Source organism: Streptomyces endophyticus, assembly GCF_035798155.1.
Taxonomy (GTDB): Bacteria; Actinomycetota; Actinomycetes; order Streptomycetales; family Streptomycetaceae; genus Streptomyces; species Streptomyces endophyticus.
In genome coordinates, this window is the sequence record NZ_JAOZYC010000075.1 from 57,672 (window position 1) to 115,085 (window position 57,414).

The window sequence follows — 57,414 nt, forward strand, 5'->3', positions numbered from 1 at the left end:
GCGACGTGTGCCTCAAGCTGCGCGAGCATCGCGTCGAAGGCGTCGGCGAGCTCACGGAACTCGTCCTTGCGTCCCTGGAGCCGGATCCGGTGGGAGAGCATCCCCTTCGCGGCCCGGTGTGTGGCGTCGGTGAGGTGGGACAGCGGGGCCAGCATGCGACCGGCGAGGAACCAGCCGCCCAGAAGGCCGAACACCAGCAGGCACGCCATGACGACGCCCGCGCCCGACGCGAAGTGCAGCGCGAGCTCTTTGCGGACCTGGAGTCCGCCGATGCCGGCTTTGACGTCGGGCAGGTCCCTCAGCAGGAAGAACCACACCGACGCGAGCATCAGGGCGCCGGCGAGCATGAGGAATCCGGCATAGCTGAGGGTGAGTTTGAGCCGGACGCTCATCCCGCGCTCCCTATCCACGGCCTACTCCCCCGGCCTCCGGCTGCGCCTCGATGCGGTAGCCGACGCCCGGCACCGTGGCGATGACCCACGGCTCGCCGAGCCGCTTGCGCAGGGCCGAGACGGTGATGCGGACGGCGTTGGTGAACGGGTCGGCGTGCGCGTCCCACGCGCGCTCCAGGAGTTCCTCGGCGCTGACGACACCACCCTCAGCGGCCACGAGCACTTCGAGCACGGCGAACTGCTTCCTGGTCAGCGCGACGAAGCGGCCGTCCCGGTAGACCTCCCTGCGGAACGGGTCGAGGCGCACGCCCGCGAGCTCCCGCACGGGTGGCCGGCTGTGGGCGCGCCTGCGGTCGAGCGCCCGGAGTCTGAGCACGAGCTCCTGGAGCTCGAACGGCTTGGTGAGGTAGTCGTCGGCGCCGAGTTCGAACCCCGAGGCCTTGTCGTCGATGCGGTCGGCCGCGGTCAGCATGAGGATCGGCATGCCGCTGCCGGAGGCGACGATGCGCCCGGCGATCTCGTCGCCGGAGGGCCCGGGGATGTCGCGGTCGAGGACGGCGATGTCGTACGTGTTGACGCTCAGCAGGTCCCAGGCGGTGTCGCCGTCCCCCGCGATGTCGGCGGCGATCGCCTCCAGGCGCAGCCCGTCGCGCACGGCCTCCGCCAGATACCGCTCGTCCTCAACAATCAGCACACGCATGCCCTTCACGCTACGAGTCGGTGCGTATCGTCGGCATATCGAAAAGCGCAGACGTTGTGGCAACATCGCGCTGCCTTGACTGGCGGCATGACTCGCATCCCAACGGCTCACATCCCACCGGCTCGCCGCAGGCGTCCCCTGCTCCTCGCCATCGGCCTCGTCGTCACCGCTTCGGTGATCATCGCCGCGGTCCTCGGCCTTCAGTCGCCCAGGCGCTCGTCGGCCTCGCCGCCGACGGAGGCACCCCCCGACGGCGCGGTCTCCGGCGATGTGACGGTCTTCGACGACACGACCCCGGCCGTCGGCAGGCTCGACCCGGACCTCCTCAAGGCTCTGCGCCAGGCGGCGACGGACGCCTCCGTCGACGGAGTCACGTTCTACGTCAACAGCGGCTGGCGCTCCCCCGAGTACCAGAACCGGCTGCTCAGCGAGGCGGTCTCCACGTACGGCTCCGAGGCCGAGGCCGCCCGGTGGGTGGCCACAGCCGACACCTCACCGCACGTGTCCGGCGACGCGGTCGACCTCGGGCGCTCCGACGCGACGGCGTGGCTGGCCGAACACGGCGCCGCGTACGGGCTCTGCCGGATCTACGGCAATGAGCCCTGGCACTACGAACTGCGTACCGAAGCCGCCGTGCACGGCTGCCCGGCCCCGTACGCCGACCCCACCGAGGACCCGAGGATGCAGCAGTGACCGACAGCAAGCGCGTACGAATGATCCGATCGATCCATGCCCTCTCGCGGCCCGGCCCCTGGAAACGCGGTCGGGTGCTCGCGGCCCTCGCGCTGCTGCTCGGGCTGTTTCTGCTGCTGCACGCGCGGATCACGGACCGCGGGGGCCTCGGCAGCCTGGTGGACACCTTCCTGCCGTGGTTCGGTCTCTTCGTCCCGGTGCTGCTGGCCGGGGCGCTGTGGCGGCGCTCGGCCGCCGCGGTGGTGGCGGTGCTGCTGCCGGCCCTGGTGTGGACGGGCCTCTTCGGCGGCGTGTTCGGCGGCACGGCGCACGCGGACGACAGCGACCTCACCGTCGTCAGCCACAACGTCGGCGCCGACAACCGCGATCCCGCGGGCACCGCCCACGACCTGGCGGCTTCCGGGGCCGACGTGCTGGCTCTCGAAGAGATCACGGCGCAGGCCCGGGGCACGTACGAGAAGGAGCTGGCCGAGGCGTATCCGCACCACACCGTGCAGGGCACGGTCGGGCTGTGGAGCAAGCTGCCGTTGTCGGACACCGAGACGGTCGACCTCCAGCAGGACGTCGGGCCGCTGGGTGCCACCAAGTCGGCCGCCGAGAAGCTGCCCTCCAACCGTGCGCTGCGCACCACGGTGACCACGGACGACGGGCCGGTGGCGGTGTACGTGGCCCACCTCGGCTCGGTGCGCGTCATGCCCCGCGCCGGTTTCTGGACGGACGGCCGGGACCGCAACGCGCGGGCCCTCGCCGAGGCGATCGCGGCCGAGGACACCAAGCGGGTGGTGCTGCTCGGCGACCTCAACGGCAGCACGGCCGACCGCGCCTTCGACGGCCTCACCTCGCAGCTGCACTCGGCCCAGGAGGAGGCGGGGCGCGGCTTCGGCTTCAGCTATCCGGCGGACTTCCCGGTGGTGCGCATCGACCAGATCCTGGTCCGGGGCGTCACGGCGGACAGCTCCTGGGTGCTGCCCGCGACCGGCAGCGATCACCGGCCGGTGGCGGCCGGGGTCAGCTGGTAGGAAACGGCGAGTGCCGGGCCCCGCCATGAGGAGGGCCCGGCACTTGGGTGGCCGCTTCGGAGCGGCCGTCCCGGCCGGTCGGCGCGACCCGAGGACCGGCCGGGACGATCGGGTGCAGCCGTGCGGGGTCAGTCGCCCAGCGCGTCGATCAGTGCCTTGGTGACGTCGTCGGTGGTGGCGGTGCCTCCGACATCGCGGGTGAGGGTCCCGGCTCCGGTGACGGTCTCGATCGCCTTGTTGAGGCGGGCCGCCTGGTCGGGCAGGCCGAAGTGCTCCAACATCAGGGCCGCGCTGCCCACCGCGCCGATCGGGTTGGCCAGGCCCTGCCCCGCGATGTCCGGGGCCGAGCCGTGCACCGGCTCGAACATGCTCGGGAAGCGCCGCTCGGGGTTGAGGTTGGCGCTGGCCGCCAGACCGAGGCTGCCTGCAAGCGCGCTGCCGAGGTCGGAGAGGATGTCGGCGTTGAGGTTCGAGGCGACGACGACGGACAGGTCCTCGGGCTTGAGCACGAACTTCGCCGACATGGCGTCGACCAGCACGCTCTCCGTCTCCACGTCCGGGTACTCGGCGGCCACCCGCTTGAAGACGTCGTCCCACAGCACCATCCCGTACTGCTGGGCATTGGACTTGGTGACCGAGGAGACCTTGCGGCGAGTGCGGGTGCGGGCCAGGTCGAAGGCGAAGCGGATGATGCGCTCGCAGCCCACCTCGGTGAACAGCGAGGACTGGACGGCCACTTCGCCGCCCGGGCCGCGCCCGGAGAGGTTGCGGCCGCCGAGACCGGCGTACTCGCCCTCGCTGTTCTCGCGGACGACGACCCAGTCGAGTTCGGTGTCGTCGGCCTTGCGCAGCGGGCTGAGCACGCCAGGCAGGAAGTGCACGGGGCGGACGTTGGCCCACTGGTCGAAGTTCTGGCAGATCTTCAGCCGCAGGCCCCACAGGCTGACGTCGTCGGGGACGGTTGGCCAGCCGACCGCGCCGAAGTAGATGGCGTCGAACTCCTTGAGCTGCTCCAGGCCGTCGTCGGCCATCATCTTGCCCGTACGGGCGTAGTACGCGCAGCCCCAGTCGAACTCCTGCCAATCGAAGGCGAAGGACCCGTCGGAGCCGGCGGCGAGGGCGTCGAGGACGGCGCGCCCCGCCGCCACGACCTCGGTGCCGACGCCGTCGGCGGGGATGGCGGCGATGCGGAAGGTGCGGGGCTCGGACACGAGGGCCTCCAGGAAGTGCGGGAACGCCCGTGCTCAAGAGCGCCTGGCCGGGCGGCGGTTGGTGTGTTCCCGAGTCAACAGGCCGGTTCGCGGGGCGTCCAAGACATGCTTCCGATGCGACACATAGGCACGACTGATGGGTGCCGTGTCCGGTCCGGAGGGTATTCAGGGGTGTTACGTCGACGGGGTCCGCGCCCGGCGTTCGGCAAGCGAGCGGGTCAGCTCCAGGAAGGCGCGCGCACCCGGCGTCAGATGCGCGGGCAGGCTGATCATCGCGACGTGCAGGTGTGCGGTCGGTACGAGCGAGGCGACCGCGAGGCCGCAGCGGCGGGCGAGCCGGGTCCAGGCGGCGGGCAGCACCGCGACGCCCAGGCCGGTGAGCACGAGCGGAAGTATGGACGTGCGGTGGTCGACGACGGCGACGATCTCGGTGTCCCCGCCGCGTGCGGTGATGTCGTCGACGATGCTGCGCATCAGGCTGCCGGTCCGTGAGGCGATCAGCTTGTGTCCGGCCAGGTCCTGTGGGTGCAGCACGGCGCCGTCGGCGAAGGGTCCGTCGGCCGCGCCCACGACGACGAACGGCTGCTCCTCCACCGGCAGCATGTCGATGCCGGGCGCGGCCACCGGCTTGTCGGCGCCGAGCAGCCCCAGCTCGCAGGCGCCGCTGCGGACCAGTTCGACGGTCTCCTCCGGGGTGAAGGCGGCGCGGGTGCTGATCGTGACGTCCGGGTGCAGTTGGGCGAACCGGTGGATGAGCGTGGCCATGGGTTCGATGCCGGGTGAGGGCATGGTGGCCACTTCGACGGTGCCGCTGCCGAGTCCGGTGAGGGCGGCGGCCCGTTCGCGTACGGCGGCCAGGTCGCGCAGCACGCGGCGGCTCGGCTCCAGGAGTTCGGCGCCCGCCTCGCTCAGGACGACGCCGCGGCCCATCCGGTGGAAGAGCGAGACACCCAGGTCCGCTTCCAGGTTGGCCATCGCCTGCGACAACGACGGCTGCGCCACGTGGAGCGCGGCGGCGGCCTTGCTGAAGCCGCCGTGCTCCACGATGGCGAGAAAGTACTGCAGTTGCCGCGCGTCCATCCTGCCTCCTCCGCCTGCTGCCATAAGGGCAACCTATCGACAGGTCGACAGGGCTCTTTGCGCGGAGGGGCGGCCGGGCGAACGGGCGGCCTAGGCCGGCGGCGCGGGTGCCGGCACGCCCTTCTGCGTGGGCACCACCACCGCCTCGGCCGGGGCCGCGGGCAGCGCCCCGACCTTCTCCCCCGCCAGGACCCGCCGCGCCCGCTCCAGGTCCAGCGCGTTCTCCCAGCGGGCGACGACGAGGGTGGCGACGGCGTTTCCGCAGAAGTTGACCAGGGCCCGGCACTCGGACATGAACTTGTCGATGCCGAAGATCAGCATGATGCCCGCGACGGGCACATGTCCCACGGTCGACAGGGTCGCGGTCAGTGCGATGAACCCGCCGCCCGCGACGCCGGCCGCACCCTTGGAGGTCAGCAACATGACGGCCAGCAGGCCGAGTTGCTGGCCGAGGGAGAGCGTGGTGTCGGTGGCCTGGGCAATGTACAGCGTGGCGAGGGAGAGGTAGATCGCGGCGCCGTCGAGGTTGAAGCTGTAGCCGGTCGGCACCACCAGGCCGACCGTCGACCGGTCGACGCCCATGAACTGGAGCTTGCGCATCAGGCCCGGCAGCGCGGGCTCGGCCGTCGAGGTGCCGAGGACGAGCAGCAGCTCTTCCTTGAAGTGGCGCAGGAGTTGGAACAGGTTCAGCTTCACGTACAGCGCAAGGACGGCGCCGAGGACCACGACGACGAACACGATGGACGTGACGTAGAACAGCAGGATCAGCGAGCCGAGGCTGGCCAGCGTGGACAGGCCGAACTTGCCGATCGCGAAGGCCATCGCGCCGAAGGCGCCCAGCGGGGCCGCCTTCATCACGAACGACAGGACCTTGAAGACCACCTCGGTGAGGCGGTTGACGGACGCGATGATCGGCTCGCCGACCGGGCCGACCATCTTCAGGGCGATCCCGAAGATCACGGCGAGGAAGATGACCTGGAGGATGTCACCTTCGACGAACGCGCCGAAGAAGCTGTCGGGGACCAGGTGGGTGAGGAACTCCCACCAGTGCTGGGCCTCGCCCTGCTCGACGTACTGGCTCGCCTCGCCCGAGGTGTGCAGGCCGCCGACGTCCGCGTGCACACCGTCGCCGAGGGGGAACAGGTTGATGGCGAGGAGCCCGAAGCCGAGCGCCACGATGGTGCCGACCTGGAAGTAGACCAGCGCCTTGACGCCCGTACGACCCACCTTCTTGAGGTCGGCCACGCCCGCGATGCCGCCGATGATGGTCAGGAAGACGATCGGGCCGATCAGCATCTTCATCGCCGTGACGAAGGTCGTGCCGACCGGTTCCATCGCCGTGCCCAGATCGGGCCACCGCCAGCCGAGCACGATGCCGACGACGATCGCCACCAGCACCTGCACATAGAGCTGCCGGTACCACGGTTTGGCCTTCACCACTGGGGTGGCGCCTGCGGCGGCGTCCGGGGCATGCGTCATTGCAACCTCCATCCGGGCACGGCTGGGGACTGCGGCACCGGGCCCGTCCGGCGCCGCCCCAACTACCGCGCCAGTGAAGCGGTTTGCGTGCGCGGAGGTCCACGACCAAAAATCGATGCCCCGGATAGGTGGCGCCTATGACCCCGGCGGCAGGTCAGCCCGTTGCCGGACCGGGTGGCAGCTGCACGGTCATGATCAGGTGGCAGGTCCCGTCCCCCGCGCCCCGGTAGGTGTGCGCGGCGTCCCCGTCGAAGGTGGCGGTCTGCCCGGCCGCCACGGCGTGTTCGGCGCCGTCGACGACGAGGACCATACGGCCGCCGGTGACACTCACCGTCTCGATGACGCCGGCCTGGTGCGGGTGACTGGGATACTCCTCGCCCGGTTCGAGGCGCCAGCGCCACACCTCGACCGGGGCCGGGCCCGTGGTCGTCAGCATGAGGCGGGCCTCGCCTCCCCGCTCCCCCGCCCACAGCGGCATCACCTCGTCCGCGGACACGACCCGCACGCGCCCTTCGGCCGGCCCCTCCATCAGCGCCGACACCGAGACACCGAGGGTGTCGGCGAGCCGGACCAGGGTGGCGAAATTCGGATTGCCCTGCGCCTTCTCCAGGCCGACGAGAGCGCCCTTGCTGACCTTGGCGCGGCGGCCGAGCTCGTCCAGGGAGAGGCCCGCGCGGGTGCGGGCCGTCCTGACGTTGTGCGCGAGCGTGCGCAGGGCTGCCTCTGTCTCGGTCACCTGACCACCTTTCGCTTCGCCACCGACTGGCCAGTGGAATGTACCGCGCGGTCGTTCGGTTGACACATCACGGTCGATTCATTGTACGGTTTAGTCGTTCCACTGAAGCACAAGAATGGCAAGGACTCGTTTCGTGATCGCTCTGCTGCTGGCCCTGGGCAGCTCTCTCGCCTACGGATGCGCCGACTTCCTCGGCGGCCTCGGCGCCCGGAAGGCCCATGTGCTGCGCACCGTGATGGTCGCCGCGCCCGCCAGCCTCGCGGTCGAGCTGCTGCTGTGGCCGTTCCTCGGCGCCTCGTTCAGCTCGGCCGCTGTCGGCTGGGGCGCGGCCTCCGGTGTCGCCTCGGCCGCCGCGTTCGCGCTGCTCTACAAGACCCTCGCCATCGGGCCGATGAACGTGCTGTCACCCGTGACGGCGCTGGTGTCCGCCGCGCTGCCGGTCTCCGTGGGCCTGCTGCAGGGCGAGCACCTCGCCACGGCGGGGCTGGTCGGGCTGCCGCTCGCGCTCATTGCCGTGGTCCTGGTCAGCGCCGGGAGCGGCGCGGCTTCGTCACGCCCTTCGCGCACGGCTCTGCTGCTCGCCTTCGGGGCGGGGGCCGCCATCGCGTTGCAGCTGGTCTGCCTGCACCAGGCGCCGTCGGACAGTGGCGTGGCGCCCCTGATCGTCGGCAGGGCGGTGTCGTCGGCCGTCACGCTGGGCGCCGCCGCGGTGCTGCACCGGCGACTCGGGGCGGAGAAGCCCGCCTACGGGATCTCGGCGGCCGCGGGCGTGCTCGACTCGATCGCGAACCTGCTGTTCCTGCTCGCCGCGCGCAGCGGGGACCTCGCGGTCGTCGCCGTGATCACCGCTCTCTACCCGGTCGGTACGGTGCTGCTCGCGCGCGGCGTGCTGGCGGAGCGGATCCACCGGGGGCAGCTGGTCGGCCTGGGCACGGCCGCCGTCGCCGTCGGTCTCCTCGCCCTCACCTGAACACCTCGTACACCCAGACACCTCGCACACCTAGATCCCTCGCGCACTCAGATACGGAGTCATCCGATGCCCGTCTTCCACCTCACCCCCGCCGTCGCCGACGCGTTCCCCGACACCCGTATCGCGGTCGTCACGGCCACCGGTCTGCGCGGGCGCGAGCCCTGGCCGGAGACCGTCACCGCGCTCGACGACCTGGAGCGCGAGCTCGCCGACGGCTCCTGGCAGCCCGCCGACGAGTCCGACCCCCGCATCGAGGCGTGGCACACCGCGTACCGCTCCTTCGGCACGAACCCGCGCCGCATCCGGCCCAGCGTCGACGCGCTCGGCCGCCGTATGGCCAAGAAGGGCGCGCTGCCGCGCATCAACCCGGCGGTCGACTCCTACAACGCCGTCTCCGTCCGGCACGGCCTGCCCGCCGGAGCCTTCGACCTGGACCATGTCACCGGCGATGTGGTGGAGATCCGCTACGCGGACGGCACCGAGGAGTTCACCCCGCTCGGCGAGCCCGACACCGTCGAGCACCCCAAGCCCGGCGAGATCATCTACGCCGATTCCACCGGCGTACTGACCCGGCACTGGAACCACCGCGACGCGCATCGCACCTGTGTCACCGAGGACTCGACCCGCGTCGCGTTCCTCCTGGAGACCGTGCGCGCGGACCGCGACGGACATCTGCTGAAGACCGCGGCCAATGAGCTGCGTGACCTGCTCGCCGCGCACGCGGAGCAGGTCACAGTGGAGTACGTCGCCGCCGCGGCTCAGGCCGAATAGGCCACGCGGAAACCGGTGTTGCCCGAGGTGCTGTCCGCCGTGTTGGAGGTGCGGGCGGCCACGCGGTAGCGGTTGCAGTACGAGTGGTGGCAGAGGTACGAGCCGCCGCGCATGACGCGGGTGTTCGGGTCGCCGCCCTGCTCCCACAGGTCGGCGTTCCACTCCCACACGTTGCCCGCGACGTTGTACAGGCCGTAGCCGTTCGGGTGGTAGGCGTGGACGGGGGCCGTGCCCGCGTAGCCGTCCTCGGCGGTGTTCTTGGTGGGGAAGGTGCCCTGCCAGATGTTGCACATGTGCTCGCCGCCGGGCGTCAGTTCGTCTCCCCAGGCGTAGCGGGCCTGGTCGAGGCCGCCGCGCGCGGCGTACTCCCACTCGGTCTCGGTGGGCAGCCGGCCGCCCGCCCACTGCGCGAAGGCGGCGGCGTCGGACCAGCCGACGTGGGTGACGGGGTGGTCCCAGCGGCCTTCGAGGTCGCTGCCGGGGCCTTCCGGGGTGCGCCAGGTCGCGCCCTCCACGCCGCACCACCACGGGGTGGCGTCGGGGCGCGGTGAGATCTTGCGCAGGTGGCCGGGCAGGAACTTCGCGAACACGTAGCTCCAGCCGAAGCGTTCGGCCTCGGTGCGGTGCCCGGTGTCCTCGACGAACGCGGCGAAGCGGGCGGTGGTGACGGCGTACACGTCGATGGCGAACGCCTTCACGCGTGCCTCGCGCACCGGCCCTTCCGCGTCGCCGGGGTTGGCGTCGGCGTCCTCGCTGCCCATGCGGAAGGTGCCGCCGGGCAGGTCGACGCGGGTGTCGTGGGCCGGTTCGTCGCGGGGCGCGAGCGTGCGGGTGACCGGTCCCGTGCCGGTGACCTCCGGGCCGCCCTCGCGGGAGGGCGCGCAGCAGGAGGGCGCCGGGTCGGGGGTGCAGCCGCTCATGACGCCGCGCCCTCCGACTCGAACGCGGACAGCGTCGTGTCGTAGTCGGTCGGCACGTCGTACATCGGTGTCATCCAGTGGTAGAAGTTGTCGCCGCGATCGCGCAGCAGGTGGTACAGGCGGTGCATCAACTGCGTGCGCACCTCGCGCAGTTCGGGGTGCTCGTAGCGGTTCTGGAGCTCGTCCGGGTCGGCCTGGAGGTCGTACAGCTCGTTGCGGGACTCGGGGTTCACGACGAGCTTGTAGCGGCGGGTGCGCAGCATGCGCTGAGGGTACGGGAAGTGGTGGCCGTGGTACTCGGCGAGGTGGTGTTCGTCCCACTGGGGGTGCTCGCCGTGGGCCAGCGGCAGCAGGCTGCGGCTGTCGACGGCCGGGGCAGCGTCGGCGCCGGCCAGCTCCAGGATGGTCGCCGTGTAGTCGGTGAGGGAGACGAACTCGTCGCGGACCTGGCCCGCCTCGCCGCCGGGGACGCGGAGGAATCCGGGGATCCGGTAGATGTCCTCGTACATGGCGGGGCCCTTGTCGTGCAGGCGGTGGGCGCCGGTGAACTCGCCGTGGTCGGCGGTGAAACAGACGGCGGTGCGCTCGTCGAGCCCGAGGTCGCGCACGGCCTGCATGATGCGGCCGATCTGCTCGTCGATGAGGGTGACATAGCCCCAGTAGGCGGCTATCAGCTTGCGGCTGTCCTCGATCGGCATGGTGTCGAAGGCCCACAGTTGGCTGTAGTTGCTCTGTACCGGTGGCTTGTTCGCGAACGTCTCGGCCATGGAGGCGGGCAGTTCGACGAGCTCCGGGTCGTACATGTCGAAGTACTCGTTCGGCAGGATGTACGGCAGGTGCGGGCCGAAGAAGTGGGTGGCGAGGAAGAACGGGTCGCCCTCGCCGCCGCGCTCGTCCTCGGCGAACCGGCGGAGCATTTCGATGGTGCGGGTGGCGAGGTAGTACTCGAAGGTGGCCTCGACGGGCTGGTGGAGGCGGGCCGCGAGGAGGTTGCCGGGGCTGCCGTTGGGGGTGGTGCCGCGCATCCGGTCGCTGATGGCGTACTCGGGCAGGCCCCGCTCTTTGAGGTAGTCGAGGTAGTCGGGGTGGTCGACGGGGTTGTGCCAGCCCTCCAGGTTCGGGCCCTCGAAGCCGTAGTCGGCGGCGGTGCGCTTGACTCCGCCGTGCCACTTGCCCATCAGGCCGAGGTTGTAGCCGTCGCCCTTCAGTTGCTCGGCGAAGGTGAACTGGCCGTCGGCGAGGTCCTCCAAGTACCCCACGTTCCGCTCGTAGTTGGCGAGCAGCTTGTGCCGGAAGGGGGCCGCGCCGGTGAGCAGGCTGGCGCGGGCCGGGGTGCAGATGGCGGTGGGTGTGTAGCAGCTGTCGAAGCGGGTGCCCTCGGCGGCGATCCGGTCGAGGTTCGGGGTGCGCACGTGCGGGTTGCCGTAGGCACCGAGGGTGTCGACCCGGTGCTGGTCGGTCATCAGGAAGAGCATGTTGTGGCGCACGGCGGTGCCTTTCGGATCGTACGAGGGGTGGTTCGGGTCAGGGCAGGTGCTACGAGGCGTGGGTGGCGGCTTCCCCGGCAGGCTCCCCTGCGGATTCCGCACCGGGTGCCGCCGCGGCCACCGTGTCCGCCGTGGCGTACCCCGCGAGCAGCGGTGACTCGTGGAAGACGAGGGCGAGGGCGCCGAGCGCGCCGGAGCGCTCGCCGAGCGCGGCCGGTACGAGTTCCACTCCGTGGTGGACGCGGGTCGCGGTGTAGCGGCGGAAGGCGTCCTCGACGGAGTCGAGGAAGACCGGGCCCAGCTCGGCGACCTCGCCTCCGAGCACGATGCGGCGCGGGTTGGCGGTGCTGGCGGCGGCGGCGAGCGCCCGGCCGACGGCGAGGGCCGCGCGTGCGACGACGGCGCACTCGGTCTGCTCGCCGGCCGCGAGCGCCTGCGTGAACCGGTCCCAGCTGCGCCGCCCTGCCGCCCTCAGCAGCGCGGGCACGGCGGCGACCTGCTCCAGGCAGCCTTGCCCGCCGCACCAGCAGCGCGCCCCTTCGACGTCGACGCTGATGTGTCCCAGCTCGCCCGCCGCGCCCTGCGCGCCACGGAACAGCAGGCCGCCTGCGACGAGCCCGCCGCCGATGCCGTACGAGAGCGTGAGGTGCAGGGCGTCGCCCGCGCCGCGGGCCGCGCCCCAGATGGCCTCGCCGAGCGCGGCGAGCCGCGTGTTGTTGTCGGCGAGGACGGGCACGTCGAGGGCTTCGGCGACCGCGTCGGCGACGGTCTGGCGGTGCCGGGGCACACCGGCCGCCGGTGAGGCGCCGCCTGCGGTGTCACCGGGTCCGCCCGTGGTGTCTCCGGGGCCTGGTGTGCCGATGCCGACCCCGCCGAGTCCGGCGAGGTCGATGCCTTCGCGGGCGGCCAGCTCGTGCAGCAACTCCAGGGCGGCGCCCGCCTGTTCGCGGGCTCCGGAGCGCTGCGCGTGGTGGGTGCCGGCGAAGGCGGTGACCTCGTGCGCCGCGTTGGCGATCGCGACCGTGATGCGCTCGCGGCCCACCTCGATGCCGATCGCCTGGGCGGAGCGCGGGTTGAGCGTGAGCCGGTGCACCGGGCGGCCGCGGCCCGAGGGCGGGCCCGCGGGCTCCTCGGTCACGACGCCGTCGGTGAGCAGCTGCCCGACGATGCCGGAGAGCGTGGTGCGGGAGAGCCCCGTCGCGGTGGCCACATCGGCCCTGCTGCTGGGGCCCTGCCTGCGCAGCACCTGGAGGACCCGCTCCACGTTCCCGTACCGCAACTGGCGCAGCACGGTGGGGTTCTTGACCACTGCCATGCGTCGGATACTCCCCCGCGTCGCGCATTTTCGTCAAGACTCACGACAGAAATCAAAAGCGCTGGTCGCCACCCCTTGATTTTCGTCGGAGTCTTGACGCTAATGAGGCGGAGCCGACCAGCAAGGGAGCTCGTCATGCCTGCCGTCACCAGGACCTCGGTGTCCGACGCACCGAGCGCGGACGTCCGTTCACGCCGCACGCTTCTGCTCTATCTCTGCGGCGCCTTCGGCGGTCTGCTGTCCGGGTACGACATGGGGATCGTGGCGGGTGCCCAGCTGTTCCTCACCCGCGACCTGGGCCTGAGCGCCTGGATGCAGGGCGCGTTCGTCAGCTCCCTCATGATCGGCGCCATCGCCGGCTGCTTCGCGGCGGGGCCCGCCACCGACCGCTGGGGGCGCCGCCCGGTCATGCTCTGCACGGCCGTGGTGTTCGGCGCGGGGGCGCTCGGCATGGCGCTGGCCTCGGGGCCCTGGATCCTCATCGCGTTCCGGGTCGCCACGGGGGTGGCCGTCGGTCTCTCCTCGTCCGTGATCCCCAGCTATCTCTCCGAGCTGGCCCCGACCGCCATCCGCGGCCGGGTGTCGACGCTCAACCAGATGATGATCGCGGTCGGCATCTTCGTGTCGTACCTCATCGCCTATCTGCTGTCCGACGCGGGCGCCTGGCGCTGGATGCTGGGGCTCGCGATCGTCCCGGCCGCCGTGCTGTTCGCGGGGATGTGGACGCAGCCGGAGACGCCGCGCTGGCTCGTGGCGCACGGCCGCGAGGACGAGGCCCGCACGGTGCTGCTGCGCCTGCACACCGAGGACGAGGCCGGGGCCGAGCTCAAGGACATCCGCGCCGCCGCGCACGGATCGCACGAGCGCCGGGGCCGCCTCCGGGAGCTGTTCGCCGACCGCCGGGTGCGGCGCGGCCTCTGCATCGCGGTGGCGATGGCCACGATCCAGCAGATCATCGGCTCCAACACGATCGTCTTCTACGCGCCGACGATCCTGAAGGCGGCCGGTTTCGGGGACTCGGCGGCGCTGCTCAACAGCGTCGGGCTCGGCGTCCTCTCGATCGTCACGACGTTCGTGACCGGGCGTCTGGTCGACCGGGTCGGCCGCAAGCCGCTGCTGCTCACCGGGCTCGTCCTGATGGTCATCAGCATGAGCACGCTGTGCGCGGTGTTCTCGCTCGGCCTGCTGCACCAGACGCTCGGCCAGGTCGCGGCCGTCACGAGCCTCGCCGTCTTCAAGGTGGCCTACTCGCTGAGCTGGGCGCCGCTGCTATGGGTGATGCTGCCGGAGCTCTTCCCGCTGCGGGTGCGCAGCGTCGGCGTGAGTGTCGGCTCGGGCACGAACTGGGCCGCCAACTTCGCCGTATCGCTGGTCTTCCCGGTGCTGCTCACGGCCGGGGCGGGCGTCGCCTTCGCGCTCTTCGCGGGGGTCTGCGTCCTGGCGTTCGCGTTCACTGCGGCGTTCATTCGGGAGACGGCGGGCCGGTCCCTGGAGTCGCTGGAGCGCGCGGCGGCCTGACGGTTCACATCCGGGCCTGTACGAGCGCGTGGGCGCCGCTGACCCGCCACTTCTGGTGCGGTTCGGCGGCGTCCAGCGCGTCTCGGGTGGATGGTGCGATGCCCGTGATCACGTCGCACTTGAGTGTGCGCAGCGCGACCACGGGAGTCGGCCAGTACGTGGTCCGCTCGGCGAACGACGTGGTGGGCTCCCACAGCCGGTCCCCCACCAGGCGCCGGTAGTTGAGGTCGCCCTTGAGCACGGTGAGCGTCGTCGCGGCGAACTCGGCGCGCAGGTCGTCGGGCATGTCGGTGTACGGCAGCGGCGCGCAGGAGAAGGGATGGGCGCGCACCACGAGCCGCCCGTCCCCCATCGCCGCCCAGATCCGCCCACCGGCCTCGGCCGCGGCGCCTCCCGGCCCGGTCAGCCGCCGCACGCAGTCGACGACGTCGGCGGTCATGGCGTCGGACACGTAGTACGGGTACGGCTTGACCTGCACGATCACGCGTGCGGCGCGCCCGTGGGCCAGCAGGTGGTCGACGAGCAGCAGGTCGGCGAGGAGTTCACGCCCGGCGTTGTCCGCGACGAGGCTCACGGTGGCCTCGCCGCCCTGGGGCAGCGCGGCCCAGAACGCGTCCGAATCGTCGGCGACGAGTTGCGTGTCCGCGCCCGGTTCGTCGCCGTCGGCGGTGACACGGAAGCCGAGGTCGGCGCGGTTGCCCCAGAGCGCCCCGAGGAGCAGCCCGCGCTCCCGCTCCGCCAGGGTCGCCGAGGCCAGGCGGTCGACCGCGGCCAGCTCGGCGTCGGTCTCGGGGGTGGCGAGCTCGGCCTGCTTGAACGGCCGGAAGGGATCGATACCCTGCCAGGGTCCTGGCGCGAAGTAGCCCACGGCGTCGAGGAGTTGGCGGTAGAAGTAGCTCTCCGACCACAGGAACGGCGCGTCGAACCACGACCGCCCGAACCATTCGCTCCCCCACGCGTCCCAGCGCTCGCGGTCGTGCGCCTCCTCGCCCAGCGGCTCGATCACACCGTCCGCCGTGTTCCGCAGGAGCGCGTCCAGGGCACGGTGCTGCTCGGGTCCGTACGGGAAGGCGGCCCGCACCTTCTCGATGAGCGCGGGGTGCCGCTCGGCGAGGACGTTGCGGGCGAAAGAGCCGGGAACGTTGCCGTGGATGACGGGGGCGAGCGGGGTGTCGGGCATCGGTGGCGGGCTCCTGCAAGACGGGGCGGGCCTTCGACCCTAGCCGTAGTGGACGAGGGTCGTGGGCACCACGGCGCGCCGCGCGGAGGCCGGGGTGCCGTCCTGTCCGCCACCTGCCGCCGCGCGCTCGCCGAGCCGCGCCACGAGCAACCGGCCCGCCTCCTTGCCGAGTTCGTCGCTGTCGTACGCGGCGATGGTCAGCGGCAGACCGAGGACGTCGGCGAGTTCGAAGTCGTCGAAACCCGCGAGTGCGGTGGGGGCACCTGCGGCTCTGATGGCGCGGAAGGCGCCGATGGTGTTGCGGTTGTTGGTGCAGAACAGCGCGGTCGGTGGCTCGGGAAGGGCCAGCAGATCGGCGGCGGCGCGTGTCGCCTCGGCGGTCTGCTGCTGTCCGAGGCGTACGTACCGCGGCTCGCGCTCGATGCCCGCCTCGGTGAGCGCGTCGGTGAAGCCGCGCAGGCGTTCCGCGCCCGTGTAGACGGCAGGTGGCGAGCCGAGGAAGCCGATGCGGCGGTGTCCCGCGTCGAGGAGTCGCCGGGTGACCGTGCGGGCCCCACCGTGGTCGTCGACCAGGACGCAGTCGGCGTCGAACCCGTTCGGGGGGCGGCTCGCCACGACGACGGGCACGCCGCCGGCCGCGGCGGCCGCGAGGTGGCGCTGGTCGTCGTCGGCCGGCACGACGATGATGCCGTCGACGCGGCGGGCGACCAGGTCCTCGACGAGGCCGCGTTCGCTGTCGAGGTCGTGTCCCGTGTTGCCGATGACGGTCTTCAGGCCGTGCCCGCCGACCACGGCGTCGACGCCCAGGGCGAGCCGGGAGTAGAAGGGGTTGGCGAGGTTGGTGACGACGAGTCCGACGAGTCCGGTGCCGCTGCCCAGGCGCAGGCTGCGCGCCATCTCGTTGCGCCGGTAGCCGAGTTCGGCCGCCGCGGCGCGCACCCGGTCCGCGGTGGCGGGCAGCACCTTGGGGTCGTCGCGCAGCACACGCGAGACCGTCATGGCGCTCACCCGCGCCCGCTGTGCGACGTCCCGCACCGTGGGATGCGGGTCCTTGGCGGCACCGGTGCCGGACTTGCCCAATGTCTCCCCCTTGCCGGTCCTGGTGGCCGCTACCACCCCGGCCCTGTGTGGTTGGTGTGCCGGGACGCGACCGCGCGCGCCGCGCCCAGCAGCGCCGCGTCACCGGCGAGGGCGGCGGGGCGCATCGCACGAGTATGCCGCGTGGGGGGCCGCGCGCTCACGTCGGCCGCTTCCGGTGTCCAGCCGCCTTTGGCGAGTCCCGTGTGCAGCGCCGGTGCGACCAGGTCCCAGGAGCCCGCCATGGAGCCGCCGACGACGAGGGCGGTCGCCTCGAACGCGGCGAGGCGCGGGCCGAGGACGGCGCCGAGCGTCCCGAACGCCTCGTCCAGGACACGGCGGGCGGGCCGTTCCCCCGCGCGGGCCCGCTCGGCGATGTCGCGCACGTCGACGCCCTGTTCCCCGTACCGGGCCACGAGGGCGCGGCGGGACACGGACTCCTCCAGCGGCCTGCCGTCCACGACCGTCAGGTCCATGCGGCCCTCGGGCGGAACTCCGGGTCCGTGGTCGAGGATGCGGCCGTCGCCGAGAAAGGCGGAGCCGACTCCGGTGCCGAGGGTGATGCCCACGACTCGGGTGTGTCCGACGGCGGCTCCCGACGCGCACTCCCCCAGCAGGAACGCGTGCGCGTCGTTGAGGAAGACGATGTCTCCTGGTCGCGGTGCCATTCCGGCGAGCAGCGCGGCCCGCACGTCCACCCCGTAGAGCGCCTCGAACTTGCCGACGTCCGCGAAGAGTCCGATGCCACGCGCGTAGTCGAAGGGGCCGGGCAGGGCCATGCCCCAGGTGGTTCCCTCGGGCGTGTCCAGCGCGTCGGCGCAGCAGCACACCGCGCCGAGGATGTCCTCGGCGCGGGCGCCCGGGTCGAGCGGCCGGTGCGTGCGCCGCTCGACCCTGCCGTCGGCCGGGTCGACGAGGCCCGCGGTGACATGGGTGCCGCCGACCTCGATGACCGGGATCACCGGACGAGCGCCTTCACGACCCGTACGGGACCCCCGTCGGCCGCCCGCAGCCGGTACCGGCCGACGGCCGCGGGCACGGTGAGTGTCTCCGCGTAGGCCAGCTCGTGGGTGTCACCGGCCTCCGTGCGCAGGGTCACGCCGTCGCCGTCCACCACGTTCAGTACGTGGAAGCGCCCCGCGGTGTCGTCCTGCGCCTCGGCGCCCGCGTCCAGTGCGTACCTCCTCACCTCGTAGAACATCTCGTCGAGCGCGCCAATGACCTCCTCGCGCCAGCCGTCCCCCTCGCGCAGGGTGCGCGGTCGCTGTACGAGGTCGCGGGCGACGGCCTCGCCGCGCCGCGCGGTCTCCAGGTTGGCGAAGCCGTGCTCGTACGGCAGGGGGCGCGGGTTGCCTTCGGCGTCGGGCCTGAGCCAGTCGTAGAAGCGCAGGCTGTAGAGGTACGGGGTGGCGCTGATCTCCAGGACCAGGTTGCCGGCGCCGCTGGCATGCGGGGTGCCTGCCGGGATGAGGAAGAGCTGGCCCTGTTCGGCGGGGAAGGCGTGGACGTGGTCCTCGACCTCCATGGGTGTGCCCTGCGTGGCTGCCGCCTCGACCTGCTTGCGGAAGGCGTCGACGTCGGTGTCCTCGCGCAGGCCGAGGAACACCTTGTTGTCGGGGCCGCCGATGGTCATGTAGTACGTCTCGTGCTGGGTGTAGTGCCAGCCGAACTTCTCGCGCATGTACGTCTCTTGGGGGTGGCAGTGCAGCGAGAGGTTGCCGCCCCCGACGGTGTCGAGGTAGTCGAAGCGGATGGGGAACGAGGTGCCGAAGCGGGTGTGCGCCTCCTCGCCGAGGACACGGTCCGGCTCCAGTGCGCACATCAGCTGGAACGGCACCTCGACCTGCGCCTGGGGGCCGGTCCCGACGAGGATGCCCGCCTCGGGTGCGATGAGTTCGTAGCCGAGCGCCGTGTTGCGTGCTCCGGGGTTGAAGCCGAGTTCGTTCTGCGCCCAGTGCCCGCCCCAGGGCGTGGAGTTGAAGAAGGGGCGGGTGCGTACGGGCCTGCGGGCGAGTGCGGCGCAGGTCGCGCGCAGGCCCGGACCGTCGAGCCATGTCGGGTTGTCGGGGTCCTGGAGGTCGAGCCAGCCGTCGAGGCGTGGGGCGAGGGTGTCGCGGTGCCGGTCGAGCATGGGCCAGTCGGTGTAGAACAGCCGCCGCAGGTCCGGCTTCTCGTCCGGGAGTCCGAGGTTCGCGCCCGGGGTGCCCGCGACCGTGGCCGCCTCCGCGTACCGCTTGGGCACGTCGGCGTACCAGAGCAGGTCGTGTGCGACGAGCGAGGCACCCGGCCCGTAGACGACGAGGAGTCCCTGGGCGGGGGCTTCGGGTGTGGGCACGGTGTCGAAGAGGTCGTCGAGCGGGTTCTCGGCGAGCCTGCGGAAGTAGGGGTCGTCCGCACCCTCCGGGTGGCCGACGCGGGCGCGGATCCGTGCGGGTGGCGCGTAGTGATCCCGTACGTCGAGCAGGGTCGCGCCCGACAGGTGTGCGGCGAGCGCGCCCCAGTCAACGGACGGCGGCCCGTCGATCGCCAATACCGTTGACGCTGACGGGAGTTGAGCCGCCACCCGCTCCCAGCCGGCGGCGAGGACGGCGTCGGGAGCGGGGGCGTAACGCGGGTCGTGCCGGTACACAGATTCTCCTTTGCGCAGAGGTGCGCCGGGTCGGCGTCACCAACGCCGTCAACGTCGGAAGAGCACCGCGGTGGTGCCGAAGGCGGGGACGTCGACGGTGACCTCGCCGCCCTCAAGGGCCAGTTCGTCCCCTGCCCGACCGTGATAGTCCGCGAGCCGCGCCGAGGCAACGGGGAAGTGCGCGCGCACCGGGCAGGCGACGGGTTCCTCGGCGAAGGACTGAAGGCGCAGCAGCACGGCTCCCTCGGCGTCCGGGGTGGTGGCACCGACGAGTCGTACGCGCGGGTCGCCGACGGTCGCGAAGGCCAACTGGTCGGCGGCGTCGGCGCTGACGGCCCCGCGGGCGCGCACCGCGTGCAGCGGTCGTGAGGTGCCGGCGGCGGTGCGCGGGCCGAGTCCCGCGACGTCGGCGCCGGTGGCGCAGGAGAGCGAGTACCGGAAGGTGAACTCGAAGGCCTGCTCGCTGGGGAAGTTGGTGTCCCACAGGTTGTTGTGGATCCACGAGTAGACGGTGGCGGGTTCGTCGTGGTTCATCGTCTTCGGGAACGGCGCGTACGGCAGGGCGATGTTGCCGAACTGGACGAGCGGCGCGTCCTGTGTGGCCCAGCCGACGGCGAGGTCGTCGTCCTGGAGCGTGATCCAGCGGCGCACGGCCCGCATGTGCAGCGCGGAGCCGGGGACCACGGGGAGGTCGGTGCCGGTGGCGCCGCCCGAGGCCTCCATCCGCACGGTGGGTGTCTCGAAGGCGAAGGGGAACGCGAAGTAGGCGCTCTCCTTGCCGAGGGTGGCGTCCTTGTCGACCTGGTTCTCGATGTCGAGGCGGCCGACGCCGTGCGGCAGGGTGAGCGTTGTGCGCACCCGGTTGGCGCCCGGCGGGCGGGTCTCGTAGGTGAGGGTCTCGGCGGTGGCCGTGGTGCGGCGGGCGATGAGCGCGGCGGGCGGGGCCACGGAGCGCCTGCCGAGGTGTTCGAGGCGGTCGGAGGCGGTGGTGCGGCTGGAGTTGTGGTTGAAGCCTCCGGACGTGGTGTAGCTGTCGTGGATGTAGGCGTTGAAGCCGGTGATGGCGTCGGCGCGGACGAGTTCGCGCCCTGTCGCCCTGTCGATGACGGAGGCGATGCAGGCGCGGGCCAGGTCGACGCGGACGGCGAGGTGGTCGTTCTCCAGGAGCAGCGGGTCGGTGCGGGCGTGGGCCGCGGCTGCGGTGTCGGCCGGGTTCTCGCGCTCGCTGCCGCCGGTGGGGTTCCAGCCGGTGGCGGCCTTGACGGCGGTCGTCTCCCCGGCGGCAGCGCCCGAGCTGTCGGCGGCGCGGACGTCGATCCGCACCGAACCGGCGGCCGGCACGTCGTCGACGCGGACGAGAAGGAAGCGGCCCGCGTCGCGGTGCTCCTCGTTGACCTGCGGTCGCTCCTCGTGTGTCAACGCGGCGCCGGTGCGGGCGTCGTAGAGGGTCACGGCCTGTTCGAGCGGGACGCTGGACTCGGGGAGGAAGATCTCGGCGACCTCGGTACGCGGCCAGGAGCAGGTGTTCACCACGTGGAACGCGGCCGGGGTGTCGGCGGGCCGGGCGAGGCGCTGACCGAGGCGGGCGTTCGCGCGGTTCAGGAGCGACTGGCCGTCGTCGCGGGCGCGCACGGCCTGGCCGTACTTCCAGTGCCACTGCTGCTCGCCGGAGTGGCCGTGGTCGTGGCCGTGGGTCCAGGGGTCGCCCGCGCCCCAGGTGTGTTCGTCGAAGAGGGACACCGCTTCGTACACACCGGCCGAGTCACGTGTGTCGTCGGCCGCCCCCGGCGCGCCGAGGACGCCCGCGAAGCTGCCGAGGGTCTGCGCGTCGGCGACGACGGCCTGGGCGGTGCGGGCCATCGACAGCGGGTGGGCGCCGGAGCCGACGCCGTCGACCCACCAGTCCGTCCAGTCGCCCTCGAAGGTCTGGATCTCGTCGCCGAGCCGGTTCTCGGCGTCGGTGAAGAAGTCCTCGTTGCGGGACAGGCGCAGTTGCGGGTAGGCCCAGGTCTCGTTCCAGCGGCGCACGGTGTCGGCGATGATGCGGCGCGGCGGTGCGTTGTCCCCGAACTTGCCCTGGACGCGCAGGTGCAGGACGTCCCACGGGTAGGGCTCGCGCTTGATCTCCTTCTCGTCCATGGCCCAGCCGAAGACACCACCGCGGTACGGGTAGGGGTGGGAGGCGAGGGAGGTGAGGTAGGCGGGCAGCAGGTCGTCGACCGAGGAGTAGTCGGTGTCGAAGCCGAGCAGCGGACCCTCCATGTAGGCGAGGCCGTGCGGGGTGTCGGTGACCCAGACGAGCACGCTGTTGCCGCTCGGCGCCTGCCAGCGGAACAGCCGCGGCAGCTTCTCGCCGCCGACCAGGTGGGGCACGGAACGACCGGCCCAATTGTGCGCCACGGACAGGTACTTGACGCCTGCCGCGCTGAGCGCGTCGATGAGGCCGACGACGTGGCCGGGCACGTCGGTCTGCATGGCCGAGGTGAAGTCGACACCGTGCTCGTCGCGCACCTGGTGGGCGAGGCGCAGCAGTTCGTGCAGCTCGTCGGTGGAGCAGGTCTCGCTGTGCAGGTTGAACGGCAGCGCGGTGAGCTCGATGCGCCCTTCCTGGACCCGTCGCACGAACTCCTTGACCTGCTCGGCGGGGCGGGCGTCGGCCCACTGCTGGAAGGAGAGCAACGACTCGACACACCAACGGAACTGGGACTCGGGCTCCCAGTCGTCGGTGGCCTGCGTCAGCTCCAGGCAGGAGTCGAGGAACGAGAGGTGTTCGGCGAGGACGCGGCCCTGCGGGTCGGTGTAGCCGATGTCGAGGTGCGAGTGGTGGACGAGGTGGATGGTCCACTCGCGCTGCGGGGTGAGGGTGACGTCGATGCCGTCGCCGTCCGTCGCCGCCACGGTGACGCGCTGCGCGGTGTCGACGGCGGGCAGCAGCAGGCGCACGGAGCCGTTCGGCCCGGCGATGCGCTCGGCGGGCAGCGCCGCCCCGGACTCGGTGCGCACGGTGAGTTCGGCGGGGATCGCGCCCCCGTTCACCGCCTCCACGCGCAGCGATTGCAGCAGTCCGCCGTCCTGCGCGCGGCGCATCAGTGGCTCGACGGTGAGCCGCAACGGATTGCCGGACAAGCTGCCTTCGGCGCTCACGACGGAGCCGCGCAGGCTCTCCCGGATGCGGTCGTTGTCCCAGTCGGTGGTGCGGACGAGGGCCCGTGTGGTCATGCGGACTTCTCCAACTCTGGGTGCGGTTACGGGGGTTCAGCGGGTGGCGGCGGTGACGCCGCGCAGGAAGAGGCCGCGGAACGTCAGGAAGACGACGAGGGTGGGCAGGGAGACGATCAGCGCGCCGGCCAGGATGACGGGCGGTCCTGACGAGGCGTAGGCGTTGTTGAGGCTGGTGAGGGCGGCCATCACCGGTTGGACGTCGGGGCTGCGGGTGAGTGTGATGCCGAACAGCAGGTCGTTCCAGACGGCGGTGAACTGGAAGATGAACGCGGCCGCCAGGCTGGAGCCCATCAGCGGCACATGGATGCGCCAGAAGATCCGCCGGAACGAGGCACCGTCGATCATCGCGGCCTCGGTCACCTCGGGCGGCATGGTGGTCATCTGGTTGCGGATCAGGAAGAAGGCGAAGGGGACGGCCCACGCCACGTAGATGAGCATGAGGCCGAGCCGGGTGTCGTAGAGGTTGCCCTCGGCGTACATGCCGAACAGCGGCGCGAGGAACATCTGGAGCGGGAAGAGGGTCCCCGAGTAGATGAGCCAGAACCAGAACGCGGGCCTCGGGATCGGCAGCACCACCACGGCGAACGCGGCCATGGCGGCGACGAGCACGGCGGCCGCGCCGCACACCACCGCGTACAGCAGGGAGCTGAGGAAGCTCTCGCCGATGCCCGCGTCGTTCCAGGCGGTCACGAGGTTGTCCAGAAGCGCGAAGCCGTTCGGCGTCCAGGCCGCCGTGCCGCTGTACGAGCCGACGGGGGTCAGCGCGTTCACGACCAGCAGGTACAGGGGCACCAGCCAGAGCAGCACACAGCCGCCGACGAAGAGATTGCGGAAGGTCTTTCCCACGGGTGTCACTCCTTGTCGAACACGGCTCGGGTCAGCGCGGGGACGTCTCGGGCAGCTGCCGGCGCAGATACAGCCACGAGGAGGCGACGACGATGACGGACAGGACGAGGGCGATCGCGGAGCCGTAGCCGATGTGGAAGAGCCGGAAGGTCTCGCGGTACATGGTCAGCGCGAGGGTCTCGGAGGAGCGGGCGGGGCCGCCCTGGGTGAGGACCCAGATCATGTCGAAGGCCTTGAGGCTGTTGACGATGGCCATGCCGACCACCACGACGGTCACGGACCGCAGTTGGGGCAGTGTGATGTGTCGGAACATCCGCCAGCCGCGCGCCCCGTCCAGTTCGGCGGCCTCGATGGTCTCGCGCGGGATGGCGCGCAGGCCGATGGCGAAGAGGACGACGTTGAGCCCTGTGGCCTGCCAGGTGCTGGCCACGATCATGGAGAGGGTGTTCTGCGGCCACTCCAGGAGCCAGGGCTGGGCGAGGGAGCCGAGGCCGATGGCGTCGAGGACCTGGTTGAGGGAGCCCTCCGAGGTGAGGATGAACTTCCACAGCACGGCGGTGGCGGCGCCCGAGACCGCGTACGGCAGCACGATGACGGTCTGCGCGATCAGCCCGAAGCGCATCCGGTGCGTGGCCACAGCGATGGCGAGTCCCGCGAGGACCGGGAGCAGCAGGGTGCCCGCCACCCACATCACGGTGTTGAGCAGCGAGCGGCCGAAGATGGGGTCGGCTGCGAGCCGCGTGAAGTTGTCGAGGCCGGTGAAGTGGCTGGTGAAGCCGTTGTCCTCGAAGAAGCTGCCGTAGATGCTGCGCAGGAACGGGTACACGAGGAGCACGCCCACGAACAGCAGGGCGGGCAGCGCCCACGGGACGCCGGAGAGCGGGCCACCGAGTCGGCCCGTGCCCTTCCCGCCGCCGCCCGCCCGGTGGGGTGTGCGGGTGGGGATCCGGCGGCGCGGCGGTGTCACCTTGGTGGCTTCGACGGGTGCGGTCGTCCGCACGGTCCCGCTCATGCCGCTTCCGCCTCCCGCCATACCGGCCATGCCTCGTCGGCGCGGCCCTGCATCGTGCGCAGCACCGACCGGTACGAGGACGGGTCGATCAGGGCGGCGGCGAGGTCGTCGACGGTGGACTCGACGAGTTCGGGCGGGCCCAGCTCCCAGAAGCGGTTGAGCTTGCGGGCCTTCGTCTCGCGCACGGTGCGGGTGACACCCTCGATCATCACGTTCGCGGGTGGGACGGCCGGGTTCGGGCAGCCGTCGTGCAGGGCGTGCGAGAAGGCCTTCATGACCTGGGGGTGTGTCCAGGCGCCCGCGGCGCGCAGCGCCTCCGCGCGGTCGGGTCCGCGGACCGTGCACACCAGGGCGCTGCTCTCGAAGACCACGGCGGGGCGGACGCGGGTGTTCTGCATGGGCAGCACGAACGCGTCGACGTTCTTGCCTGGCTTGCCGCCGAGCCCCGTGAAGGTCCCGCCGAGCCAGGAGCCGCAGGCCACCATGCCGACCTTGCCGTGCAGCACACCCGCGGCGGCCGTGGCGTGTTCCATGTCGAGGGACGTGAACCAGTGCTTGTCGGCGAAGGACGCGATGGTGCGCATGGCCTGCTGGGCGGGCTCGTCGGTGTAGCGGGCGCGCCCGTTCATGAGGTCGTCGTAGAACTGGGGGTTCTGCCGGGTGAGGATCTCCTGGAACCAGATGAACGCGGGCCACCGGCCGGCCGTCGTCGCGTGCAGCGGTGTGATGCCCGCGCGCTTGAGGCGGTCGGCGGTGTGCAGGAAGGCGTCCCAGGTCTCCGGCTTCTTCAGGCCGTTGGCCCGGAAGACCTCCGGGTTGTAGAAGAAGACGTAGTACGCGAGGTTCATCGGCAGTCCGTAGACGCGGCCGCGGTAGCTGAGCGCGTCCCGCAGGGCCGGGTCGGCCCAGCCCTTGCGGACGGCGCCCGCCCACTGGTCGGACAGGTCCTCGATGCCGCCGGTGCGGGCGAGGTCCTGGAGCCGGTAGCCGGACCAGTACTTGAGCATGTCCGGTGTCTTGTTGGTGCGCAGCGAGGACTTGACGACCTGCTCGAAGGACTCCAGGGACGGGATGACCTCGGGCACGAGCCCGATGCCGTCGACCTTGCGCATCGCCTCGCCCGCCGCCTTGATCGGCGGCGCCCACGTCGGGTTGTCGCCGTGCAGGGCCACCTTGCCGGGAGGCTGCCCGGAGGCGGTGCCGCACGCCGTGAGGAGCGGCGCCGACGCGGTGGCCACGGCGCCGGCGGCGGCCGCCCGCAGAAGTGCGCGTCTGCCGGGCCTCGCGGCCGGTAGAGCTGGACCGATGGACGGGTGACGGCCTGTCATGGGGCGGCTCCCTCAGGCGGACTCAAGATCGTGTTATCGATAACACGCGATGCCGGGAGCATGGCGCGTCCACGCGCGGGGCGTCAATGGGCGCGTCGGGGCGAATCTTCGGGCGGGCGTGTGACGTGGTGTTCGCGCGCGAATCGACGGGGCGTCCGGTGACACACCAGAGCCGGACATGCCGCGCAAGGAACGGGCGGCATGTCCGGCTCGTGGCGCACGGCCGGGCTCAGTGGTCTGGATCAGGCCCTACGTGTGCAGGGTCTCCTCCGGCTCCGGGGACCGGGCCGCCGCCTCACCGGCCAACTCCCCCGAGGCGACACGGCTGTTGCGCCGCCCCCACACCCCGTAGATGACAAGGCCCACCGCCATCCACGCCAGGAACCGCACCCAGGTGATCAGCGGCAGGCTGCCCACGAGGAGCAGGCACAGGAGCAGTGCCACGACGGGGACGACCGGGACCCATGGTGTGCGGAAGCCGCGCGGCAGGTCGGGGCGGGTGCGGCGCAGGTGCATCACGCCGACGCAGACGACCACGAACGACGTCAGCATGCCGATGTTGCCGAGTTCGGCGAGGTCCTGGATGGGCAGGACCGCCGTCATGAAGGCGACCATCAGGCCCAGCGTCCAGGTGATGCGGCGCGGGCTGCGCGTGGCCGGGTGGACGTGGGAGAACCATTCGGGCAGCAGTCGGTCGCGGCTCATCGCGAGGAAGACCCGGCTCTGCCCGAGCAGCATGATCATGACGACGGTGGTGAGCCCGCAGATGGCGCCGATGCCGACGACCCGCACCGCCCAGTCCGCGCCGACGGAGGCGAGCGCCGCGGTCACCGGGGCGCCCGTGTTCAGATGCGGGTACGCGCGCATGCCGGTGATGACGAGGGACACGGCGACGTACAGGGTGGCGCAGACGGCCACGGTCGCCATCAGGGCGATGGGGAGCGTGCGTTGGGGCCGCTTGGCCTCTTCCGCGTTGCTGGCCATGATGTCGAAACCGGAGTACGCGCCGAAGACGATCGCCCCGCCGGTGAGGATGCCCGCGAAGCCGAACGTGGCGTTGGTGCTGATGCCGGCCCAGCCGAGCAGCGGCTGCTCCCAGAAGTCGCCGTCACCGCCCGGCGGCCGCGAATCGGGTATGAACGGCGACCAGTTGGCGACGTCGATGTGGAACACGCCGACGCACAGGAAGACGACGATCGCGGCCAGCTTGACCAGCGTCATGACCGTGTTTACGCGCGCGGTCGTGCGGACGCTGGAGGACAGGATCGCGGTGAGGACGAGGATGATCAGGACGGCGGGCACATTGACCACGGCGTCGGGCCCGACGATCGACGTCGGCAGGTGCACACCGAACGTGGCGAGGAAGTCCGCGACGTACTGCGCCCATCCGCTGGCCACCGCCCCCGCGCCCATCGTCATGTCGAGGATCAGGTCCCAGCCGATGAGCCACGCCACCAGCTCGCCGAGCGAGACGTACGCGAAGGTGTACGCGCTGCCCGCGACCGGCACGGTGGAGGCGAACTCCATGTAGCAGAGCGCCACCAGGGCGGAGGCGACGGCGCCGAGCAGGTAGGACAGGGCGATGGCGGGACCCGCGTAGTTGGCGGCCGCGGTGCCCGTGAGCACGAAGATGCCCGCGCCGATCGTGACGCCGACGCCCATCATGCTGAGCTGGAGCGGCCCCAAGGAACGGGCGAGCCGGGTCGCGGGGCGTTCGGCGTCCCGAAGGGTCGCCTCGATGGATTTGGTGCGCACGCTGACTGGTCCTTCGGGAGGGGACGTGGTTCGGACACGGGCTTTTACGAGGCGGTCGCCAGTGCCGACGGCAGCTGGTCGGCCAGGTACGCGTAGTCCTTGCGGTCGTTGTAGAGGTGCGCGGACAGGCGGAGGAAGCCGCGGCCGTTCCATGTCGTGACGGCCGTCTCGCAGCCGATCGTGTCGGCGAGGTGGCGTTGCAGCGCGTGCGCGGCGTCCTGGTCGTCCGCAGCGCCCTCGGGCAGCGGCACGAGGCGCATGGCCGGGGCCGGGCTGCCGCCGACCGGAGCGGTGTCCACGCCCAGCGCCTCCGCGAGCAACTGCTGTGCCTCCCCCGCCAGTTCGGCCATGTGCCGACGGGCGGCGTCCCAGCCGAAGCGCTCCTCGACGAACTCCAGGGAGCGCGGCGCCGCGAGCCAGGGGGCGAGGTCCACCGTGCCCTGCTGGTCGAAGCGCTCGGGGAACGGGTAGGGCGCGCCCCAGGAGTCGGTCAGCGGGTACAGCCGCTGCGCCCGCTCGCCGCGTGCCACGAGGGCCGCCGTGCCGCGGGGCGCGCAGGGCCACTTGTGCAGGTTGCCCACCCAGAAGTCGGCCTCGCCCGCGTCGGCGAGGGGGTCGGCGAGCATGCCGGGCGCGTGCGCCCCGTCGACGAGGACGAGGGCTCCTGCCGCGTGCGCGTGCGCGGCGATGTCGGCGACGGGGAAGAGGCGGGCGGTGGCGGAGGTGATCTGGTCGACGACCACGAGGGAGGTCGGCGCGCCGGTGTCCGCGAGGGCGTCGGCGAACAGCGCGCCGATCTCCGTGGGTGTCGCGTCGAGCGGGATGTGCAGGGTCCGTACGTGCGCGCCCGCACGCTCGGCCGCCCGGGTCACTCCCATGGTGACGGCGCCGTAGGAGTGGTCCGTCAGCAGCACCTGGCTGCCGGCGGGGAGGTCGAGGGAGCCCAGGACCGTACTGATCCCGGCGCTGGCGTTGGGCACGAGCGCGAGGGTGTCCGGGGCGACGCGCAGGTGCCGGGCAATGTCGGTGCGGGCCCGGGCCACGCGCTCAGGGAGTCCGCGGAACCATCGGCAGGGGTTGGCCTCCATCTCCGTGCGCAGCGCCCGCAATTCGTCGAGGGTGACACGGGGCACGGCGCCGAAGGAGCCGTGGTTGAGGTGGCGTACGTCGGGGTCGAGCGCCCAGGCGTCGAGGGGGTGGGAAGACATGTCACTCCGCGAGTCATCCGATGACTGTGTTCGGTCGGGTCGTACTCGCAGGACCGTAGGCCGTAAATTGCTCTCTGAACAGGGATAGTTGGCAATCGTGAGAATCTCTCTCGCGGCCTGCACACTACCCACCACGGGATTCATCGGATGACTCCTCGGACGATCCGAGGACAAAGGGGGCAAGACGATGACGGCCACCGACACGGCGGCAGCCGGACTGCGGGCGATGATCGCGAGCGGCGAGCTGACCGCGGGCGCGCAGCTGCCGCCGGAGCCCGACCTGTGCGCCCGGCTCGGTGTGTCACGCGGTTCGCTGCGCGAGGCGGTGCGCTCACTCGCGGCGCTCGGGATGCTCGAACCCCGGCACGGCGCGGGCACGTTCGTCTCCGCGCTGCGTCCTGCGCACATGCTGGCGGGCTTCGCCGCGATGGTCGACGTACTCCCCCTCGACGGCATCCTGGAACTCTTCGACACCCGCCGCGCCGTGGAGTGCCACGCTGCCGCGCTGGCGGCGGCCCGCGCCGACGGGCAGGTGATCGCGCGGCTGCGGGAGCTGCAGGCGCGCCTGAGCGCGACCGGGGACGAGCAGGAACTCCACGACCTGGACCACGAGTTCCACACCACGATCTGCGCGGCCTCCGGCAACGAGACCCTGGCCGCGCTCGCCGGCGTCCTGCGCTCGCGGGGCCGCCATTACAACGTGTACGGCTCCTCGCAGGGCACGGCGGTCCGTGCCGCGAGCGACCAGGGCCACGAGGCGCTCATCGACGCGCTGGCCGCCCACGACCCCACCGCGGCGGCAGCGGCGGCGGGCGCACACCTCACCCGGACGGAGAGCTGGCTGCGGCAGTTGCGCCCGGAGCCGGAACCGGGCTGACGCGGCGGTCGATCGGGACGAGGCAGCCGCCGAGCGCGCGGAGTCCGACCGTGTCGCCCGGACCGGCCGTCAGCGGCGCGCGATGGGCGACGAGGCAGCGGGTGCCGTCGGCGAGGCGGACCGAACTGGTGCGGCCCCTGCCGTGGTACGTGGTGCGCTCGAGGGTGCCTTCCCAATGGCACTCGGCGTGCCCGGGCTCGACCACGGTGATGTCCTCCGGGCGCAGGGCCAGTTGGCACGATCCGTGTTCGCGCTCGTGTACGCCCTCCGGGATCTCGGTGAGGGGCCGGGCGGCCGGCAGGTCGGGCACGAAGCCCGTCGGCGTGCACCGGCCCGCGATCAGCGTGACCTGGCCGACGAAGGACGCCACGAAGGAGGTAGCGGGGCGCTCGTAGATGTCGGACGGCGAACCGACCTGTTCGATGCGGCCGTTGTTCATGACCGCGACGACATCGGACATCTCCAGCGCCTCCTCCTGGTCATGGGTGACGTAGACGGCGGTGATCCCGGCCTCGCGCTGGAGGGTGAGCAGTTCGTGGCGCATGTCGACGCGCATCTTCGCGTCGAGGTTGGACAGCGGCTCGTCGAGCAGCAGGACGGTCGGGCGCAGCGCCAGGGCGCGGGCCATCGCCACGCGTTGCTGCTGGCCGCCGGAGAGCTGGCCGGGGAAGGCGTCGGCGCGCTGGGCGAGGCCGACCTGGTCGAGAGTCGCGTGCACACGGCGGGCGATCTCGGTCTTGGACAGCTTGCGGAGCTTCAGGCCGTACGCGACGTTCTCGCTCACCCGCATCTGCGGCCACAGCGCGTAGTTCTGGAACACGAACCCGACGTCCCGCTTCCAGGGCGGGACGGTCGCCACGTCCCGGTCGCCGAAGCTCACCGAGCCGCTGGTCGCCGTCTCGAATCCGGCGAGGATGCGCAGCAGCGTGGTCTTCCCGCAGCCGGAGGGCCCGAGCAGGGTGGTGAAGGATCCGGCGGGGACGGACAGGTCGATGCCGTCCAGCGCGAGGTGCTTGGGGAACTGCTTGCGGACACCGGAGATGGTGACGCCCACGGAGGCGACGGAAGCGGGCAGGTCTGTGGCCATGTTGGGTGGGATCCCGTCACGAGGTTCTGAGGTCGGAGAAGCGGCGCCGGACGAAGTACAGGGGCACGTAGACGCTGACCATCAGGACGACGGTCATCGCGGAGGCGACGCCGAACGGGCTGCCGGGCTGCACCGCGTTGTTGAAGATCACGACGGTCATCGTGACGAAGGGGACCGCGTAGACCATGATCGTGGCGCTCAGTTCGGTGATCATCTGGAGGAACGCGACGGTGCCTCCGGAGACCACGGCCGGCCGGATGGCGGGCAGCGTCGCCTGCCGGAACGCCCGCAGGGGCTTGGCCCCGACACTGATCGCGGCTTCTTCGAGGGCCGGGTGCACCTGGGTCATGGCGGCCTCGACCGACTTCATGAAGTACGGCAGGCGCCGGGTCAGATAGACGAGCACGATGATGGTCGCCGTCCCGGTGAGGATGAGCGGCGCGCTGTTGAAGCTGAGGATGAGGCCGATGGCGAGGACGGTGCCCGGCAGGATGTACGGGATCATCACCATGATGTTGAGCGCCGGGGCGAGGACCCGATAGCGGCGGCGCACCGTGATGTAGGCGGTGAGGACGCCGACGAGGATGCACAGCACGCAGCCGATGCCGGCGAGGACGAAGCTGGTGAGGATCGTGCCCAGGTCCTCGGCGAACAGCTGCCGGTAGTTGGCGAGGGTGGGCGTCCAGGTCAGGATGCCGGTCTGCCAGGTCAGGAAGCTGGTCCCGATGACGACGAGATGCGGCACGAAGGACAGGAAGAACACGAGGCAGAGCCAGCCGGTCATGAGGACCTTCTGGGCCCGGCCGACCGGCTGCAGCGGCCGGGTGCGCACGCCCACCGACGCGTAGGTCCTGCGCCTCAGTGCCCACTGCTGCACGGCGAGGGTGGCGCCGGCGACGGCGAGCATGACCAGGCTGGCGGAGGAGGCGAGGGCGGGGTTGGTGCTGACCTCGCTGAGGAACTCGTTGTAGACCTGCACCGGCAGCATGCGGTAGCCGCCGCCGATGATGAGCGGGGTGCCGAAGTCCGCGAAGATCTTCATCGCGGCGGTGTAGAAGCCGGTGACGAGGGCCGGAACGGCGAGCGGCAGGACGATGCGCAGCCGGGTGCGCCACGGGTGGCTGCCCACGCTTGAGGCTGCTTCGTCGAGGCTCGGGTCGATGGACCGGAAGGTGTCGTAGGCGATCAGGAAGGTCATGGACTGGGTGGCCCAGATGGTCACCCAGATGATGCCGCCCGGCCCGATGATGGTGTCGAACGGCAGTGGGAGGACGTCGGTGAGGATGCCACCGCGGCCGAGCAGCATGACCCAGGCGTAGGCGCCGAGGAACGGCGGCGAGACGGTCGCCATGGTCGCGAGGGTGAGGAAGAGGCTGCGCCGCGGCAGGTCGTACTGCGCCAGCAGATACGCGGCCGGAATCCCCACCAGGCAGGACAGCAGCCCGGCGGCGAGGGACACCACCACCGAGTGCCACAGGGCCTCGGTGAAGCGGGCGGTGGTGAAGAACTCCGCGAAGTGCGCGAGGGTCGCCCCGCCGTGGCCGTCGCTGAAGGCCGCCGTCACGATGCGCAGTTGGGGCAGCACGACGATGGCGAGCAGCAACAGGGTGAGCAGGACGGCGATGAGGACCCAGATGCCGGGGCGGCGGCGCGGCCGGCGGGCGGCAGCCGCGGTCCGCTGCTCGGGCGGGGTGTCGGTCGTGGTCATGTGACGTTCCGCGCCCCGCCGCTACTTGGCGCCCGACGCGTCGTCGAACTGGTCGAGCACCTTCGGCTGCTCGCTCACGAACTCCTCGGGCGACGTGGCCAGATGGAGGCTCTTGCCCTCGGCGAGTCCGGCCGGCGCGGGCAGGTCGGTGCGGGCGGAGCGGCGGCCGACGGCGTCGCTCATGACCTGCTGTCCCTTGGCGGACATGAGGTAGTCGACGAAGGTCTTCGCGTTGGCGGTGTGGGGCGCGTCCTTGATGACGGCCGCGGCGCCGATCTGGTTGGAGACCACGTCGGTCGGATAGACCAGCTTGAGCGGCGCCTTGGCCTTCACCCAGGCATTGCCCAGGTCCTCGTTGATGAAGGCCACCGGGAACTCGCCGTTGCGTACGCCCTTGAACATGGCGTCGCTGCTGTCGGTGACCTTGGCGTTGGGGAGGAACCTGTCGACGTAGTCCCAGCCGTACTTGCTCACCATGGCGGCGAGAACCGAGTAACCGGTCCCGGAGGAACGGGGGTTGGCGAAGCCGATGCCGCCCTGCTGCTTCCACTTCGGGTCGGCGAGGTCGTTCATCGCCTTCGGATAGTCGGCCGGGTTCTTCACGCGGTCGGTGTTGACGGCGATGGCCTGGTAGAGCAGATCGGTGGCGTGCCACTGGTGCTTGGGGTCGGTGGCCACCATGTGCGTGTCCTGGTCGAGTTCGGCCGGCGCCCAGATCCCCTTGCCCGCGACGGCCTTGTAGTTCTCGATGGAGCCGCCCCACGCGACGTCACCGAGGGGGTTGGCCTTCTCGCCCTGGATACGGCTCATGAGCGGGCCGGTGCCGGAGATCGCGGTGAGCGTCACCTTGATGTCGGGGTGGGCCTTCTCGAAGGCCTTCACGATGGGGCCTGTCACCTCGGGCCCGGAGGAGGTGTAGACGACGAGTCCCTTGCTGTCACCGGACTTCTGCCCGCCGACGACGGAGCTGCAGGCGGTGAGGGCGAGCGCGGTGACGGCGAGGACACAGACACGTACGGATCTCATGCGGAGTGCCTTTCTGCTTCCCGCGGGGACGTGGCGGCGACCCACACGGGGTTGGAGACGGCGAGTGAGGAGGCGTGCGAGCGATTGCACGAGGCCCAGAAGTAGGGGTCGTCGCTGGAGGCGTGCAGCTCGGCGCGGTAGGGGCCGGGGAGCGGGCGCGGGTCGGTCACGCGGATGCGCGCGGGCCCGTCGGCCGCCACCGGTTCCATGTGCCAGAGCAGTCCGCCGCGCAGGATGAACAGCACGGCGGGGCGCGGTGTGTCGAGCTCTACGTCGAGGTGGACGGGCCCGTCCAGGGGCACGGTCCCGCCCATTCCGCACTGCCCAGCGGCGGTCCGGGCGGAGAGCCGCAGCCCGGCCCCGCGCGACACATAGGCCTCGCCCGCCCGCAGCGCCCCGAGGATGCCCTCGCGGCTGCGCTCCGCCCGTACGACGGTGGTGACTTGGCCGAGCCGGTGTTCGGGCTTCTGGGGGTGGTGGCAGTCGGTGCCGGCGACGCCGGTGATGCGGTGCCCCGAGCCGAGCAGCCGGTCCCAGAGTCCGACGGCCGCGTCGTTATTGGCCCCCTGACCGAAGTTGTCGATCTCCAGGAGGTCGACGTCGTCCCAGGTGTGGTCGTCCCTGCGCCACGCCTGGCGGCCGCTGAAGGGATGGTTGACACCCACGAGCCCGTCCTGGGCATGCACGTCGCGGGCGGCGTCGGCGAAGTCCCAGCCGTCGGCGTCGACGTAGGTGCCGGGCCACCGGGACAGGCCGTGCAGGTTGGCGTGGCCGAAGTGGGAGGTCAGCTCGATGGAGCGGAGGAGGACGAGTCCTTCGGCGGCCCCCTGCTCCTCCAGGCGCGCGAGTTCCGCCCAGTGGCTCGACGTGAAGTGGTCGCTGACGGCGAGGAAGTCGAGGCCGGCGGCGCGCGCGGCGTCGAGCAGGGCGGGGAGGTCGGCGGAGCCGTCGCTGTGCAGGGAGTGCGAGTGGAGTTCGCCGCGGAGCCAGGTGGGGGGCGACGGCGGTACCGGCGCCGCCCGCACAACTCCCGTACGCCCGACAGCGGTTACGGCACGACCGGCGTCGGCATCGGCATCGGCATCGGCGACGAACACCCGCAGCTCGTAGCTCCCGCCCTGGGTGAACCGGTCGAGGTCGATGCGGATGGTCCACTCGCCGGCGGGCAGCGGTCCCGCGTGGCAGCCGAGGTCGGCGTGCTCCTCCCCCACCTCGAAGGACAGTCGGCGGGGCCCGGGGTCACCGGGGCACTGCACGTGGCCGCGCAGGAACCCGCCGGGGTCGAGGGCGGCCGCGTAGAGCTGGAAGCAGTCGGTGACCTTCTCGAAGTCCAACTCGACGCGGAGCGTGCCGACACCCTCGGGGAGGGCGAGGACACGGTCCAGGTAGTGCTCCGTGATCGACGCGGGGTCGATGGTGCGGGTCTCCCGCAGAACACGGCGGCTGCTCACCCGGCCTCCTTGAAGTGCACCATGAGCGCCACCGGCCCCGGCGATCACCCCGGCTGCGCAGACTCGCTCACCAACTTGCAAGAACGTGCGCATAGTTGAGCATGCTTCGTCGCGACGCGCCAGCGAGTGCGCAGAATTGTCCGCCCAGGGCCGCTACAGAGCGAGGAATGTCCCCAGCACTCTCGCGTCCCCTGCCCCTGCCCCTGCCAGGCCGAGCACCGTCTCTTCCAGCGCCCGGACCCGCTCCTCGGGGAACACCCGCCCCGCGAGACCACGGAACTTCTCCCGTACGGCCGTTTCGGTGAGCGGGTTCCCCGGCGAGCCACTGGGGTCGTCGACCCGGAGCGACCAGCGTCGCCCGTCGGTGCCGGTCACGGTGACGACCGGCTCCTCGTCCGCCGCCATCGCCTCGTCCACCTCCAACTCGATGCGCTCGATGGCGGCGTACGGCGGAACCCGGTCCCCGCGGACGTCTACGTAGGCCTCAAGTCCCGCATGGCCATGGGTGATGACGGCGGCCAGCGCGCAGGGGAGGCTGAGCTGCGCCGCCGCGAGCGACGCGGTGTCACGTCCCCCGCACATCCCGTGCAGGAACGGACTCATGCGCACATGGACGGCGGCGATGTCGTCCGCGTCCAGATTCCGGTCGGCCATGACGGCGAGCAGGGCGTCGACCGACGAGTGGGTGCCGCGGCACGACGCGTACGGCTTGAGGGAGCTGCGCATGATCTTCCAGTTGCTGCCCAACTCCTCGGTGAGCGCGCCGGGTTGGGCGTCCTTCCCCGCGTACGTGGCGAGCGCACCGCCCCAGACGTCGTCGAGGACCGCCGAGGGCCCCGTCATCCCGGCCGCCGCCATGCGCGCCGCGAGCAGGCCGCTCTCGGCCGCCCGGCCCGCGTGCAGCCGCTTGGTCATGGCTCCGTCGTGGACGAAGGCCCACAGGCCCGCGCTGCCGCTGGACGCCAGGCCGATGGCCGCCTCCGTCTGTCGGGTGGTGAGGCCGAGGACATGGGCGGCCGCGGCGGCCGCTCCGAAGGGGCCGCAGGTTCCGGTGGAGTGCCAGCCGGCTCCGTTGTGCGCCTCGTAGCCACCGCATGCTTCGAGCATCCGGCGCCCCACGTCGTATCCGAGGACGATCGCGGTGAGCAGCCGGGCGCCGCTCACCGGGGCGGCGGCGACGGCGGCGGCCGCGAGCGCGGCGGGTACGACGACCGCGCCCGAGTGGTCGCACCCACCGGTGTCGTCGACCTCGTAGGCGTGGCTGGAGACACCGTTCACCAGGGCCGCCGCCCGTGGTGTCAGCCGCTCGCGCGTCCCCCACACCGGGGCTTCGCCATGCTCCCCGCCGAGCACCGAGAGGGCGATCCCGGCCTCCTCGCTGCGCGCGCCCGCGAGGCCGGCTCCGAGGGTGTCCAGGAGGTGGAGCGTCGCCTTGCGCCTGGTGGCTTCCGGCAGGTGGTCGTACGTGGTGTCGGTGATCAGGCGGGCGAGCCGGGTGAGCGGGCTCGGTGTCATACGGCGGCCTCCCGCTCCGCCCGGAGCCGGGCGAACAGGTCCGCCGGGTGGCCGGGGCCGTTGTCCGGGTGGTTCGTCCGCCACCAGTCGGCGATCTGCGATCCGGTCGCGAGCCAGACGTCGGGGTGGCCCTGGATGTGGGTGATCAGGTCCCGCACGACCCCGATCCTGCCCGGGGTCCCCGTCACCTCGGGGTGCAGCCGCAGCACGTAGCAGAGCCCGAAGCGGTGGTGTGCCGTGAACTCCTGGGTCCAGTTGCCGAGGACGTGCGCGTACGACGCGATGCGCGACTGGCCCGTGGGGAAGGGCGGTTCGAGGTTGAAGAAGAAGTACTGGTGGTCCTCCAGTTCGTACTGGACCGGGATCTCGACGACACCGTCCGTACCGGGGTGGAGGTAGGGCAGGTCGTCGCCGGGCGACGAGGAGGACCAGTCGAGGCCCGCGTCGGCGAAGTGGGCGCCGAGCCCCGGCTTCCACTCCCCGGCAGGGGTGCGGAAGCCGCGCACGGGCGCACCGGTGACCTGCCGCAGCCGGTCGGCTCCGTCGCGCACGGCGCGTATCTGCTCGTCGAGCGTCAGGGGCTGGAAGTCCTCGTGCGCGTCTCCGTGGCAGGCCGGCTCGTGCCCTGCGGCCGCGATGCGGCGCACCGCTTCGGGGTGCCGCTCCGCGTTGCGCCCCGGCACGAACCATGTGGTGGGTACGGCGAGTTCGGAGAAGAGGCCGAGCAGTCGGTCGATGCCGCGGTCGGTGCCGTAGCGGCCGACGGACAGGGTCTTGCCGCGGTCCGCGATGGCGGGCGAGCCGCTGAGGAGGGCGAGGTCGGCATCGTGGTCGACGGTGATCATGACGGCGGCGCGGGTGCCGTTCGGCCACCGGCCGCGGGTGCTCTGGGTGTCGCTCACGCGGCGGTCACCTCCGTCGCCTGCCCCTGCCCGCTCGCGATCCACCAGTCGGCCACGTCGTGGCAGGTCGCGAACCAGACGTCGTCGTGTGCGCGCATGTGGTCGATGAGTTCCTCCAGGAGCAGCAGGCGGCCGGGGCGTCCCGAGACCTTCGGGTGGAAGAGGGTCGTCAGGCAGAGCCCTTCGGCGCGGTATCCGTCGAATTCGCGCTTCCAGTTGTCGAGCGTCAGCGCGTAGCTCGCGATCCGGTCCTGGCCGCTGGGGTAGTCGGGGTTGCGGTGGTAGGCGAGGAAGGCGTAGTCGTCCATGTCCCAGCGTGCCGGGATCTCCACGAGGTCGGTCGTGGCGCCGTCGAGGGTGTGTCGGTACGGGCGGTCGTCGCCGCGCATCGAGCTGGAGTAGCGGAAGCCGTGCTCGCGCAGGATGCGGGGTGTCTCGGGGTGCCAGTCGCCCGACGGGGAGCGGAAGCCGGTGGCCTCGACGCCGAGGACGTCACGGAACACCCGCTGGCTGCGGGTGATCACGGCGTGCTGTTCGTCGACGGTCAGGTCGTAATAGCACTCGTGCCGGTAGCCGTGGTGGGCGACCTCGTGGCCGCGCTCGACGATGGCGCGGCAGGCCTCGGGCCAGTGCTCCACCACCCACGCCGGGGCGAAGAAGGTGGCGGGGGCCCCGGCGTCGTCGAGGAGGTCGAGCAGCCGGGGCAGCGCCCGGTGGGGTCCGTAGCCGCCGAGGGCGAAGTAGCCGGGCCGGTCCCACAGGGAGCCGTCGAGCATGGCTCCGCCGGTGGGTCCGTCCAGGTCGAAGGCGAGGGCGACCGCGGCGCGGTGCCCGTGCGGCCAGCGCGGCGGGTTCGGGTCGACAGGGGTGTGCATGGGTCAGTCCTCAACTCCGTTGAACGTGGGCGCCATCGACCCGTAGGCCATGCCGGCCTTCTTCAGGATCCGCTGGTACGTTCCGTCGGCGCGCAGTTGCCGGAAGCCCTTGAGCACGAGGCGTGCCATGGGCTTGTCGTCCTTCTTCACCACGGCGGCGAACGGTTTCGCGGGGATCGGATCGAGCACCACCTTGAACCGTCCGGGTTCGGTGCGCTCGAAGAAGGCCAGGTTCTCGCCGCCCTGGATGGCGACGTCCGCGCGCTTCTGCTCCAGTTGCAGTCGGGCCGCCGCTCCGGAGTCGGTGGGCAGGACGCGGATGGCGGGCTTGCCCTTTCCGGTGCAGTACCGCTTGTTGTACTCCAGGGCCTGACCGTAGTAGTCGGTCGTCTTGCTGACGGCGAGCTTGCGGCCGCACACGTCGTCGCCGTCGCGGAAGTCGTCGGCGCGGCCCGGCAGGGTGTAGAAGCGGCCGACGGTGTCGAAGTAGTCGACGAAGTCCACGGTCTCCTGGCGGTCGACGGTGTCGGAGATCCCGGACATCACCATGTCGACGCGCGAGGTGGTCACCGAGTTCATGAGCTGGTCGAACTTCTGCTCCTGGAACGTGACCTTGAGGCCGAGTTCGGCGCCGAGCGCCCGCGCGAGGTCGACATCGACGCCCACCACGCGGCTGGTCTTCTCGTCGCGGTACTCCATCGGCGGGAAGTCGGGCGACAGGCCGACCTTGAGTTCCTTGTCCTCGGTGATGGAGGGCGGCAGGCCGCCCTTTCCCGCCACCGACGCGGGCATGCTCGTGCTGACACAGCCGGAGAGCGCGGCCGTCGCGGCGAGGCAGGCCGCGACGGCCGTGAGCGCGCGGAGCGGACGGGACATGGCTTCTCCTGCGGACTCGGGGCTCACAGGACGCGGGCCAGGAACGACTGCGTGCGCGGGTGTCGCGGGTTGACGAGCACCTCGGACGGCGGGCCGACCTCCAGGATCTCGCCGCCGTCCATGAACGCCACGCGGTCGGCGACCTCGCGCGCGAAGGAGATCTCGTGCGTGACGACCATCATCGTCAGGCCGCTGCTCGCCAGGTCCTTCATCACCTCCAGGACCTCGCCGACCAGCTCGGGGTCGAGCGCGGAGGTCGGCTCGTCGAAGAGCATCAGGTCGGGTTCCATGGCAAGAGCGCGGGCGATGGCGACGCGCTGCTGCTGACCGCCGGACAGCTGTCGCGGGTAGGAGTCCGCCTTGTCCTTCAGTCCCACCCGGGCCAGCAGTTCGGCGGCGCGCTCGCGGGCGGCGGCGCGCGGCACGCGCTTGACGCCGACGGGCGCCGCGACCACGTTCTCCAGGGCCGTCATGTGCGGGAACAGATTGAACCGCTGGAAGACCATGCCGATGCGACGGCGCTGCCGGGCGATGGCCCGCTCGTTCAGCTCGTGCAGCTTGTTGCCCTGCTGCCGGTAGCCGATCACCTCGTCGCCCACCCAGATGCGACCGGAGTTGAGCTGTTCCAGGTGGTTGATGCAGCGCAGGAAGGTGCTCTTGCCGGATCCGGACGGGCCGAGCAGACACACCACCTCGCCGCGCCGCACGTCGAGGTCGATGCCCCTGAGGACCTGGAGGTCGCCGTAGCTCTTGTGCACCGACTCGGCCCGCACCAGGGCGTGTTCGGTGCTCGTGGTGACGCTCATCAGGAGACCGCCTTCTTCTGCTGGAGGGTCTTGCGCAGCCGTTGCAGGGGCGTCGCGGGCAGTGCTCGGCTGCTGCTGCCCCGGGCGAAGTGCCGTTCCAGGTAGTACTGGACGATGGAGAGGATGGAGACCGCGGCGAGGTACCAGACGGCACACACGATCAGCAGTTCCATGATCCGGTTGTTGACGAAGTAGATGTGCTGCGCCTCGGAGAGGATCTCGCTGACGCCGATGGCCGAGGCGAGCGAGGTCGTCTTGAGCATGCCGATGGTCTCGTTGCCGATGGGCGGCAGGATCACCCGCATCGCCTGCGGCAGCACGATCTGGCCCATGGTGCGCAGGCGTGACATGCCGAGCGCCTGGGCCGCCTCGGTCTGCCCCTCGTCGATGGAGAGGATGCCGGCGCGCACCACTTCGGAGGTGTACGCGCCCTGGTTGAGGCCGAGGCCGATGGCGGCGGCGACGAACGGGGTGACGAGGTCGACGGTGCGGGCGCCGCCCAGGCCGGGCAGTGACACGTACGGGAAGAGCAGCCCGATGTTGAACCAGGCGAGCAGTTGCAGATAGACCGGGGTGCCGCGGAACACCCACACGTACAGCCAGCCGACGCCGGAGGTGACCGGGTTGCGGGACAGGCGCATCACGGCGACCAGGACACCGAGGACGATGCCGAGGATCATGCCGACGACGGTGAGGACCAGGGTGATGAGCAGCCCCTTCAGGAGCACGCTCATCGTCAGGTACTCCTTGACGACGCCCCAGTCGATGGCCGCGTGGGCGAAGGCGTAGCCCAGCCAACCCAGGAAGACGACGACCACGAGCGCGCCGACCCAGCGTCCGTAGTGGGTGCGTGGCACCGCGACGAGGTCGCCGGTGTCCGCGGGTGCGGAGCTCTCCGCTACTGCTTCGGACATGACGTGACTCTCTTCTCCGGAGGCTGTCGTGCCGGTCGAGGACGGTGGCGTGCTCATGCGCGGGGCCCCTGGTAGGCGGCGGCCCACGCGCGCTGTTCGGCGATGAGCGCCTCCAACTCCGTTATCTGCACGTCGACCTGGGCGGGTGCGGTGCCTCCTTGCCCGCTGCGGGCGCCCAGCGCGGCCTCGACGGTGAGGACGGAGCGCACCTCGGGGGTGAGGCGGGCGTCGACGCCCGCGTAGTCGGCGTCGCTCAGCTCCTCGAGCTCGACGCCGCGCTCCTCGCAGAGCTGTACGACGGCGCCGGTGATCTCGTGGGCCTCGCTGAACGGGACGCCGCTGCGGGCGAGCCAGTCGGCGATCTCGGTGGCGAGGGTGAATCCGGCGGTGGCCTGCGTACGCAGCTCGGCCTCGTCGACGACGAAGGTGCGCACCATGCCGGACATCGCGGGCAGCACCGTCAGCAGGGTCTCGACGGTGTCGAAGGCGGCGCGCTTGTCCTCGGCGAGGTCCCGGTTGTAGGCGAGCGGGAGGCCCTTGAGTGCGCCGATGACGCCCATCAGGTTGCCGGCGAGGCGGCCCGCCTTGCCGCGGGCCAGCTCGGCGATGTCCGGGTTCTTCTTCTGCGGCATGATCGAGGAGCCGGTGGCGAAGCGGTCGTCGAGCGCGATCCAGCGGAACTGGCGGCTGGCCCAGAGGCAGATCTCCTCCGCGAGCCGGGACACGTCGACGGCGAGCATCGAGCCGACGAAGAGGAACTCGGCGACGTGGTCCCGACTGGCCACCGCGTCGATGGAGTTGGCGCAGGTGCGCTCGTATCCGAGTTCGCGCGCGGCGTGCTCGGGGGTGAGCGCGATGGCCGATCCGGCGAGGGCCGCGGCGCCCAGCGGGGAGCGGGCGCTGCGGCGGTCCCAGTCGCGCAGCCGGTCGATGTCGCGGCTGATCGCGTGGGTGTGCGCCAGGAGTTGGTGGCCGAAGGTGATCGGCTGGGCGGGCTGCAGGTGGGTGAAGCCGGGGGCCGGGGTGGCGCGGTGCCGCCGGGCCTGGGCGAGCAGGGCCTCTTCCAGGTCCGCGGTGGCTTCGGCGAGGTGGCGCACCTGGTCGCGGAGGTAGAGCCGCAGGTCGTTGGCGGCCTGGTCGTTGCGGGAGCGTCCGGCGCGCAGCTTTCCGCCGACGGCGCCGAGCCGTTCGCTGAGCACCCGCTCCAGGAACGTGTGGACGTCCTCGTCCTCGGGCAGCGGCCGTATCTCGCCGCGCCGGTACTCGCCGTCGAGTACGTCGACGGCCTCGATGAGCGTGGCCAGTTCCGCGTCGCCGAGGAGTCCCGCCCGGTGCAGTTCGCGGGCGTGGGAGCGGGAGCCCGCGAGGTCGTAGGGCGCCATGTCGAAGTAGCTCGGCTCGGAACGCGAGAGCTTTGTCAGCGCTTCGTCGGGGGCGTTGCGGAAGCGTCCGCCCCATAGGCGGGTGGTGGCAGCGGCGGTACCGGTCATGGACGGTCTCCCTGGGAGGAAAGGGGGCAGCTCGACAGCCGCGGTCGGCAGGGTGGGGGCGCCCGAAGGGCCGCCCGCGGGCGGGGCTGGGCAGGGCTGAGCACGACAGTGTGTCGACGGGTCTCGCCGGACTGACTGCTTGTCGGACAATTTCAGCAACGCTGGGTGACGGTCAAGAGTCGGAGCGATTAATTCCGCCGACCAACTCCCCGCCACCGCCTGGTAGTCGGCTGCCAGTAGAGTGTCGGCAACAATTGTCCGGCAATCCGACGCATGCTCCGAGGGAGAACGTGATGGCGCTAGGGCCCATAGAGATCGATCGCTCCAGCACGGTGGACCGGGTGGCCCACGCACTGCGCGAGGAGATGTACCGGGGCACCATCGAGGGCGGCACCTCGCTGCGCGAGAGCAACGTCGCGGCGAGCCTCGGGGTCTCCCGCAGCACCGTGCGCGAGGCGCTGCAAATCCTCACGGCCGAGGGCCTGTTGGTGCGGCGGCCGAACCGCGGGGTCGAGGTCCGGCGGCTCACCGAGGACGAGATCGAGGACATCTTCAAGGCGCGCCGGGTCCTTGAGACGGCGGCCGCGCGGTCGGTGGTGCAGGCCACCCGCGCCGACCTCGTGGCGCTCACCGCGGCCCAGCGCGACTTCGAGGAGGCGGTCGCCTCGTCGGCCGCCGCCAGTGTCGTCACGGAGGCGCATCTGTCCGTGCATGTGGCGATCGTGGGGCTGTTGGGCAGTCCGCGCCTGACGACGACCGCCCGCGACCTCATGTCGGAGATCAAGCTGGCAGTGGCCACCACGGACCGCACAAGCGACGATCTCCCGGCGCAGGTCGAGGAGCACCGGGAGATCGTGTCACTGCTGCGTCAGGCGAAGGGCGAGGAAGCGGCCGGCCTCCTGGAGGCACACCTCGCACACGCCAAGGCCTTCATGCCCACGGCCGGCTGACCGGCTGACCGGCCGCCCGTCACGCCGTCACGCCGTCGCCGCGGCCTCCCGGATCAGCGGCTCGAACTCCCGGCGTACGTAGGTGTCGAACGGCGCTGTCAGGGCGCCGTCGATGACCCGGCGCACTCCGTGCACCGCCACGAACTCCTTGAGCGCCACGCGGGATTCGGGCTCGACTCCGCCGCCGATGATCAGCACCGCGAACTCCTCGGTCTCGAGGAGCCCGCGCGCCTCGCCGTCCGTGCTCACGCCCTCCGCGTCGAACCCGTCCGCGCGCAGCGTGGTCAGTACCTCTGCCACCCTGACGGGCGTCCTTCCCAGCACAAGTGTCTTCATGGGGCGAACCTAGAAGCTCAATCGGACTTGAGGTCAAGACCTGCCGCCGCCTGTGCGCGGCGGCGTCTGCGGAGGGCGGCGTAGGAGGCCAGGACGACCACGACCGTGAGCAGGCTGGCGGCGAAGTCCGCGCGGGTTGCCGGGAGGATCGCCATCGCGGCGATGACGACGACCATCGCGCCGATCGTGAACCAGCTCAGGTACGGGTAGCCCCACATCTTGAGGGTGAGGGACTCGGGGTCCTCGCGCTCCAGGCGCTTGCGCAGGCGGAGTTGGGAGAGGGCGACCAGGAGGTAGACGAAGAGGGCGACCGCTCCGTAGGAGTGCACGATGAAGGAGAAGACCGTGTCCGGGGAGACGTAGGCGAAGACCACGGCCACGTAGCCGAGGACCGTGGCCAGGAGGATGGCTCGGCGCGGGACTCCGCTGCGGCTCAGTTTCGTGAGGCCGCGTGGTGCCTCGCCCTCGCGGGTGAGGGCGAAGACGATGCGGGACGCCGAGTACAGGCCCGCGTTGAGCGAGGAGAGGACCGCGATCAGGATCAGGATGCGCATCATGGTGTCGGCGCCGGGGATGCCGATCTCCTGAAGCGCCGCGATGTACGGTCCGCCGTTCAGCTTGTCCGAGCTCCACGGGACGATCGCGACGACCAGGAAGATCGAGCCCACGTAGAAGAGCAGGACGCGCACGACGACGGAGCGGGTCGCCCGCGCGACGTTGCGGCCGGGCTCGGCGGATTCCGCGGCCGCCAGCGCGGCGATCTCGGCGCCGGTGAAGAAGCCGACCGCCGGGATGATCGAGGTGAGGACCGGCCCCACCCCCATCGGCAGGAAGCCGCCGTGCGCGGTCAGGTTGTCGACGCCGCCCGCGTCGTGCGCACCCGGCCACAGGCCGACCACGAAGACGAGTCCCACGACGAGGAACACCGTGATCGCGGCCACCTTGATGGACGAGAACCAGTACTCGAACTCGCCGAAGGTCTTCACCGACAGCATGTTGACCGCCGTCAGGATCAGCATCAGGGCCAGGCTGATCGTCCAGAGCGGGATGCCGGGCAGCCAGGCACGGACGATTTCGGCGCCCGCGACCGCTTCGAGGGCCACCACGTTGACCCAGAAGTACCAGTACAGCCAGCCGATGGTGAAGCTGCCCATCGGGCCGAGGGCCAGCCGTGCGTAGGCGTGGAAGGAGCCGACGGCCGGGCGTGCCACCGCCATTTCGCCGAGCATCCGCATCACGAGGATGACCAGGCCGCCGGCGAGCGCGAAGGAGATCACGGCGGCGGGCCCGGTGTCCTGGATGACGACGCGGCTGCCGACGAAGAGTCCGGCGCCGATGACACCGCCGATCGCGATCAGGGTCATGTGCCGCTGTTTGAGGGCGCTGCGCAGACCGGGGCCGCCCGAGGACCCGGTCGCGCCGTCGTCCCGCAGGGATCTGTCGCTGGTGTCCGTCACGTCCGCCTCTTCTCGTACGTCTGACGTGGGCCTGTCCGACGGCGCCGGCACATGATGATCATGCGGCGCCGTCGGACAGTCTTGGCACGCCCTGAGGCTCGCCGGGGCGCGTTCAACGAACCGTTCACACGGTCGAAACGAACGACGACTCAGGCCACGGCGCGGGCGACCGAAGCCACCATCTCGTCGACCCCTTCGAGCAGTTCCCCGAGCACCGCCCGGTCCGCGACCAGCGGTGGGGCCACCATCAGCATGGTCGCGCCGCGGTCGTCGGGCCGCAGGATCACCCCGGTGCGGCGCATCGCGTCCGGCAGCACCTCGCGCAGGATCCGTGCCGACTGGTCGTCGGTCAGCTCCCGGCCGCTGTCCCGGTCGGCCGTGAATTCGACCGCGTAGAAGAAGCCGGTGCCGCGGACATCGGCGACGACCGGGTGGCGTGCCGCGATCTCGTCGAGTCCGGCCCGGAGGACCGGGCCCAGTTCCCGCACGCTGCCGGGGATGTTCTCGGCGCGCATGGCGCCGATGTTGGCGACGGCGACCGCCGTGGACACCGGGTGCCCGCCCCAGGTCGCGCCGTGCGTGAAGGTGCCGCCGAGCGGCGAGTCGTACAGGCCGCGCACCAGAGGCTCGCGGACGATGGCGCCGCCGAGCGGCGCGTAGCCGGAGGTGGCTCCCTTGGCGAAGGTGATCAGGTCGGGGACGACGCCCTCGGCCGCGCTGCCGAACCAGTGGCCGAGCCGGCCGAAGGAGCAGATGACCTCGTCGGCGACGAGCAGGATGCCGTGCTCGTCGCAGATGCGGCGCAGTTCGCGCCAGTAGCCTTCGGGCGGGACGAGGGCGCCGCGGCCGTTCTGCACGGGTTCGGCGAAGACCGCGGCGACCGTCTCCGGGCCCTCCTCGGCGATGGCCCGCTCGATCGCGCGGACGCAGTCGAGTTCCACTGCCGGGCCGCAATCGCCCGTGAACCCAAGGGTGTTGGGGACGTGCCGGATACCCGGGAGCAGCGGCCCGAAGGGTTCGCGGAGCTTGGGCAGGCCGGTGACGGAGAGGGCGCCCAGGGTGACACCGTGGTACGCCATCGACCGGCTGATGATCTTCGTACGTTCCGGCTGTCCCTGCGAACGGTGGTACTGGCGGGCGAACTTGATCGCGGTCTCGACCGCCTCCGAACCGGAGTTGACGAAGTACGTCACCTCCAGGTCGCCCGGGGCGAGTTCGGCGATCAGGCTCGCCGCCTCGATGGCGGGCGGGTGGGCCGCGCCCCAGTTCGTGGAGTACGCGAGGGTCTCCATCTGCTTGGCGCCCGTGGCCACGACGTCGCCGCGACCGTGGCCGATGTTCACGCAGAACAGTCCGGAGAGGCCGTCGAGGTGGCGCTTGCCCTCGTCGTCGTAGAGGTAGCAGCCCTCGCCGCGCACATAGACCGGCGGCGGGGTGTCGTACCAGCTGTCCTTGCGGGTGAAGTGCGGGCCGAGGTGACGCTGGGCCTTGGCACGCAGGGTGAGGTCCTGGGGCACGATGCGCTCCTTCGCGGTCACGTTCACGTTTTCGGTCACGTTCGCGTTCGCGTTCGCGTTCGCCTTCACAGCAGGGCTTGGTCTACGTCGGCGTGCTTCATGTCGTGGGCCTCGGCCACCGGACGGTAGGTGAGCCGTCCGCCGAGCGTGTTGATGCCCCGCTTCAGCTCCGGGTCGGCCGCCGCGGCCGCGCGCAGACCGTGGTCGGCGATGGCCTGGACGTAGGGAAGCGTGACGTTGGTGAGGGCGTGGGTCGAGGTGTGCGGGACGGCGCCGGGCATATTGGCGACGCAGTAGAAGAGGGTGTCGTGGACCCGGTACACGGGGTCGGCGTGCGTGGTGGGCCGGGTGTCCTCGAAGCAGCCGCCCTGGTCGACGGAGATGTCGACGAGGACGGCGCCGGGCTTCATGCGGGCGACGAGGTCGTTGCTCACGAGGCGGGGCGCCTTGGCGCCGGGGACGAGGACGGCGCCGATCACCAGGTCGGCGTCGAGCACGGCCTGTTCGAGGGCGAGCCGGTTCGAGGCGAGTGTCGTGATGCGGCCCTGGTACATGCGGTCGGCAGCGCGCAGCTTGTTCAGGTCGGTGTCGAGCAGCACGACGTCCGCCCACATGCCGGTGGCGACGGCGACCGCGTTCATGCCCGCGACCCCGGCGCCGATGACGACGACGCGGGCCGGGCGGGTGCCGGAGACGCCGCCCGTCAGCACGCCGCGCCCGCCGCCGCCCCGCATCAGGTGGTACGCCCCGACCTGTGGCGCGAGTCGGCCCGCGACCTCGGACATCGGGAAGAGCAGCGGCAGCGAGCCGTCGGCCGCCTGCACCGTCTCGTAGGCGACACCGGTGGTGCCGGCGTCGAGCAGCGCCTGGGTGCACGCGCGGGACGCGGCGAGGTGGAGGTAGGTGAAAAGGACCTGGTCGGGGCGGAGCCGGTGGTACTCGTCGGCCACCGGCTCCTTCACCTTCAGGACCAGGTCCGCCTCGGCCCACACGTCGTCGGCGGCGGGCAGGACCCGGGCGCCGGCCTCGGCGTAGTCGGTGTCCGGCAGCGCGGAGCCGCTTCCGGCTCCCGCCTCGACGGTGACGGTGTGGCCGTGTGCGGTCAGTTCGTGGACCCCGGCCGGGGTCAGGGCGACGCGGAACTCGTTGTTCTTCACTTCGCGCGGAATACCGATCCTCACGGTTCGACTCCCCTCTGGCCCGCCCTGATTGCGGCGCGGACGCGGTGCGACAGGCGTGGGTTGGCGCGCTCGACACGAGTTGGGGTTCAGGTGGCGGTCCGTGGCGTCGGCATCGCACCCTCGTGCGGCGAGGCCACCACGGCTACCGTGCCGAAGAGGGCGGCGCTCGCAACAGGTCCAGTTGCGCGCACGCTGAGGGTGCCAGGCCGACCGCGAGACGGAGGCGATACGTGCCACGTACGTTGATCGAGATCGAGCGGGGTCATGGCGAGCCGCTGTACCGGCAGGTGCGCAGGGCCATCGAGCACGGCATCGCGTCGGGGCGACTCGACGCGGGTGGCAGGTTGCCCTCCTCGCGGTTGCTCGCCCAGGAGTTGGGGGTGTCCCGGAACACCGTCACGGCCGCCTATGAGGAGTTGGTGGCGGAGGGGTTCGTGGAGAGCCGGGAGCGTTCGGGGCTCTTCGTCAACCCACGGATGCCGCCGCGCCCGGAGCCCGGTCCCGCGCTCCCTCCGCAGCACACCTTCGACTGGTCGGGGCGGCTGCGCGGCCGCGAGGGGGACCGGCTTCCGCACATCGAGAAGCATCCGGACTGGGCGAGCTACCCGTATCCGTTCCCCGCGGGACAGGTCGATCCGCGGGCCTTTCCCGCGCGGGCCTGGGTGCGTGCCCTGAACCGGGCGCTCGACCGGCCGCACGCGGCCTGGTCGTTGCAGGACTGCGTGGCCGACGACGATCCGTTGCTGGTGGAGATGGTCCGTTCCCACCTGCTGCCCGCACGCGGAGTGGCGGCGGACGCGGACGAGGTACTCGTCACCATCGGCTCGCAGCAGGGGCTCGACCTGCTGGGACGGGCACTGCTCGGCCCCGGCTCGGTGGCCGCCGTGGAGGACCCCGGGTATCTGGACGCGCGGCACATCTTCCTGCGGGCCGGGGCCAGGCTGCATCCGCTGCCCGTCGACGCGGAAGGGCTGTGCCCGCCCGACACCCTGCACGGCGTCGACCTGCTGCATGTGACGCCCAGTCACCATCATCCGACCAATGCGACGTTGGGTCCGGGGCGACGGCATACGTTGCTCACGGCGGCCAGGGACGCGGGCACGGTCGTCGTGGAGGACGACTACGACAGCGAGTTCCGCTACGAGGGCAGTCCGACGCCCGCGCTCAAGTCGCAGGACACCACCGGGCAGGTGGTGTACCTGGGCACGTTCTCCAAGTTCCTCGCTCCGGGGCTCAGGCTGGGCTATCTCGTCGGGTCCGCCGAACTCGTCGCTCACCTGCGGGAGTTGCGTCGTTACTCGGTGCGCCACCCGTCCGGTCATCTCCAGCGGGCGCTCGGCCTGCTGATCGAGTCGGGCGACTACCAGTGGGCCGTGCGGCGCAGCCGGGCGCGGCTCGGCATGAAGTGGCGGCTGATGCGGGACGCGGTGAACGCGTCGCTGCCGTGGTCGAGTTCTCCCGCGCCGGGCGGCGTGAGCCTGTGGATGTCGGGGCCGGAGGGGCTCGACTGCCGGGAGCTGGTACGGCGTGCGCGCGAGCGGGGTGTGCTGATCGAGCGCGGTGACATCTTCTTCCTGGCGGGCCCGGACGCGGATGCGTTGCGGCACTTCCGGATCGGCTTCTCGGCGCCACGGGCCGAGGTGATCGAGCCGGGGATCGCGATCCTCGGCGAGGTCGTACGGGAGTTGCTGCCACCCGGGTGACGCTCAGTCCGCCTCGACCCGCGCGATCCGCTCGGCCGCCTGCCGCAGCACCGGCACCAGTTGCACGGCCCGCTCCACACTGACCCGCACGACGGGCGCCTGGAGCGCCACGCACTGGCGCACCCGTGATGCCACCGGATCCTCGCCCGGCCCGCGGGGCACGGGCACGGCGGCACAGACGAGGCCGGGCAGGAACTCCTCGTCGTCCAGGGCGAATCCGTCCCTGCGCACCTGGTCGAGCTCGGCCTCCAGGGCGTCGGGGTCGGTGCGGGTGCGCGCGGTGAACGCCTTCAGCGGGGCCGCGGTGAGGATCTTTCGGCGCTGGGCGGCGGGCAGGAACGCGAGGATCAGCTTGCCGCTGGCACTGCAGTGCACCGGGACGCGGGAGCCGGGCCGCAGGGCGAACCGCAGCGGCTCCGGGGTCTCGACGCGATCGAGGTAGACGACCTCCGGTCCGGCCGGCGCGGTCAGGTTGCAGGTCTCGCCGATCTCGTCGACGAGGTGGCGCAGCACCGCGTGCCGGGCCGCGTGGTGGGTGCCGTGGCTGAGCAGGTCCTCGGCGAACACGCGCAGCCGGCCGCCCGCGCCGTAGCGGCGGCCGTCGCCCTGGCGGTCGAGGAGGCCCGCGCCCTCCAGCTGCCCGAGCATCCGGTGCACGGTCGGCTTGGGCAGGCCGGTCTCGGCGACCAGCTCGGTCAGGGTGACCAGGCGGTCGGTGCGGGCGATGTGTTCCAGCAGGGCGAACAGGCGCAGGGCCGGGGTTCCGTCGTCCATGTGCACCATCCTCAACTCGCTTGCGCGACCTGCCGGTTGCCGGGCGTCTGAACGTAGCAGCACGTCCCGGATTTCGGTACGCGTGGTTGACGCTGCCGAGACGCCCGCTCTACGGTCCTCGACGTGTCCCGCTTTTGGGAACACCGCGTACCGGATCCCGGAACCCGCTCTCCCCCACTGAACATGCGCCACCCCGCACCAGCACCGACAGCACGTCGAAGGGTGGAAAATCCATGACCAGCAGTGCGCCCCAACCGCAGTTCACGACCGAGGACGGCCGTCAGGTGGCCGCCGGCGTGCAGCGGATGACCCCATCCGAGTCGTTCGTGGAGACCCTGGTCTCGCACGGCGTCACGGACATCTTCGGCATCATGGGTTCGGCCTTCATGGACGCGATGGACATCTTCGCGCCGGCCGGCATCCAGCTGATCCCGGTCGTGCACGAGCAGGGCGCCGGCCACATGGCGGACGGCTATGCGCGGGCCAGCGGCCGCCACGGCGTGGTGATCGGCCAGAACGGGCCGGGCATCTCCAACTGCGTCACGGCGATCGCGGCGGCGTACTGGGCGCACTCCCCCGTCGTCGTCGTCACGCCCGAGGCGGGCACGATGGGCATGGGGCTCGGCGGTTTCCAGGAGACCAACCAGCTCCCGATGTTCGAGGAGTTCACCAAGTACCAGGCACACGTGAACAATCCACGCCGGATGGCGGAGCTGACGGGCCGCGCCTTCGACCGGGCGATGAGCGAAAAGGGCCCGACGCAGCTCAACATCCCGCGCGACCACTTCTACGGCGACATCGAGGCCGAGATCCCGCGCCCGTCCCGCCTCGACCGGGGGCCGGGCGGTGAGCGCAGCCTGGAGGAGGCGGCGCGGCTGCTCTCCGAGGCCGAGTTCCCGGTGATCATCTCCGGTGGCGGTGTGGTCATGGGCGACGCGGTCGAGCAGGCGAAGGCGCTGGCCGAGCGGCTCGGCGCGCCGGTCGTCAACTCGTACCAGCACAACGACTCGTTCCCGGCGAGCCACCCGCTGTGGTGCGGCCCGCTCGGCTACCAGGGCTCCAAGGCGGGCATGAAGCTGCTGGCGCAGGCCGATGTGGTGGTCGCGCTCGGGACCCGGCTCGGCCCGTTCGGCACGCTGGCGCAGTACGGCATGGAGTACTGGCCCAAGGACGCCAAGATCATCCAGATCGACGCGGACCACCGCATGCTGGGCCTCGTCAAGAAGATCGAGGTCGGGATCTGCGGGGACGCGGGCGCCGCGGCGCAGTCCCTCGTGCGCCGGCTCGAAGGACGTGACCTCCTCTGCGAGCAGACCCGCGCCCGACGTTCGGCGACCATCCAGGCGGAGAAGGACGCGTGGGAGAAGGAGCTGGACGGCTGGATCCACGAGACGGACCCGTACAGCATCGACATGATCGCCGAGCAGGACGGCGAGGACGGCTCCTGGCTGCACCCGCGTCAGGTGCTGCGCGAGCTGGAGAAGGCGCTGCCGGAGCGGGTGATGGTCTCCACCGACATCGGCAACATCAACTCGATCGCCCACAGCTACCTCCGTTTCGAGGAGCCGCGCTCGTTCTTCGCCCCGATGTCCTTCGGCAACTGCGGTTACGCGCTGCCGACGATCATCGGCGCCAAGCTGGCCGCGCCCGAGCGCCCCGCGGTCGCCTACGCGGGCGACGGCGCCTGGGGCATGAGCATGGGCGAGATCATGACGGCGGTGCGGCACGACATCCCGGTGACCGCGGTGGTCTTCCACAACCGGCAGTGGGGCGCCGAGAAGAAGAACCAGGTCGACTTCTACGACCGCCGGTTCGTCGCGGGCGAGTTGGAGAGCGAGTCCTTCGCCGGGATCGCCCGCGCGATGGGCGCCGACGGCGTGATCGTGGACCGCCTGGAGGACGTCGGTCCCGCGCTGAGCAAGGCGGTCGAGGCGCAGATGAACGAGGGGCGCACCACCGTCATCGAGGTCATGACCACCCGTGAGCTCGGCGACCCGTTCCGCCGCGACGCCCTGTCGAAGCCGGTCAGGCACCTCACCAAGTACCAGGACTACGTCTGATCGCTGTACGAGCACGTCCGGGGCGCCCGCGGTCGGTGCGGGCGCCCCGCCCTCCGTCCCTCTCCCCTGGTGGTGATCTTCCGTGCCGAGCCCGCTCCCCCGCCCCGCCGATCCCCTGCACGCCGCCGACACGATCCTGTACGGCGGCACCGTGCGCACCCTGGACCGTGCCGGGCACACCGGCACGGCGCTCGCCGCCCGCGACGGCAAGGTCCTCGCCGTCGGCCCGGACGCCGACATCCTGACCCTCGCGGGACCTGCCACCACGCTCCGCGATCTGCGTGGTTCCTGCGCCGTGCCGGGGTTCATCGAGACCCACAACCACCCCACGTTCTTCGGCCTGACCCTCGCCGCCGAGGTCGACGCGGGCAGTCCGCCGAACGACCGGATCGCCGACATCGTGGCCCGCGTCGGGCAGGCCGCCGGGCACACCGAGCGGGGCGAGTGGATCCGCGGCTACCGCTACGACGACACGCTGCTGGCCGACGACCGGCACCCCACCCGCACCGATCTGGACCCGGTCGCGCCGCACCACCCGGTGTGTCTGCAGCACATCTCGGGGCACTTCTGCGTGCTCAACTCCGCTGCCCTGGACCGCCTGGGCATCGACCGGGACACCCCCGACCCGGTCGGCGGCGCCATCGTCCGCGACGCGAAGGGCGAGCCGACCGGCGTCCTCGCGGAGACCGCCGCGTTCGCCGCGTACGCGGGGATGCCGCACCCGGGCGTGGACGACCTCGCCGACGCGATCGGGCGGGCCGGTGACGCGTATCTGGCGGCGGGTGTCACCACCGTGCACGACACCGGGCTCGGCCTGATGGGCGGGCCCGGCGAACTCGACGCCTACCGCAGGGCCCGGCTCACCGGCCGGCTGCGCAACCGGATCCAGGCGTATCTGGTGCAGGACCTGTTCCCTGAGCTGGCGGAGGGGCGCCTCAGCCCGGTGGAGTCGGCCGTCGCGGGGCTCGGGGACGACGAGTTCCGGGTGGCCGGCGTCAAGATGTGGGCGGACGGCTCGATCCAGGGCCTGACCGGGTGTGTCTCGGACGGCTACGCGTGCGCGCCGGACAAGCACGGGCTGCTGATCTTCCCGCCGGACGACCTGTCCCGGCGGATCGCGACGCTGCACGAGGCGGGCTGGCAGGTTGCCGTGCACGGCAACGGCGACGGCGCGATCCAGGCCATCCTCGACGCGTACCAGAAGCTGGGCCTCGACCCGGAGTCCGCGGACCGGCGCCACCGCATCGAGCACTGCCAGATGGCGGGAGAGCGGCAACTCGCGGACATGGCGCGGGCCGGTGTGCACGCCTCGTTCTTCGTCAAGCACGTCTACTACTGGGGCGACCGGCACCGCGACCGCTTCCTCGGCCCCGAACGGGCCGCCCGTATCGACCCGTTGGCCTCGGCCCGCCGCCACGGCGTCACGTTCGGACTGCACTCGGACACGCCCGTGGTGCCGGTGCCGCCGCTGGAGGGGATGTGGTGTGCGGTCGAGCGGATGACCCGCGACGGCCATCAACTGGGGCCCGAGCAGCGGGTCGACGCGGAGACGGCGCTGCGCGCCTACACCAGCGAGGCGGCGAAGCTGGCCTTCGAGGAGGACCGCAAGGGGACCCTGGAGCCGGGCAAGCTGGCCGATGTCACGGTCCTGTCCGAGGACCCGACCGCCGGTGGCGAGCGCAGCCTGCGCGATCTGTCGGTCGAGGCGACGGTCATCGGCGGCGACGTCGTCTGGGAGCGAACCCCCGGAGGTACGCGATGAGTTCACCACCACCTTCACCACCATCGGAGCCCACCCGCCGACTGCCGCGCAGCCTGTGGCTGGGCCTCGGCGTCCCCTCGTTCGCGCTCCTCGTGGTCATGCCGCTGCTCGCGAACACGGACGTGTACGTGGCGGGCATCCCGCTGCTGTTCCTGTGGGTGTTCGCCTGCTTCCCGCTGACCAGCCTGTGTCTGTATCTGGCGTGGCGGATGGACCAGAAGCACTACCCCGAGGACACACCGAACTCCACGGAAGAGGCGTCTCGATGATCGCCACCGTCTTCTTCGTCATCATGGTGCTCTCGGTCCTCGTGGCGTTCAGCGCCCGTCGCGGCATCCGCAAGGTGTCCATCAGCGAGTACCTGGTCGGCGGCCGTTCGTTCCCGCCGTGGCTGCTGTACTTCCTCGCGGTCGGCGAGGTCTACAGCATCGGCACGATGATCGGCTTCCCGGCCGGGATCTACGCCAAGGGCGCGAGCTACGGCGTCTGGTTCCTCGGCTACATCCTGCTGGCCTATCCGCTCGGTTACTACGTGGCGCCGCTGATCTGGCGGGCCGGTGTCCGCTACGACGCGATGACCATCCCCGATGTGTTCGGCCGCCACTTCCGCAGCCGCGGCCTCGAACTCATCACGGCGCTCGCCCTGTTGGTGGCCCTGGTGCCGTGGGGTCAATACCAGTTCATCGGCATGCAGGTGGTCCTGACGGCGCTCGGGCTGCCGATCACACCGTTGCAGGCGGTGATCCTCGCAGGCGTGATGGCGTTCCTGTACGTCGCCGTGTCCGGGGTGCGGTCCCCGGCGTTCGTGTCCATCCTCAAGGACGGGCTCATGGTGGTCGGCGTGGTGGCGGCGGGTGTCGCCGCGCTCGTCGCGGGCGGTGGCATCGAGGCGGTCACGGATCCGGCGGCGGTGCCGCACACGCAGGTCACCATGTCGGGCAGCCCGATGGTGTTCGCGCTGACCACCATCGTCTTCCAGGCGGTGACCTTCTATCTGGGCTTCTCCGCGGGCTATATCTTCACCGCGCGCTCCGAGCGGGCCATCAAGTCGTCGACGGTGTGGATGCCGTCGTACATGCTGATGTACCCGTTCCTGGTGGCGACGGCGTACTTCGCGTACGTGGCCGGCAAGCATGTCGCCGATCCCAACACGGTGTTCATGGAGGTCGTGCGTGACGTGCTGCCCGACTGGCTGGTGGGTGTGGTCGCGGGCGGCGCGGGCCTGTCCGGGGTGCTGGTCCTCGCGGTGACGGCGCTGTCGATCGGCGGCATCGTCTCCCGCAACCTCGCGCCGAACCTGCGCCCGGAGGCCCAGCGCCGGTGGACGACGCTGGCCGTCGCGGTGTTCCTCGTCGCGGCCGCCGTGCTGACGCTGACCGCGTCGTCGCTGATGCTGACCGTGCTCAACCTGACGTACTACCTGCTCGGCCAGTTGATCCCCGGTTGGTTCGCCCTGCTGTTCTTCCGCCGGGTGCGGGCGTGGGCGGTGGCCACCGGAATGATCGCGGGTGTCGCCGCGTCCCTGGTGCTGTACGTGGTGGAGCCCGACCTCGGCGGGGTCAACGCGGGCCTGCTCACGGTGGTGTTGAACGCGGCGCTCACCTTCGGCCTGAGCGCCCTGGTCAGGTCCCGGCCGTGTGCGACGGAGCCGCCGCTGGTGTCGGTGCCCGCGCCCCGGCCGGGCGCGGCGGACACCCCTGACGAGGAGCCGGCCGCGCTGCGCTGACGGTCGAGCGGGGCGGGTAGGGATCGGCGTTCGTGCCCCCACCCGCCTCGCGGCTCTCAGGCCCCGGCCAGTTCCGCCACGTCCGCGGCCGTCAGCGTCTTCCCGTAGATCCGGAAGTCGTCGAGCGCGCCCTTCAGGTACGGGTCGGCGTACTGGGACTTGCCGAGGTATCCGGCGCGGATGTGGTTGCCGAACATGTCCGGCCGCGCGGTGACCTGTTCGTTGCGCCCCTTCTCCACGCCGTCGACGTACAGCACGGCCGTGCCGTTCCCGTATGTCAGCGCCACGTGCACCCAGCTGCCGGTGGGGAGTTGATCGACGTCGATGCGCTCCTCCGCCCCTGCCCCACCGGCGGTGATGGCGAACCGCAGGGTGTCGCTGTCGCTGCGCGGGGTCAGGAACAGGTTGCACGAAGCCCCGGTGCCGATGTCGACGATGCGCGTCCATGTCTCGGGCGTCCCGTCGAGCTTCACCCAGGTCGCCAGCGAGTACGCGGTCGCGCCGGCCAGTACGTCGTCGGCCAGCTTCACGTACCCGTCCGACCCGTCGAGGGCGACGGCGCCGCCGATCTTCCCGCCGGACGCCCAGGCCGCGCCGCCCATCAGCTGGGCGGCCTTGCCGTTGCCCGTGGCGTCGGCTGCGGTGGTACCGGAGGTCTCGTCGAAGCGGTGCCAGGCGGCGAACTCCGGTGGTGGGGGCGGCGGTTCGCCCGTCAGCCAGTACGCCGTGTAGTAGACGTGGTGGGTGCGGGCGATGGGCAGCAGGGTGACGTTCTCGTCGTCGGCCCGCGCCGTGAACCTCATCGGCGCGGCGGCCGTCTGCTTCACCGACTTGGGGTCGAGCCGGGGCATCCGCATCGCGCCCCGGTCGCCGTACTGCCCGGCGAGCACCACCGGCCCGTACAGCACGGCCTGTACGTCCGGGTCGTCGGGCGTCGGCTCGATGGCGAGCCGCATGGGGAGGGTGACCTCGACCCGGTCACCGGCCTTCCAGCGGCGGCGCAGCGCGAACCAGCTGCCCGCCTTGGGCCGTTCGCCGAGGGACCGGCCGTTGAGGGTGACGCGCGCGCCGCTCGTCCACGAGGGGATGCGCACCCGCAGTTCGTGCTCGGCGGCGCCGGCCGTGACGGTGAGCGTGGTGGACGCCTTGTCGGGGAAGCCGGTCGTCTGCCGCCAACTGACGCCCCTGGCCTTCCACTTCACTTCCGCGGGCACGAACAGGTTCACCAGGAGACGGTCGTCGTCGTGCGAGAAGACGCTCTCCGCGAACTTCGCCTGTGTCTCCATCCCGCTGCCGTGGTCGCAGGAGAAGTTGTCGTAGTCGGTGGAGTAGGCCTTGGGGTCCTCGCCCATGAAGGAGGGCTGCTGCTTGTACGAGCCCGGCGCGAGGCCCGTGTAGTAGATGTTGAAGCCGTGCGCGGAGTCGGGGTCCTGCTCGCCGAGCATCTGGTTGAACAGCGTGCGCTCGTAGTAGTCGAGCAGGTCGACGCGGTGCGGTGCGTGGAGGTGCATCAGCCGGGTCAGCTTCAGCATGTTGTAGCTGTTGCAGTTCTCGCAGCAGCCGTTGGAGAGCTGGGCGGCGATGGCGTCCGGCTCGTGGAAGGCCTCGCCGTTGCTGTTGCCGCCGATGACGTACGTGTGGTGGTCGGTGACGATCTGCCAGAAGTTCTCGGCGATGGTGCGGTAGCGGTCGCCGAGGCCCTCCTCCCACAGTCGCAGCGCGCCCACCATCTTCGGTATCTGCGTGTTGGCGTGCAGCCCGGCGAGCTTGTCCTCGTTCCTGGCGAGCGGGTCGAAGACGACGTCGTGGGTGAACCGTTCGGCGACCTTCAGCCAGTTGGTGTCACCGGTGACTTCGTGCAGGTCGGCGAGCA

General features: G+C 71.3%; 48 protein-coding genes (2 of these 48 running past the window's edge). 12 read left to right on the forward strand and 36 right to left on the reverse strand.

From position 1 onward, the window contains the following. Positions 1 to 392, reverse strand: the 5' end (the start) of a protein-coding gene (locus OKJ99_RS09730) for a sensor histidine kinase (RefSeq protein WP_326015460.1). Its footprint begins 667 nt before the window's first position; the window shows 392 of its 1,059 coding nt (coding positions 1-392); it begins with the start codon at positions 390 to 392; its stop codon lies off the left edge, out of view. Positions 393 to 402: 10 nt separating this feature from the next. Next, positions 403 to 1,092, reverse strand: coding sequence for a response regulator transcription factor (locus OKJ99_RS09735; RefSeq protein WP_326015461.1), 690 nt, complete (start codon positions 1,090 to 1,092; stop codon positions 403 to 405). Between the two features lie 87 nt (positions 1,093 to 1,179). On the opposite strand from OKJ99_RS09735, the gene OKJ99_RS09740 reads away from it, so the two are divergent. Continuing rightward, complete coding sequence (locus OKJ99_RS09740; protein WP_326015462.1) at positions 1,180 to 1,785, forward strand: M15 family metallopeptidase; 606 nt, start codon at positions 1,180 to 1,182, stop codon at positions 1,783 to 1,785. 20 nt (positions 1,786 to 1,805) lie between these two features. Further along, complete coding sequence (locus OKJ99_RS09745) at positions 1,806 to 2,804, forward strand: endonuclease/exonuclease/phosphatase family protein (RefSeq protein ID WP_326015532.1); 999 nt, start codon at positions 1,806 to 1,808, stop codon at positions 2,802 to 2,804. A 128-nt stretch (positions 2,805 to 2,932) separates the two neighbouring features. On the opposite strand, the gene OKJ99_RS09750 is transcribed toward OKJ99_RS09745, so the two are convergent. From OKJ99_RS09750 to OKJ99_RS09765, 4 genes are all read right to left on the reverse strand, one after another. Further along, complete coding sequence (locus OKJ99_RS09750) at positions 2,933 to 4,015, reverse strand: tartrate dehydrogenase (protein WP_326015463.1); 1,083 nt, start codon at positions 4,013 to 4,015, stop codon at positions 2,933 to 2,935. Positions 4,016 to 4,189: 174 nt separating this feature from the next. Next, on the reverse strand, positions 4,190 to 5,095 hold the full coding sequence (locus OKJ99_RS09755; protein ID WP_326015464.1) for a LysR family transcriptional regulator: 906 nt from the start codon (positions 5,093 to 5,095) through the stop codon (positions 4,190 to 4,192). Positions 5,096 to 5,185: 90 nt separating this feature from the next. Then, complete coding sequence (gene dctA, locus OKJ99_RS09760; protein ID WP_326015465.1) at positions 5,186 to 6,574, reverse strand: C4-dicarboxylate transporter DctA; 1,389 nt, start codon at positions 6,572 to 6,574, stop codon at positions 5,186 to 5,188. A 154-nt stretch (positions 6,575 to 6,728) separates the two neighbouring features. Then, positions 6,729 to 7,310, reverse strand: a complete 582-nt coding sequence (locus OKJ99_RS09765) for a helix-turn-helix domain-containing protein (RefSeq protein WP_326015466.1) — start codon at positions 7,308 to 7,310, stop codon at positions 6,729 to 6,731. 133 nt (positions 7,311 to 7,443) lie between these two features. Here OKJ99_RS09765 and OKJ99_RS09770 point away from each other — a divergent pair, with 133 nt between their 5' ends. Together OKJ99_RS09770 and OKJ99_RS09775 are read left to right on the forward strand one after the other, a co-directional pair. After that, a complete protein-coding gene (locus OKJ99_RS09770) occupies positions 7,444 to 8,280 on the forward strand; it encodes a DMT family transporter (RefSeq protein WP_326015467.1) in 837 nt (278 codons plus the stop codon). A gap of 66 nt (positions 8,281 to 8,346) precedes the next feature. Then, positions 8,347 to 9,051 (forward strand): B3/B4 domain-containing protein, encoded by a 705-nt coding sequence (locus OKJ99_RS09775; protein WP_326015468.1) that lies wholly within the window; start codon positions 8,347 to 8,349, stop codon positions 9,049 to 9,051. Here the strand turns inward: OKJ99_RS09775 and OKJ99_RS09780 are convergent. From OKJ99_RS09780 to OKJ99_RS09790, 3 genes are all read right to left on the reverse strand, one after another. Continuing rightward, positions 9,039 to 9,971: a formylglycine-generating enzyme family protein gene (locus tag OKJ99_RS09780; protein WP_326015469.1), complete on the reverse strand. Its 933-nt coding sequence runs from the start codon at positions 9,969 to 9,971 to the stop codon at positions 9,039 to 9,041. The two genes, OKJ99_RS09775 and OKJ99_RS09780, sit on opposite strands and share 13 nt — an antisense overlap. Continuing rightward, positions 9,968 to 11,434: a sulfatase-like hydrolase/transferase gene (locus OKJ99_RS09785; RefSeq protein WP_456115184.1), complete on the reverse strand. Its 1,467-nt coding sequence runs from the start codon at positions 11,432 to 11,434 to the stop codon at positions 9,968 to 9,970. Before OKJ99_RS09785 ends, OKJ99_RS09780 begins: the two co-directional genes overlap by 4 nt. A gap of 73 nt (positions 11,435 to 11,507) precedes the next feature. Further along, a complete protein-coding gene (locus OKJ99_RS09790) occupies positions 11,508 to 12,773 on the reverse strand; it encodes an ROK family transcriptional regulator (RefSeq protein ID WP_326015470.1) in 1,266 nt (421 codons plus the stop codon). Positions 12,774 to 12,908: 135 nt separating this feature from the next. On the opposite strand from OKJ99_RS09790, the gene OKJ99_RS09795 reads away from it, so the two are divergent. Continuing rightward, a complete protein-coding gene (locus tag OKJ99_RS09795; protein WP_326015471.1) occupies positions 12,909 to 14,291 on the forward strand; it encodes a sugar porter family MFS transporter in 1,383 nt (460 codons plus the stop codon). 4 nt (positions 14,292 to 14,295) lie between these two features. Here the strand turns inward: OKJ99_RS09795 and OKJ99_RS09800 are convergent, their stop codons facing one another. The 10 genes from OKJ99_RS09800 to OKJ99_RS09845 all read right to left on the reverse strand — a co-directional run bounded on the left by OKJ99_RS09800 (position 14,296) and on the right by OKJ99_RS09845 (position 28,548). Continuing rightward, entirely contained in the window at positions 14,296 to 15,471 is a 1,176-nt protein-coding gene (locus OKJ99_RS09800; protein ID WP_326015472.1) for a damage-control phosphatase ARMT1 family protein, read from the reverse strand. A gap of 39 nt (positions 15,472 to 15,510) precedes the next feature. Continuing rightward, positions 15,511 to 16,506, reverse strand: a complete 996-nt coding sequence (locus OKJ99_RS09805) for a LacI family DNA-binding transcriptional regulator (RefSeq protein WP_326015534.1) — start codon at positions 16,504 to 16,506, stop codon at positions 15,511 to 15,513. A gap of 74 nt (positions 16,507 to 16,580) precedes the next feature. Beyond that, positions 16,581 to 17,510 (reverse strand): ROK family protein, encoded by a 930-nt coding sequence (locus OKJ99_RS09810; RefSeq protein ID WP_326015473.1) that lies wholly within the window; start codon positions 17,508 to 17,510, stop codon positions 16,581 to 16,583. After that, on the reverse strand, positions 17,507 to 19,177 hold the full coding sequence (locus tag OKJ99_RS09815) for a class I mannose-6-phosphate isomerase (RefSeq protein ID WP_326015474.1): 1,671 nt from the start codon (positions 19,175 to 19,177) through the stop codon (positions 17,507 to 17,509). The genes OKJ99_RS09810 and OKJ99_RS09815 overlap by 4 nt, the downstream gene beginning before the upstream one ends. A gap of 48 nt (positions 19,178 to 19,225) precedes the next feature. Further along, a complete protein-coding gene (locus OKJ99_RS09820) occupies positions 19,226 to 22,396 on the reverse strand; it encodes a glycoside hydrolase family 38 N-terminal domain-containing protein (protein WP_326015475.1) in 3,171 nt (1,056 codons plus the stop codon). A 36-nt stretch (positions 22,397 to 22,432) separates the two neighbouring features. Further along, positions 22,433 to 23,245 carry a carbohydrate ABC transporter permease gene (locus OKJ99_RS09825; RefSeq protein WP_326015476.1) on the reverse strand — a complete coding sequence of 271 codons (813 nt, stop codon included), beginning with the start codon at positions 23,243 to 23,245 and terminating at the stop codon, positions 22,433 to 22,435. Positions 23,246 to 23,276: 31 nt separating this feature from the next. Further along, positions 23,277 to 24,257: a carbohydrate ABC transporter permease gene (locus OKJ99_RS09830; RefSeq protein ID WP_326015477.1), complete on the reverse strand. Its 981-nt coding sequence runs from the start codon at positions 24,255 to 24,257 to the stop codon at positions 23,277 to 23,279. Next, on the reverse strand, positions 24,254 to 25,585 hold the full coding sequence (locus tag OKJ99_RS09835; protein ID WP_326015478.1) for an ABC transporter substrate-binding protein: 1,332 nt from the start codon (positions 25,583 to 25,585) through the stop codon (positions 24,254 to 24,256). Before OKJ99_RS09835 ends, OKJ99_RS09830 begins: the two co-directional genes overlap by 4 nt. 249 nt (positions 25,586 to 25,834) lie before the next feature. Continuing rightward, entirely contained in the window at positions 25,835 to 27,340 is a 1,506-nt protein-coding gene (locus OKJ99_RS09840) for an APC family permease (RefSeq protein ID WP_326015479.1), read from the reverse strand. A gap of 44 nt (positions 27,341 to 27,384) precedes the next feature. After that, positions 27,385 to 28,548, reverse strand: a complete 1,164-nt coding sequence (locus OKJ99_RS09845) for an aminotransferase class V-fold PLP-dependent enzyme (protein ID WP_326015480.1) — start codon at positions 28,546 to 28,548, stop codon at positions 27,385 to 27,387. 187 nt (positions 28,549 to 28,735) lie between these two features. On the opposite strand from OKJ99_RS09845, the gene OKJ99_RS09850 reads away from it, so the two are divergent. After that, entirely contained in the window at positions 28,736 to 29,425 is a 690-nt protein-coding gene (locus OKJ99_RS09850) for a FadR/GntR family transcriptional regulator (protein ID WP_326015481.1), read from the forward strand. Here the strand turns inward: OKJ99_RS09850 and OKJ99_RS09855 are convergent. From OKJ99_RS09855 to argH, 11 genes are all read right to left on the reverse strand, one after another. Continuing rightward, entirely contained in the window at positions 29,370 to 30,512 is a 1,143-nt protein-coding gene (locus OKJ99_RS09855; protein ID WP_326015482.1) for an ABC transporter ATP-binding protein, read from the reverse strand. The genes OKJ99_RS09850 and OKJ99_RS09855 overlap by 56 nt on opposite strands. Before the next feature lie 16 nt (positions 30,513 to 30,528). Then, a complete protein-coding gene (locus OKJ99_RS09860) occupies positions 30,529 to 32,220 on the reverse strand; it encodes an ABC transporter permease (protein ID WP_326015483.1) in 1,692 nt (563 codons plus the stop codon). A 21-nt stretch (positions 32,221 to 32,241) separates the two neighbouring features. Continuing rightward, positions 32,242 to 33,246: an extracellular solute-binding protein gene (locus tag OKJ99_RS09865; protein WP_326015484.1), complete on the reverse strand. Its 1,005-nt coding sequence runs from the start codon at positions 33,244 to 33,246 to the stop codon at positions 32,242 to 32,244. Further along, positions 33,243 to 34,697 (reverse strand): CehA/McbA family metallohydrolase, encoded by a 1,455-nt coding sequence (locus OKJ99_RS09870; protein ID WP_326015485.1) that lies wholly within the window; start codon positions 34,695 to 34,697, stop codon positions 33,243 to 33,245. The genes OKJ99_RS09865 and OKJ99_RS09870 overlap by 4 nt, the downstream gene beginning before the upstream one ends. Positions 34,698 to 34,850: 153 nt before the next feature. After that, positions 34,851 to 36,212, reverse strand: coding sequence for an MmgE/PrpD family protein (locus OKJ99_RS09875; RefSeq protein ID WP_326015486.1), 1,362 nt, complete (start codon positions 36,210 to 36,212; stop codon positions 34,851 to 34,853). Then, positions 36,209 to 37,114: a polysaccharide deacetylase family protein gene (locus OKJ99_RS09880; RefSeq protein ID WP_326015487.1), complete on the reverse strand. Its 906-nt coding sequence runs from the start codon at positions 37,112 to 37,114 to the stop codon at positions 36,209 to 36,211. The genes OKJ99_RS09875 and OKJ99_RS09880 overlap by 4 nt, the downstream gene beginning before the upstream one ends. Further along, complete coding sequence (locus tag OKJ99_RS09885) at positions 37,111 to 37,989, reverse strand: polysaccharide deacetylase family protein (RefSeq protein WP_326015488.1); 879 nt, start codon at positions 37,987 to 37,989, stop codon at positions 37,111 to 37,113. The genes OKJ99_RS09880 and OKJ99_RS09885 overlap by 4 nt, the downstream gene beginning before the upstream one ends. 3 nt (positions 37,990 to 37,992) lie before the next feature. Further along, positions 37,993 to 38,865: an ABC transporter substrate-binding protein gene (locus OKJ99_RS09890; RefSeq protein ID WP_326015489.1), complete on the reverse strand. Its 873-nt coding sequence runs from the start codon at positions 38,863 to 38,865 to the stop codon at positions 37,993 to 37,995. Between the two features lie 23 nt (positions 38,866 to 38,888). Continuing rightward, a complete protein-coding gene (locus OKJ99_RS09895; protein ID WP_326015490.1) occupies positions 38,889 to 39,671 on the reverse strand; it encodes an amino acid ABC transporter ATP-binding protein in 783 nt (260 codons plus the stop codon). Further along, positions 39,671 to 40,585: an amino acid ABC transporter permease gene (locus tag OKJ99_RS09900; RefSeq protein WP_326015491.1), complete on the reverse strand. Its 915-nt coding sequence runs from the start codon at positions 40,583 to 40,585 to the stop codon at positions 39,671 to 39,673. Before OKJ99_RS09900 ends, OKJ99_RS09895 begins: the two co-directional genes overlap by 1 nt. A 53-nt stretch (positions 40,586 to 40,638) precedes the next feature. Further along, entirely contained in the window at positions 40,639 to 42,075 is a 1,437-nt protein-coding gene (argH, locus tag OKJ99_RS09905; RefSeq protein ID WP_326015492.1) for an argininosuccinate lyase, read from the reverse strand. A 293-nt stretch (positions 42,076 to 42,368) separates the two neighbouring features. On the opposite strand from argH, the gene OKJ99_RS09910 reads away from it, so the two are divergent. After that, positions 42,369 to 43,025 (forward strand): GntR family transcriptional regulator, encoded by a 657-nt coding sequence (locus OKJ99_RS09910; protein ID WP_326015493.1) that lies wholly within the window; start codon positions 42,369 to 42,371, stop codon positions 43,023 to 43,025. Between the two features lie 27 nt (positions 43,026 to 43,052). Here OKJ99_RS09910 and OKJ99_RS09915 read toward each other — a convergent pair whose 3' ends face one another. From OKJ99_RS09915 to ald, 4 genes are all read right to left on the reverse strand, one after another. Then, a complete protein-coding gene (locus tag OKJ99_RS09915) occupies positions 43,053 to 43,361 on the reverse strand; it encodes a hypothetical protein (RefSeq protein ID WP_326015494.1) in 309 nt (102 codons plus the stop codon). Positions 43,362 to 43,378: 17 nt separating this feature from the next. After that, positions 43,379 to 44,818 (reverse strand): amino acid permease, encoded by a 1,440-nt coding sequence (locus tag OKJ99_RS09920; protein ID WP_326015495.1) that lies wholly within the window; start codon positions 44,816 to 44,818, stop codon positions 43,379 to 43,381. A gap of 149 nt (positions 44,819 to 44,967) precedes the next feature. Next, positions 44,968 to 46,374: an aspartate aminotransferase family protein gene (locus tag OKJ99_RS09925; protein ID WP_326015496.1), complete on the reverse strand. Its 1,407-nt coding sequence runs from the start codon at positions 46,372 to 46,374 to the stop codon at positions 44,968 to 44,970. Positions 46,375 to 46,400: 26 nt separating this feature from the next. Continuing rightward, positions 46,401 to 47,516, reverse strand: a complete 1,116-nt coding sequence (ald, locus tag OKJ99_RS09930) for an alanine dehydrogenase (protein ID WP_326015497.1) — start codon at positions 47,514 to 47,516, stop codon at positions 46,401 to 46,403. 230 nt (positions 47,517 to 47,746) lie between these two features. On the opposite strand from ald, the gene pdxR reads away from it, so the two are divergent. Beyond that, positions 47,747 to 49,219 (forward strand): MocR-like pyridoxine biosynthesis transcription factor PdxR, encoded by a 1,473-nt coding sequence (gene pdxR, locus OKJ99_RS09935; protein WP_326015498.1) that lies wholly within the window; start codon positions 47,747 to 47,749, stop codon positions 49,217 to 49,219. Positions 49,220 to 49,222: 3 nt separating this feature from the next. Here the strand turns inward: pdxR and OKJ99_RS09940 are convergent, their stop codons facing one another. After that, complete coding sequence (locus tag OKJ99_RS09940; RefSeq protein ID WP_326015499.1) at positions 49,223 to 49,993, reverse strand: IclR family transcriptional regulator; 771 nt, start codon at positions 49,991 to 49,993, stop codon at positions 49,223 to 49,225. A 233-nt stretch (positions 49,994 to 50,226) separates the two neighbouring features. Here OKJ99_RS09940 and xsc point away from each other — a divergent pair, with 233 nt between their 5' ends. From xsc to OKJ99_RS09960, 4 genes are all read left to right on the forward strand, one after another. Then, positions 50,227 to 52,053 carry a sulfoacetaldehyde acetyltransferase gene (xsc, locus tag OKJ99_RS09945; protein WP_326015500.1) on the forward strand — a complete coding sequence of 609 codons (1,827 nt, stop codon included), beginning with the start codon at positions 50,227 to 50,229 and terminating at the stop codon, positions 52,051 to 52,053. 82 nt (positions 52,054 to 52,135) lie between these two features. Next, on the forward strand, positions 52,136 to 53,815 hold the full coding sequence (locus OKJ99_RS09950) for an amidohydrolase (RefSeq protein ID WP_326015501.1): 1,680 nt from the start codon (positions 52,136 to 52,138) through the stop codon (positions 53,813 to 53,815). Next, the gene (locus OKJ99_RS09955; protein ID WP_326015502.1) at positions 53,812 to 54,084 is read left to right on the forward strand and encodes a DUF3311 domain-containing protein; all 273 of its coding nucleotides are present in this window, start codon (positions 53,812 to 53,814) and stop codon (positions 54,082 to 54,084) included. The genes OKJ99_RS09950 and OKJ99_RS09955 overlap by 4 nt, the downstream gene beginning before the upstream one ends. Next, entirely contained in the window at positions 54,081 to 55,541 is a 1,461-nt protein-coding gene (locus OKJ99_RS09960; RefSeq protein ID WP_326015503.1) for a sodium:solute symporter family protein, read from the forward strand. The genes OKJ99_RS09955 and OKJ99_RS09960 overlap by 4 nt, the downstream gene beginning before the upstream one ends. Before the next feature lie 56 nt (positions 55,542 to 55,597). Here the strand turns inward: OKJ99_RS09960 and OKJ99_RS09965 are convergent, their stop codons facing one another. Next, positions 55,598 to 57,414, reverse strand: the 3' portion of a protein-coding gene (locus OKJ99_RS09965) for a beta-L-arabinofuranosidase domain-containing protein (RefSeq protein ID WP_326015504.1). 760 nt of this gene lie beyond the right edge of the window; 1,817 of the gene's 2,577 nt are visible here — the last part of the coding sequence; its start codon lies beyond the right edge, outside the window; its stop codon occupies positions 55,598 to 55,600.

What these genes read in the sequence shown, in the direction of transcription:
- OKJ99_RS09735 (WP_326015461.1), bottom strand. Translation starts at nt 1,092, where the DNA reads ATGCGTGTGCTGATTGTTGAGGACGAGCGGTATCTGGCGGAGGCCGTG.
- OKJ99_RS09740 (WP_326015462.1), top strand. Translation starts at nt 1,180, where the DNA reads ATGACTCGCATCCCAACGGCTCACATCCCACCGGCTCGCCGCAGGCGT.
- OKJ99_RS09745 (WP_326015532.1), top strand. Translation starts at nt 1,806, where the DNA reads ATGATCCGATCGATCCATGCCCTCTCGCGGCCCGGCCCCTGGAAACGC.
- OKJ99_RS09755 (WP_326015464.1), bottom strand. Translation starts at nt 5,095, where the DNA reads ATGGACGCGCGGCAACTGCAGTACTTTCTCGCCATCGTGGAGCACGGC.
- dctA (WP_326015465.1), bottom strand. Translation starts at nt 6,574, where the DNA reads ATGACGCATGCCCCGGACGCCGCCGCAGGCGCCACCCCAGTGGTGAAG.
- OKJ99_RS09775 (WP_326015468.1), top strand. Translation starts at nt 8,347, where the DNA reads ATGCCCGTCTTCCACCTCACCCCCGCCGTCGCCGACGCGTTCCCCGAC.
- OKJ99_RS09780 (WP_326015469.1), bottom strand. Translation starts at nt 9,971, where the DNA reads ATGAGCGGCTGCACCCCCGACCCGGCGCCCTCCTGCTGCGCGCCCTCC.
- OKJ99_RS09785 (WP_456115184.1), bottom strand. Translation starts at nt 11,434, where the DNA reads ATGACCGACCAGCACCGGGTCGACACCCTCGGTGCCTACGGCAACCCG.
- OKJ99_RS09790 (WP_326015470.1), bottom strand. Translation starts at nt 12,773, where the DNA reads ATGGCAGTGGTCAAGAACCCCACCGTGCTGCGCCAGTTGCGGTACGGG.
- OKJ99_RS09795 (WP_326015471.1), top strand. Translation starts at nt 12,909, where the DNA reads ATGCCTGCCGTCACCAGGACCTCGGTGTCCGACGCACCGAGCGCGGAC.
- OKJ99_RS09800 (WP_326015472.1), bottom strand. Translation starts at nt 15,471, where the DNA reads ATGCCCGACACCCCGCTCGCCCCCGTCATCCACGGCAACGTTCCCGGC.
- OKJ99_RS09820 (WP_326015475.1), bottom strand. Translation starts at nt 22,396, where the DNA reads ATGACCACACGGGCCCTCGTCCGCACCACCGACTGGGACAACGACCGC.
- OKJ99_RS09830 (WP_326015477.1), bottom strand. Translation starts at nt 24,257, where the DNA reads ATGAGCGGGACCGTGCGGACGACCGCACCCGTCGAAGCCACCAAGGTG.
- OKJ99_RS09835 (WP_326015478.1), bottom strand. Translation starts at nt 25,585, where the DNA reads ATGACAGGCCGTCACCCGTCCATCGGTCCAGCTCTACCGGCCGCGAGG.
- OKJ99_RS09845 (WP_326015480.1), bottom strand. Translation starts at nt 28,548, where the DNA reads ATGTCTTCCCACCCCCTCGACGCCTGGGCGCTCGACCCCGACGTACGC.
- OKJ99_RS09850 (WP_326015481.1), top strand. Translation starts at nt 28,736, where the DNA reads ATGACGGCCACCGACACGGCGGCAGCCGGACTGCGGGCGATGATCGCG.
- OKJ99_RS09855 (WP_326015482.1), bottom strand. Translation starts at nt 30,512, where the DNA reads ATGGCCACAGACCTGCCCGCTTCCGTCGCCTCCGTGGGCGTCACCATC.
- OKJ99_RS09860 (WP_326015483.1), bottom strand. Translation starts at nt 32,220, where the DNA reads ATGACCACGACCGACACCCCGCCCGAGCAGCGGACCGCGGCTGCCGCC.
- OKJ99_RS09865 (WP_326015484.1), bottom strand. Translation starts at nt 33,246, where the DNA reads ATGAGATCCGTACGTGTCTGTGTCCTCGCCGTCACCGCGCTCGCCCTC.
- OKJ99_RS09875 (WP_326015486.1), bottom strand. Translation starts at nt 36,212, where the DNA reads ATGACACCGAGCCCGCTCACCCGGCTCGCCCGCCTGATCACCGACACC.
- OKJ99_RS09885 (WP_326015488.1), bottom strand. Translation starts at nt 37,989, where the DNA reads ATGCACACCCCTGTCGACCCGAACCCGCCGCGCTGGCCGCACGGGCAC.
- OKJ99_RS09890 (WP_326015489.1), bottom strand. Translation starts at nt 38,865, where the DNA reads ATGTCCCGTCCGCTCCGCGCGCTCACGGCCGTCGCGGCCTGCCTCGCC.
- OKJ99_RS09895 (WP_326015490.1), bottom strand. Translation starts at nt 39,671, where the DNA reads ATGAGCGTCACCACGAGCACCGAACACGCCCTGGTGCGGGCCGAGTCG.
- OKJ99_RS09900 (WP_326015491.1), bottom strand. Translation starts at nt 40,585, where the DNA reads ATGTCCGAAGCAGTAGCGGAGAGCTCCGCACCCGCGGACACCGGCGAC.
- argH (WP_326015492.1), bottom strand. Translation starts at nt 42,075, where the DNA reads ATGACCGGTACCGCCGCTGCCACCACCCGCCTATGGGGCGGACGCTTC.
- OKJ99_RS09910 (WP_326015493.1), top strand. Translation starts at nt 42,369, where the DNA reads ATGGCGCTAGGGCCCATAGAGATCGATCGCTCCAGCACGGTGGACCGG.
- OKJ99_RS09915 (WP_326015494.1), bottom strand. Translation starts at nt 43,361, where the DNA reads ATGAAGACACTTGTGCTGGGAAGGACGCCCGTCAGGGTGGCAGAGGTA.
- OKJ99_RS09940 (WP_326015499.1), bottom strand. Translation starts at nt 49,993, where the DNA reads ATGGACGACGGAACCCCGGCCCTGCGCCTGTTCGCCCTGCTGGAACAC.
- xsc (WP_326015500.1), top strand. Translation starts at nt 50,227, where the DNA reads ATGACCAGCAGTGCGCCCCAACCGCAGTTCACGACCGAGGACGGCCGT.
- OKJ99_RS09955 (WP_326015502.1), top strand. Translation starts at nt 53,812, where the DNA reads ATGAGTTCACCACCACCTTCACCACCATCGGAGCCCACCCGCCGACTG.
- OKJ99_RS09960 (WP_326015503.1), top strand. Translation starts at nt 54,081, where the DNA reads ATGATCGCCACCGTCTTCTTCGTCATCATGGTGCTCTCGGTCCTCGTG.